The 54,707-nt window shown below is 69.9% G+C and carries 59 protein-coding genes and 2 pseudogenes (1 of these 61 running past the window's edge); 33 read left to right on the top strand and 28 right to left on the bottom strand.

The window, feature by feature from the left end:
• The 3 genes in view from IEY60_RS24485 to IEY60_RS24475 are tightly spaced (each overlapping or abutting the next) and all read right to left on the bottom strand, a layout consistent with a single transcriptional unit that may run on beyond the window.
• On the bottom strand, positions 1-288 hold the 5' end (the start) of the coding sequence (locus IEY60_RS24485; protein ID WP_189032699.1) for an iron-containing redox enzyme family protein. It extends 732 nt beyond the left edge of the window; 288 of the gene's 1,020 nt are visible here — the first part of the coding sequence; the start codon lies at positions 286-288; its stop codon lies off the left edge, out of view.
• Positions 285-506 carry a CDGSH iron-sulfur domain-containing protein gene (locus IEY60_RS24480; protein ID WP_229740088.1) on the bottom strand — a complete coding sequence of 74 codons (222 nt, stop codon included), beginning with the start codon at positions 504-506 and terminating at the stop codon, positions 285-287. Before IEY60_RS24480 ends, IEY60_RS24485 begins: the two co-directional genes overlap by 4 nt.
• Positions 484-1,155: a HemK2/MTQ2 family protein methyltransferase gene (locus IEY60_RS24475; protein ID WP_189032696.1), complete on the bottom strand. Its 672-nt coding sequence runs from the start codon at positions 1,153-1,155 to the stop codon at positions 484-486. The genes IEY60_RS24480 and IEY60_RS24475 overlap by 23 nt, the downstream gene beginning before the upstream one ends.
• A 174-nt stretch (positions 1,156-1,329) precedes the next feature.
• Here IEY60_RS24475 and IEY60_RS24470 point away from each other — a divergent pair, with 174 nt between their 5' ends.
• Positions 1,330-2,316 (top strand): Acg family FMN-binding oxidoreductase, encoded by a 987-nt coding sequence (locus IEY60_RS24470; RefSeq protein ID WP_189032694.1) that lies wholly within the window; start codon positions 1,330-1,332, stop codon positions 2,314-2,316.
• 9 nt (positions 2,317-2,325) lie between these two features.
• Here IEY60_RS24470 and IEY60_RS24465 read toward each other — a convergent pair whose 3' ends face one another.
• On the bottom strand, positions 2,326-4,029 hold the full coding sequence (locus IEY60_RS24465) for a SulP family inorganic anion transporter (RefSeq protein ID WP_189032692.1): 1,704 nt from the start codon (positions 4,027-4,029) through the stop codon (positions 2,326-2,328).
• Positions 4,030-4,227: 198 nt separating this feature from the next.
• Here IEY60_RS24465 and IEY60_RS35935 point away from each other — a divergent pair, with 198 nt between their 5' ends.
• Together IEY60_RS35935 and IEY60_RS35930 are read left to right on the top strand one after the other, a co-directional pair.
• Positions 4,228-4,431 carry a hypothetical protein gene (locus IEY60_RS35935; RefSeq protein ID WP_229740167.1) on the top strand — a complete coding sequence of 68 codons (204 nt, stop codon included), beginning with the start codon at positions 4,228-4,230 and terminating at the stop codon, positions 4,429-4,431.
• The gene (locus tag IEY60_RS35930; protein ID WP_229740145.1) at positions 4,428-4,553 is read left to right on the top strand and encodes a universal stress protein; all 126 of its coding nucleotides are present in this window, start codon (positions 4,428-4,430) and stop codon (positions 4,551-4,553) included. The genes IEY60_RS35935 and IEY60_RS35930 overlap by 4 nt, the downstream gene beginning before the upstream one ends.
• Before the next feature lie 69 nt (positions 4,554-4,622).
• Here the strand turns inward: IEY60_RS35930 and IEY60_RS35925 are convergent.
• Positions 4,623-4,879, bottom strand: a pseudogene (locus tag IEY60_RS35925) (magnesium transporter); the annotation flags it as partial.
• An 87-nt stretch (positions 4,880-4,966) separates the two neighbouring features.
• Between IEY60_RS35925 and IEY60_RS24445 the strand changes: the two are divergent.
• The 3 genes from IEY60_RS24445 to IEY60_RS24435 are packed head-to-tail and all read left to right on the top strand — an operon-like array spanning position 4,967 to position 7,715.
• Positions 4,967-5,548 carry a TerD family protein gene (locus tag IEY60_RS24445; protein ID WP_189032688.1) on the top strand — a complete coding sequence of 194 codons (582 nt, stop codon included), beginning with the start codon at positions 4,967-4,969 and terminating at the stop codon, positions 5,546-5,548.
• 60 nt (positions 5,549-5,608) lie between these two features.
• Positions 5,609-6,316, top strand: a complete 708-nt coding sequence (locus IEY60_RS24440; RefSeq protein ID WP_189032686.1) for a response regulator transcription factor — start codon at positions 5,609-5,611, stop codon at positions 6,314-6,316.
• Entirely contained in the window at positions 6,303-7,715 is a 1,413-nt protein-coding gene (locus IEY60_RS24435) for a sensor histidine kinase (protein ID WP_189032684.1), read from the top strand. The genes IEY60_RS24440 and IEY60_RS24435 overlap by 14 nt, the downstream gene beginning before the upstream one ends.
• Before the next feature lie 218 nt (positions 7,716-7,933).
• Here IEY60_RS24435 and IEY60_RS24430 read toward each other — a convergent pair whose 3' ends face one another.
• The 3 genes from IEY60_RS24430 to IEY60_RS24420 all read right to left on the bottom strand — a co-directional run bounded on the left by IEY60_RS24430 (position 7,934) and on the right by IEY60_RS24420 (position 10,625).
• Positions 7,934-8,602 carry an MspA family porin gene (locus tag IEY60_RS24430; RefSeq protein WP_189032682.1) on the bottom strand — a complete coding sequence of 223 codons (669 nt, stop codon included), beginning with the start codon at positions 8,600-8,602 and terminating at the stop codon, positions 7,934-7,936.
• Between the two features lie 40 nt (positions 8,603-8,642).
• Positions 8,643-9,311 (bottom strand): MspA family porin, encoded by a 669-nt coding sequence (locus IEY60_RS24425; protein WP_189032680.1) that lies wholly within the window; start codon positions 9,309-9,311, stop codon positions 8,643-8,645.
• Positions 9,312-9,527: 216 nt separating this feature from the next.
• On the bottom strand, positions 9,528-10,625 hold the full coding sequence (locus IEY60_RS24420; protein WP_189032679.1) for a winged helix DNA-binding domain-containing protein: 1,098 nt from the start codon (positions 10,623-10,625) through the stop codon (positions 9,528-9,530).
• 108 nt (positions 10,626-10,733) lie between these two features.
• Between IEY60_RS24420 and IEY60_RS24415 the strand changes: the two genes are divergently transcribed.
• The 3 genes from IEY60_RS24415 to IEY60_RS24405 are packed head-to-tail and all read left to right on the top strand — an operon-like array spanning position 10,734 to position 12,125.
• On the top strand, positions 10,734-11,081 hold the full coding sequence (locus IEY60_RS24415; protein ID WP_189032677.1) for a hypothetical protein: 348 nt from the start codon (positions 10,734-10,736) through the stop codon (positions 11,079-11,081).
• Between the two features lie 43 nt (positions 11,082-11,124).
• Positions 11,125-11,589 (top strand): CinA family protein, encoded by a 465-nt coding sequence (locus IEY60_RS24410; RefSeq protein WP_189032675.1) that lies wholly within the window; start codon positions 11,125-11,127, stop codon positions 11,587-11,589.
• A 26-nt stretch (positions 11,590-11,615) separates the two neighbouring features.
• Complete coding sequence (locus tag IEY60_RS24405; protein WP_189032672.1) at positions 11,616-12,125, top strand: DUF1990 domain-containing protein; 510 nt, start codon at positions 11,616-11,618, stop codon at positions 12,123-12,125.
• Between the two features lies 1 nt (position 12,126).
• On the opposite strand, the gene IEY60_RS24400 is transcribed toward IEY60_RS24405, so the two are convergent.
• Positions 12,127-13,164 carry a beta-ketoacyl-ACP synthase 3 gene (locus tag IEY60_RS24400; RefSeq protein WP_189032670.1) on the bottom strand — a complete coding sequence of 346 codons (1,038 nt, stop codon included), beginning with the start codon at positions 13,162-13,164 and terminating at the stop codon, positions 12,127-12,129.
• A gap of 89 nt (positions 13,165-13,253) precedes the next feature.
• On the opposite strand from IEY60_RS24400, the gene IEY60_RS24395 reads away from it, so the two are divergent.
• Positions 13,254-13,835: a TetR/AcrR family transcriptional regulator gene (locus tag IEY60_RS24395; RefSeq protein ID WP_189032668.1), complete on the top strand. Its 582-nt coding sequence runs from the start codon at positions 13,254-13,256 to the stop codon at positions 13,833-13,835.
• Here the strand turns inward: IEY60_RS24395 and IEY60_RS24390 are convergent.
• Entirely contained in the window at positions 13,832-14,743 is a 912-nt protein-coding gene (locus IEY60_RS24390; RefSeq protein ID WP_189032666.1) for an alpha/beta hydrolase fold domain-containing protein, read from the bottom strand. The two genes, IEY60_RS24395 and IEY60_RS24390, sit on opposite strands and share 4 nt — an antisense overlap.
• Positions 14,744-14,813: 70 nt before the next feature.
• A complete protein-coding gene (locus IEY60_RS24385) occupies positions 14,814-15,362 on the bottom strand; it encodes a YaeQ family protein (protein ID WP_189032664.1) in 549 nt (182 codons plus the stop codon).
• Positions 15,363-15,447: 85 nt separating this feature from the next.
• Here IEY60_RS24385 and IEY60_RS24380 point away from each other — a divergent pair, with 85 nt between their 5' ends.
• Complete coding sequence (locus IEY60_RS24380) at positions 15,448-15,879, top strand: DUF8021 domain-containing protein (RefSeq protein ID WP_189032662.1); 432 nt, start codon at positions 15,448-15,450, stop codon at positions 15,877-15,879.
• Between the two features lie 9 nt (positions 15,880-15,888).
• Here IEY60_RS24380 and IEY60_RS24375 read toward each other — a convergent pair whose 3' ends face one another.
• From IEY60_RS24375 to IEY60_RS24350, 6 genes are all read right to left on the bottom strand, one after another.
• A complete protein-coding gene (locus tag IEY60_RS24375) occupies positions 15,889-16,230 on the bottom strand; it encodes an MmcQ/YjbR family DNA-binding protein (protein WP_189032660.1) in 342 nt (113 codons plus the stop codon).
• A gap of 51 nt (positions 16,231-16,281) precedes the next feature.
• On the bottom strand, positions 16,282-16,803 hold the full coding sequence (locus tag IEY60_RS24370; protein WP_189032657.1) for a hypothetical protein: 522 nt from the start codon (positions 16,801-16,803) through the stop codon (positions 16,282-16,284).
• A gap of 89 nt (positions 16,804-16,892) precedes the next feature.
• Positions 16,893-17,774, bottom strand: a complete 882-nt coding sequence (locus IEY60_RS24365; protein WP_189032655.1) for a metal ABC transporter permease — start codon at positions 17,772-17,774, stop codon at positions 16,893-16,895.
• Positions 17,775-17,784: 10 nt separating this feature from the next.
• Positions 17,785-18,516 carry a metal ABC transporter ATP-binding protein gene (locus IEY60_RS24360; RefSeq protein ID WP_189032653.1) on the bottom strand — a complete coding sequence of 244 codons (732 nt, stop codon included), beginning with the start codon at positions 18,514-18,516 and terminating at the stop codon, positions 17,785-17,787.
• Positions 18,513-19,457: a metal ABC transporter substrate-binding protein gene (locus IEY60_RS24355; RefSeq protein WP_189032651.1), complete on the bottom strand. Its 945-nt coding sequence runs from the start codon at positions 19,455-19,457 to the stop codon at positions 18,513-18,515. Before IEY60_RS24355 ends, IEY60_RS24360 begins: the two co-directional genes overlap by 4 nt.
• Before the next feature lie 67 nt (positions 19,458-19,524).
• Positions 19,525-19,914 (bottom strand): cupin domain-containing protein, encoded by a 390-nt coding sequence (locus IEY60_RS24350; RefSeq protein ID WP_229740087.1) that lies wholly within the window; start codon positions 19,912-19,914, stop codon positions 19,525-19,527.
• 58 nt (positions 19,915-19,972) lie between these two features.
• Between IEY60_RS24350 and IEY60_RS24345 the strand changes: the two genes are divergently transcribed.
• Positions 19,973-20,434 (top strand): MarR family winged helix-turn-helix transcriptional regulator, encoded by a 462-nt coding sequence (locus IEY60_RS24345; protein WP_189032649.1) that lies wholly within the window; start codon positions 19,973-19,975, stop codon positions 20,432-20,434.
• Between the two features lie 186 nt (positions 20,435-20,620).
• Positions 20,621-20,854 (top strand): hypothetical protein, encoded by a 234-nt coding sequence (locus IEY60_RS24340; RefSeq protein ID WP_189032647.1) that lies wholly within the window; start codon positions 20,621-20,623, stop codon positions 20,852-20,854.
• Here the strand turns inward: IEY60_RS24340 and IEY60_RS24335 are convergent, their stop codons facing one another.
• On the bottom strand, positions 20,855-22,279 hold the full coding sequence (locus tag IEY60_RS24335; protein WP_189032645.1) for an amidase: 1,425 nt from the start codon (positions 22,277-22,279) through the stop codon (positions 20,855-20,857). It abuts the gene before it with no gap.
• 62 nt (positions 22,280-22,341) lie between these two features.
• Positions 22,342-22,932, bottom strand: a complete 591-nt coding sequence (locus IEY60_RS24330; protein WP_189032643.1) for a helix-turn-helix domain-containing protein — start codon at positions 22,930-22,932, stop codon at positions 22,342-22,344.
• A gap of 78 nt (positions 22,933-23,010) precedes the next feature.
• On the opposite strand from IEY60_RS24330, the gene IEY60_RS24325 reads away from it, so the two are divergent.
• Positions 23,011-24,213 (top strand): MFS transporter, encoded by a 1,203-nt coding sequence (locus IEY60_RS24325; RefSeq protein ID WP_189032640.1) that lies wholly within the window; start codon positions 23,011-23,013, stop codon positions 24,211-24,213.
• Between the two features lie 18 nt (positions 24,214-24,231).
• Here IEY60_RS24325 and IEY60_RS24320 read toward each other — a convergent pair whose 3' ends face one another.
• Positions 24,232-24,927, bottom strand: a complete 696-nt coding sequence (locus IEY60_RS24320; RefSeq protein WP_189032638.1) for a DUF8020 domain-containing protein — start codon at positions 24,925-24,927, stop codon at positions 24,232-24,234.
• Between the two features lie 100 nt (positions 24,928-25,027).
• Here IEY60_RS24320 and IEY60_RS24315 point away from each other — a divergent pair, with 100 nt between their 5' ends.
• The 10 genes from IEY60_RS24315 to IEY60_RS24270 all read left to right on the top strand — a co-directional run bounded on the left by IEY60_RS24315 (position 25,028) and on the right by IEY60_RS24270 (position 35,689).
• Entirely contained in the window at positions 25,028-26,293 is a 1,266-nt protein-coding gene (locus tag IEY60_RS24315) for an ATP-grasp domain-containing protein (protein ID WP_189032636.1), read from the top strand.
• Positions 26,290-27,114, top strand: coding sequence for a hypothetical protein (locus IEY60_RS24310; RefSeq protein WP_189032634.1), 825 nt, complete (start codon positions 26,290-26,292; stop codon positions 27,112-27,114). The genes IEY60_RS24315 and IEY60_RS24310 overlap by 4 nt, the downstream gene beginning before the upstream one ends.
• Entirely contained in the window at positions 27,111-28,151 is a 1,041-nt protein-coding gene (locus IEY60_RS24305) for a PLP-dependent cysteine synthase family protein (protein ID WP_189032631.1), read from the top strand. Before IEY60_RS24310 ends, IEY60_RS24305 begins: the two co-directional genes overlap by 4 nt.
• Before the next feature lie 73 nt (positions 28,152-28,224).
• A complete protein-coding gene (locus tag IEY60_RS24300) occupies positions 28,225-29,610 on the top strand; it encodes an MFS transporter (protein WP_189032629.1) in 1,386 nt (461 codons plus the stop codon).
• Positions 29,600-30,556, top strand: coding sequence for a GHMP family kinase ATP-binding protein (locus tag IEY60_RS24295; RefSeq protein WP_189032627.1), 957 nt, complete (start codon positions 29,600-29,602; stop codon positions 30,554-30,556). The genes IEY60_RS24300 and IEY60_RS24295 overlap by 11 nt, the downstream gene beginning before the upstream one ends.
• On the top strand, positions 30,553-31,410 hold the full coding sequence (locus IEY60_RS24290) for an ABC transporter ATP-binding protein (protein ID WP_229740086.1): 858 nt from the start codon (positions 30,553-30,555) through the stop codon (positions 31,408-31,410). Before IEY60_RS24295 ends, IEY60_RS24290 begins: the two co-directional genes overlap by 4 nt.
• Complete coding sequence (locus IEY60_RS24285) at positions 31,407-32,492, top strand: FecCD family ABC transporter permease (protein ID WP_189032625.1); 1,086 nt, start codon at positions 31,407-31,409, stop codon at positions 32,490-32,492. Before IEY60_RS24290 ends, IEY60_RS24285 begins: the two co-directional genes overlap by 4 nt.
• A 33-nt stretch (positions 32,493-32,525) precedes the next feature.
• The gene (locus tag IEY60_RS24280; RefSeq protein WP_189032623.1) at positions 32,526-33,503 is read left to right on the top strand and encodes an ABC transporter substrate-binding protein; all 978 of its coding nucleotides are present in this window, start codon (positions 32,526-32,528) and stop codon (positions 33,501-33,503) included.
• Positions 33,500-34,042 carry a GNAT family N-acetyltransferase gene (locus IEY60_RS24275; protein WP_189032621.1) on the top strand — a complete coding sequence of 181 codons (543 nt, stop codon included), beginning with the start codon at positions 33,500-33,502 and terminating at the stop codon, positions 34,040-34,042. Before IEY60_RS24280 ends, IEY60_RS24275 begins: the two co-directional genes overlap by 4 nt.
• Before the next feature lie 96 nt (positions 34,043-34,138).
• Positions 34,139-35,689, top strand: coding sequence for an AIM24 family protein (locus tag IEY60_RS24270; protein WP_189032619.1), 1,551 nt, complete (start codon positions 34,139-34,141; stop codon positions 35,687-35,689).
• Between the two features lie 78 nt (positions 35,690-35,767).
• Here the strand turns inward: IEY60_RS24270 and IEY60_RS24265 are convergent, their stop codons facing one another.
• Positions 35,768-37,066 carry a hypothetical protein gene (locus tag IEY60_RS24265; protein ID WP_189032617.1) on the bottom strand — a complete coding sequence of 433 codons (1,299 nt, stop codon included), beginning with the start codon at positions 37,064-37,066 and terminating at the stop codon, positions 35,768-35,770.
• Positions 37,067-37,509: 443 nt separating this feature from the next.
• Between IEY60_RS24265 and IEY60_RS24260 the strand changes: the two genes are divergently transcribed.
• The 3 genes from IEY60_RS24260 (at position 37,510) to IEY60_RS24250 (ending at position 40,952) form a co-directional block, all read left to right on the top strand.
• Complete coding sequence (locus IEY60_RS24260; RefSeq protein ID WP_189032614.1) at positions 37,510-38,655, top strand: acyl-CoA dehydrogenase family protein; 1,146 nt, start codon at positions 37,510-37,512, stop codon at positions 38,653-38,655.
• A 222-nt stretch (positions 38,656-38,877) separates the two neighbouring features.
• Positions 38,878-39,333: a DUF4254 domain-containing protein gene (locus tag IEY60_RS24255; protein WP_189032612.1), complete on the top strand. Its 456-nt coding sequence runs from the start codon at positions 38,878-38,880 to the stop codon at positions 39,331-39,333.
• Positions 39,334-39,572: 239 nt separating this feature from the next.
• Positions 39,573-40,952: a metallophosphoesterase gene (locus tag IEY60_RS24250; RefSeq protein WP_189032610.1), complete on the top strand. Its 1,380-nt coding sequence runs from the start codon at positions 39,573-39,575 to the stop codon at positions 40,950-40,952.
• A 6-nt stretch (positions 40,953-40,958) separates the two neighbouring features.
• On the opposite strand, the gene IEY60_RS24245 is transcribed toward IEY60_RS24250, so the two are convergent.
• Both IEY60_RS24245 and IEY60_RS24240 read right to left on the bottom strand, forming a co-directional pair.
• On the bottom strand, positions 40,959-41,396 hold the full coding sequence (locus tag IEY60_RS24245; protein WP_189032607.1) for an Rv3235 family protein: 438 nt from the start codon (positions 41,394-41,396) through the stop codon (positions 40,959-40,961).
• Between the two features lie 189 nt (positions 41,397-41,585).
• A complete protein-coding gene (locus tag IEY60_RS24240; RefSeq protein ID WP_229740085.1) occupies positions 41,586-42,428 on the bottom strand; it encodes a DUF72 domain-containing protein in 843 nt (280 codons plus the stop codon).
• Positions 42,429-42,532: 104 nt separating this feature from the next.
• Here IEY60_RS24240 and IEY60_RS24235 point away from each other — a divergent pair, with 104 nt between their 5' ends.
• From IEY60_RS24235 to IEY60_RS24215, 5 genes and pseudogenes are all read left to right on the top strand, one after another.
• On the top strand, positions 42,533-43,759 hold the full coding sequence (locus IEY60_RS24235; RefSeq protein ID WP_189032605.1) for an MFS transporter: 1,227 nt from the start codon (positions 42,533-42,535) through the stop codon (positions 43,757-43,759).
• Positions 43,756-43,950: a hypothetical protein gene (locus IEY60_RS24230; protein WP_189032603.1), complete on the top strand. Its 195-nt coding sequence runs from the start codon at positions 43,756-43,758 to the stop codon at positions 43,948-43,950. The genes IEY60_RS24235 and IEY60_RS24230 overlap by 4 nt, the downstream gene beginning before the upstream one ends.
• A 90-nt stretch (positions 43,951-44,040) precedes the next feature.
• Entirely contained in the window at positions 44,041-44,586 is a 546-nt protein-coding gene (locus IEY60_RS24225) for a YceI family protein (protein ID WP_189032601.1), read from the top strand.
• A gap of 24 nt (positions 44,587-44,610) precedes the next feature.
• Complete coding sequence (locus IEY60_RS24220) at positions 44,611-45,816, top strand: L,D-transpeptidase (RefSeq protein ID WP_189032599.1); 1,206 nt, start codon at positions 44,611-44,613, stop codon at positions 45,814-45,816.
• A gap of 155 nt (positions 45,817-45,971) precedes the next feature.
• Positions 45,972-47,018: pseudogene (locus tag IEY60_RS24215) on the top strand (LCP family protein); the annotation flags it as partial.
• Positions 47,019-47,172: 154 nt separating this feature from the next.
• Here IEY60_RS24215 and fadD32 read toward each other — a convergent pair.
• Both fadD32 and IEY60_RS24205 read right to left on the bottom strand, forming a co-directional pair.
• On the bottom strand, positions 47,173-49,050 hold the full coding sequence (gene fadD32 / locus IEY60_RS24210) for a long-chain-fatty-acid--AMP ligase FadD32 (protein ID WP_308426129.1): 1,878 nt from the start codon (positions 49,048-49,050) through the stop codon (positions 47,173-47,175).
• Positions 49,051-49,109: 59 nt separating this feature from the next.
• Entirely contained in the window at positions 49,110-50,330 is a 1,221-nt protein-coding gene (locus IEY60_RS24205) for a KasA/KasB family beta-ketoacyl-ACP synthase (RefSeq protein WP_189032593.1), read from the bottom strand.
• Positions 50,331-50,560: 230 nt separating this feature from the next.
• Here IEY60_RS24205 and IEY60_RS24200 point away from each other — a divergent pair, with 230 nt between their 5' ends.
• Positions 50,561-51,553, top strand: a complete 993-nt coding sequence (locus tag IEY60_RS24200; protein WP_189032591.1) for an acyl-ACP desaturase — start codon at positions 50,561-50,563, stop codon at positions 51,551-51,553.
• A gap of 27 nt (positions 51,554-51,580) precedes the next feature.
• Here the strand turns inward: IEY60_RS24200 and IEY60_RS24195 are convergent, their stop codons facing one another.
• From IEY60_RS24195 to IEY60_RS24185, 3 genes are all read right to left on the bottom strand, one after another.
• On the bottom strand, positions 51,581-52,861 hold the full coding sequence (locus tag IEY60_RS24195; protein ID WP_189032589.1) for a diguanylate cyclase domain-containing protein: 1,281 nt from the start codon (positions 52,859-52,861) through the stop codon (positions 51,581-51,583).
• 44 nt (positions 52,862-52,905) lie between these two features.
• Positions 52,906-53,715 (bottom strand): SAM-dependent methyltransferase, encoded by an 810-nt coding sequence (locus tag IEY60_RS24190; protein ID WP_189032580.1) that lies wholly within the window; start codon positions 53,713-53,715, stop codon positions 52,906-52,908.
• 106 nt (positions 53,716-53,821) lie between these two features.
• Positions 53,822-54,460, bottom strand: a complete 639-nt coding sequence (locus IEY60_RS24185) for a YdcF family protein (protein WP_189032578.1) — start codon at positions 54,458-54,460, stop codon at positions 53,822-53,824.
• Between the last annotated feature and the right edge of the window lie 247 nt (positions 54,461-54,707).

Genomic DNA, 54,707 nt, shown 5'->3' with positions numbered 1-54,707 from the left:
GCCGGGAACGTCGGCCGACAGCGCGGCGAGCAGCTGCCGTTCCAGGTCGCGACGCAGGCGCAGCAGGTCGGGGTCCCATTCCCAGTTCTCGTCGACCTCGGCGAAGCCCTGGTAGTGCAGTTCGTAGCAGGTGTGCAGGGTCAGCAGCAGATCCTCACCGTAGGGATCGGCGCCGGCTACCTTGGGCACCGCGGAACCCGCTGGGCGACTGAGTGATTCGACGACGGCCGCGGACAGCTCGCCGCGCGGGACGGGCAGCGGGCGCCGGGGCGCGACGGTGGAATTCATCGATCGCCTTCCTGTTCGCGGCGTCGCCTGCGCCGGTGGCTGGTGTCGCACAGCGGGTAGCTGCTCGACCGGCGGCACAGGCACAGCGCCACCACGAAACGGTCGCAGTGCAGCACCGTGCCGTCGGCGGTGACGACATCGACGGGGCCGTCGACGAGTGCGGGGCCGTCGTCGGTGAGCACGATCCGCCGTGGCTCAGGCGGGGTCGCCGACGACACGGGACGATGTTCGGTCGACACGGATCACCACCAATTCCTCGTAGCGCTGGCCGGGTGTGATGAAGCCGCGCGCGGCCAGCCACCCGGCGCGGGCCCGCATGACCGGCCCGAACGGCACGATGCCCCCGGCGACCACCCGCGCGTCCGCCCCGCGCTCGCGCAACTGGCGCACACTGCGTTCCGGGTCGCTGAGCGCCGAATGCACGATCAACCCGACGCCGCGCTCGGTGAGCAGGTCCGGCAGCGTGTCGCAGAGCCGGTCGAGCACGCTGCGGCCGTCGGGTCCCGCGTCCCACGCCAGCGCGCCGCCGCGGCCTGTGCCCAGCTCGGCGGGTACGTAGGGCGGGTTGGCCAGCACCACGTCGAAACGCGGGAGCCGCAGCGCCGAGGCGAAGTCACCGTGCAGCAGTTCCACCGCGACACCGCGCAGCCTGCAGTTCAGCCACGTCGAGGCCAGCGCCGACCTGGACACGTCGACCGCGGTGACGCTGCGCGCCCCCGCCTGTGCCGCGGCCAGCGCGAGCACGCCGGTCCCCGCGCACACATCCAGAACCCGGCCGCCATGCAGCACGGGCAGCCCACGCAGGGCACGAGCAAGCAGCCAGGTATCGGCCTGCGGCCGGTAGACACGCGGCGCGCGGATCACCATCACCTCGAGGTACCCCCTTTTCCGCGTCGACAAGGCCCTTGCCCTCGACATGCCCGAAATTCGGCAAACCAATCCGCCCAGTCTGGTCTGGGCGCTTGATCAGGTACTTTGTGCCTTTTCGGAGATGCGGAAAGTCCGTGGCACCGCTCGGGCAACCGGACCAGACTGGTGTGTATGAGCGATCAGCCGGTTCGTGAAGTGCCCGACCATCCCACCGTTCGCGCGGCGATCCGGCTCGGCTGCCGGGCGCCCTCGGTGCACAACACCCAGCCGTGGCGGTGGGTGTTCGACGGCACCGCGCTCGAGCTGTCGCGTGACCCGGATCTGCAGCTGGCGGCCGCGGACCCGACCGGGCGGCAGGCGGTGATCAGCTGTGGCGCGGTACTGCACCATGTGCGGACCGCGTTCGCCGCCGCCCACTGGCGCACCGCGGTCACCCGGCTGCCCGATCCGGACCGCCCGGAGCTGCTGGCGAGGATCGAGTTCGAGCCGTGGCCCGAGCCGCCGATCGGGGAATTGCGCCGCGCCGATGCCATCGATCGCCGCTACACCGATCGGCTGCCGATGGAGGCGCCGATCGGCTTGACCTCGGTGGTGTCCACGTTGGACAAGCTCGTCGCGCCGCACGATCTCTCGCTCGACGTCCTCACCGACGAGGTGCGTCCCCGGCTGGCGCTGGTGTCCGAGCAGTCCGGCGCGCTGCGCCGCTACGACATGGAGTACCAGGCCGAACTCCGCTGGTGGGCCGGACATTCCGAGCGGTCCGAGGGTATACCGCCGTCGGCGCTGATCTCGGAGTCCGAACGCGCCAGGGTCGGCGTCGCCCGGTCCTACCCCCCGGTGGAGCGGTCGGCCCGACGAGGCGATCTCGACGATCACGCTCGCCTCGTGGTGCTGAGCACCGGCGACGAGTCCCCCTTGGCCTGGCTGCGGACCGGTGAGGCGCTCTCGGCGGTCCTGCTCGACTGCACCGCGTCGGGATTGTCGACCTGCGCGCTGACCCACGTCACCGAGCTCACCGCGGGCAGGCGCCTGCTCGCCGGCCTGATCGGCCATCCCGGGGTGCCGCAGGTCGTGGTCAGGATCGGCATCGCCCCTGAGGACGGGCAGCGCCCGCCCACCCCACGTCGACCGCTCACCGACGTGCTGACCGAGCGATGACCCGTGCGGTCACGGGCCCGGGTCGCCCGAATCATCGGCGAACCGGAAAGCCTCGACCGCCGTCGGCAAGGTGGGGAACAGCCGGTCGGCCCCGATCCGCTCGGTGAGACCGGACGCGTCCAGGTCGACGCGCAGATCCTGTTTGACCCGCGCCATCGCGAACACCACCCCGCGCGCGGCCAGCTCGGCTCGCACCTGTTCCACGGCGTCGAGCGCGGTCAGATCGACCTCGACATTGGCTTCGACATTGAGCACGAACCAGCGCACCGGTTCCCCGCTGCGCTCGGCCCACCAGTCGACCGCGGCCAGTGCCCCGGTGCGGAAGTCCTCGGCATTGGCGAAGAACAGCGGCGCGTCGTAGCGGTACACCACCAGTCCCGCAAGGGGTTTCGCCTCCGGATAGTCGTCGACATCGTGCATACCCGCGAGGTCGGGAACGAAACCGAGGACCGCGTCGTGGCCACGGGCGATCCGGCGCAGCAGGTCGAACACCGACAGCGCGATCGCGACGAGCACCCCGTAGAGGACACCGAGGACCAGCACGGCGCCCGCGGTCACCAACGCGAGGAACAGCTCGCTGAGCCGGAACCGGGCGATCCGGCGGAACTCGCGCACATCGATCAGCCGCAGCGCCGCGTACACGACCAGCGCGCCCAGCGCCGCGACGGGGAACTGCGCGAGCACACCGGTGGCGCCGAACAGCACAACGAGAACCGAGGCGAGGGTGACCAGCGCGTAGAGCTGGGTGCGTGCCCCCATCAGGTCGGCGATGGTGGTTCGGCTGCCACTGCAGCTCACCGGGAATCCGTGGGTGAGCGAAGTCGCCACATTCGTCGCGCCCAGTGCGGCGAGTTCGGTGTTGACCTGCACCTGCTCGCCGTGCCGCGCGGCGAAGGCGCGCGCGGTCAGCGCGTTGTCGGAGAAGCCGACCACGGCCAGGCCCGCCGCGGGCAACAGCAACGCCATGACGTCGGCCATCGCGATGGCCGGCAGTTCGGGCGTCGGCAGGCCGGTGGGGACCTCACCGACCACGCCGATCCCGAACCGCTGCAGCGAGAACACCGCGACCGCCATCGTCGCGGCCAGCACCGCGATGAGCGGGCCGGGCGCGCGCGGCATCCAGCGCGCCATGATCAGCAGCGCTGCCAGGACGACGAGCGCCAGGGCCGCGGTCGCCGGATGCCACTGACTGATGTTCGCCACGAACGAGCGCAGCTGCGCCATCGAGGTGACTCCGGTGACCGGCACGCCGGTGACCCGCCCCAGCTGGCCGACGATCATCAGCCCCGCCGTCCCCGCCAGATAGCCGATCAGCACCGGCCGCGACAGCAGATCGGCCAGTACCCCGAGCCGGGCAGCCGAGGCGGCCAGGCACAGCACCCCGACCAGCAGCGCCAGCAGCGCGGCCAGCGCCGCGTAGCGCTCGGGGTCGCCCGCGGCCAGCGGCGCCAGGCTGACCGCGGTCAGCAGCGCGGTGGTCGACTCGGGACCGACCGACATCTGCCGCGAGGTCGCCAGCAGCGCGTACACCGCCAACGGCGCGATCGTGGCCCACAACCCGACCACCGGCGGCAGCCCGGCGACCGTCGCGTAGGCCATCACCTGCGGGACCAGATACGCGGCGACCGTCACACCCGCGACCACGTCCGAACGCAGCCATGCGCGCCGATAGTTCCGGAACTGCCGCAGACCCGGCAGTGCTCGCTCCAACACCGTGCGAACATTGTGCGCCCCGCCGGCGGGGTCACACCGCCGACGTCACCGGATCGGGACGCGAGTCCCCGGTATGCGGGACCTTCGCCCCGAACTGTGGAGCTGATCAATGCTGTGCGCGAGGTCGGCAACGGCAAGTCGCTGCTGGACAACCAGGCCGCCGACCTGGACCGGCCGCCGCGCCGATGACGACTCCCGATGCGGACTTCCCCGGCGTCCCGGTGCAGGTGCGCGGCGAGGTGTTCGGCAACCTCTCTCACCGAGAAGGCGGGCGGGCAGGAGTTCACCGAGGACGACGAGGTGGTCGTGCAGGCACTCGCCGCCGCGGGTCGGGTCGAACGCGTCGTCGTCGAGGACCGGCCCGCGCGGGCCGTGCTCACGCGGCGGCGGGCGCACAGCTGATCGTCGTCGGCAGCCACGACCGCGGCGGATTCGCCGGAGCGGCCCTCGGTTCGGTCACCCAGGCCGTGCTGCACGGCGCGCACTGCACCCTGATCATCGCCCGGCCGGAAGCCAGGAACTGACCGGGCGGGTCACAACCACTTGATCCGGCGGAAGGCGACCACCAGGACCGAGCAGAGGACCGCCATGGTGATGTAGGTGTCGACGATGCGGTCGGTGATCGCGTGCAGCACGGCGCCGGGTCCCAGCGCCATCCGGGCGGGATCCTGCTCGAGCCGGTGCCGCACGTGCACGGCGTCCTCGACCGCGAGCGCGTGCAGGTCGAACGTCTCGGCGACATCTGGCGCGCGTCGGGCTCGAACAGTCCGATCCAGACGAAACCCGTTCCCCTGCTGCGGACTTCGGCCACCGCGGCGGCCGGGGTGAACCGACAGGGCAGTCGTCGCCCGATCCTATGACCTCCGCGCGCGCCGGTATTGTCCCGAGCGAATTCGCTTGCCCTGCAGGCTGCTCCGCGAGTCCGTAGCCTGGGATCGTGATTACGCTGAAGAAGGAAGACGGCGCGGCCGACCTCGCCGGCATCACCAAGATGAGTGTGGGGGTGAGCTGGGACCCGTCGGCCGGTTCCAGCGGGGGCCTGCTCGGGATGGCGCGGCGCAAGCGCGGTGTCGACCTGGACCTGATCGCCGTGCTGATGCAGGGCGGCGAGCCCGTCCGCTTCGCCGGCCTCGATTCCCTGAACCCGCTCGGCAACGGCGCGGTGGTGCACACCGGCGACGAACAGACCGGCGCGGCGGCGGGCGACGACGAGACGGTGCACGTCATCTTCGCCGACGTCCCGCCGAGCATCGACGCCATCGTGTTCGTCGCCGCCGCGTTCAAGAAGGGCAGCTCGTTCGAGAAGGCCAACAACGTCTCGTTCAAGATCTACGACGCGACCGGCGCCGACAGCCAGCCGGTCGCCGACATCTGGCCGTCGCTGCTCGGCCAGGAGAACGCCAACGCGATCGCGCGGGCCTTCCGCAACGGCCCGGTCTGGCAGCTCGAGGTGCTCGACCGCAAGGGCAAGATCAAGCAGGGCGACCGGCAGGCGCTGCTGCGATTCGCCATCCAGTAGCCATCGTCTCCCCGCGCTCACCCGGCCCGCGTACGGTGGTTGCCGGTACGGAGGGCAGTGATGAGCGCACAGTTGATGATCGTCGAGGACGACACCCGGGTTCGGACGTCGCTGCGGCTGGCGATGGAGGACGAGGGCTACGTCGTCGCCGAGGCCGAACGGGCGGAGGCGGCGCTGGACCAGGTCCGCGACTTCGGCGTCCCCGACGTGATGATCGTCGACCTCATGCTCGGCGGGATGGACGGCTACACCTGCATCCGTGAGGTGCGCCGCGACCACGACGTGCCGATCATCGTGGTCAGCGCCCGCGACGACACCCACGACGTGGTCGCCGCGCTCGAGGCGGGCGCCGACGATTTCGTCACCAAGCCGTTCGAGGTCAAGGAGCTCACCGCCCGCATCCGCGCGCTGCGCCGCCGCACCAGGAACAGCGCCGACCGCGATATCACCGAGCTCGTCCTCGACGCCGCACCCGACCGGCGCCTGATCCTGTGCCCGGAGCGTGGTTCGCTGCGCCTGGACGGGCGCGATGTGCACCTGACCCTGACCGAGTTCCGGCTGCTGTGCGAACTGGCGCAGAACGACAGCCTGGTGCTGAGCAGACAGGTGCTGCTCGACAAGATCTGGGACCGTGGGTTCTTCGGCGACGAGCGCATCGTCGACGTGCATGTGCGCCGCCTGCGGACCAAGATCGAACGTGATGCCGCCGACCCGCGCCTGATCGTGACGGTCCGCGGACTCGGCTATCGGCTCGATGTCCAAGCCTGACGGTTCCCCCCGACTATCGCGGTTCCGTGGCCTGCGCGGCCGGGTCATGGCCGCGTTCGTGCTCGGCGCGAGCGTGGTGGCCGTTGTCCTGGCCGGATCGGTCTACGGGATCAGCACCAGCTACATGGAATCGCAGCGGGTGCGCACCGTCGAACGCGCTGTCGGCGTGCACGCCGAACTGCTGCGGCTCCGCCTGGACGACCCGCGGATCTCCGGCGAGCAGGCGCTGGACGCGCTGCATCTGCCCACCGGCTACATCGCCATCCTGCACCGGGACCGACGGTGGTCTGCCGTCGGTGTCGACGACGGCTTCGCCCCGCTGACCCCACCGGTGATCGACACGGCCGACGCCATCCCGAGCACCGCCACCCGCGTGCGGCTCGGCGACCAGCCGTATCTGCGGGTGTGGTCCGAGGTCGAGAACGGTTCTGTCCTCTACGAATTCGCGCCGCTGCGGGAACTCGAAGCCAATCTGCACATGCTGCGCACGATCCTGCTCGCCTGCGCCGTCCTGGCCGTCGCCGTCGCCGCCGCGCTGGGCGCGTGGGCCGCCCAGCGCACGCTCAGCCCGCTGCGGCAGGTGGCCGCGGCTGCCTCGCGGATCGCCTCCGGTGAACACGATCTGCGCCTGCCGCGCGCCGCGGACGAGGATCTGGCGACCACGGTCGAGGCGTTCAACGCCATGGTCGACTCCCTGCAACGCCGCATCGAGCGCGAACGACGCCTGGTCTCCGACCTCAGCCATGAACTGCGCACCCCGCTGACCACCCTCACCACCACCGCGACCGTGCTCGCCGGACACCGTGACGAACTGTCCGAGCGCCCGAAAGCCGCACTGGGACTGCTCGTCGAGGAGACCTCGCACCTGCGCGGCCTGCTCGACGACATGCTCGCCCTTGCCCGCGCCGAAGCGGGCATCCACCGCTCCGATCTGTCGCCGCTGTCGCTGGCCGAACTGCTCACCCATCTGCTCGCGGGCCGCGACACTTCGCCGGAGCTGCTCGACGTGCGCGATCCCGGCATGGTGCGCGGGCGGCGGATGGAACTCGAACGCGCGCTGGTCAATCTGCTCGCCAATGCCGATCGGCACGGCGGCGGCCTGACCGGCGTCACGGTCGACCGCGACGGCGCCGACGTCAAGGTGGTCGTCGACGACGCCGGACCCGGTGTCGCGCCCGAGGACCGCGGACGCATCTTCGACCGGTTCGTCACGGTGTCCCGGGCGACGGCGGGCACCGGCATCGGGCTCGCCCTCGTCGCCGAGACCGTCGCCGGGCACGACGGCACACTGCGCTGCACCGAACGACCCGGTGGCGGCGCAAGGTTCGTGCTGACCATCCCCGCCTGTGACGACGTTCGTCATGAGATCGCAAACAAACGAGCGGAACCGCTGCAATGAAGCGTTGCGATCGTATGTCCGGTCACCGGGATCGAGCCGTCGCGCCGCGCTTCCGGTCTGGAGGAGGACAAGCCGTCGTGCGGGTTCCGCGGGCGGCCGATGTCCGGATGTCGCTACCAGGCAATCGATTCCGGTGACCATCCAGCTCCCCGGGGGAGCACGAAAACAGCGGGGCCCGGCGCGGTGTCGCGCCGGGCCCCGCTGCCGGGTTGCCGAGATCAGCCGATGCTGAAGGGCTGGCCCCACAGGGTGACGACCGAGTTCACGTTCGCGGTCTCCACCTTCACCTTCACGAAGGCGCGCGCCTGGGCGTAGCCCGCGCAGCCGCTGAGGCCGATGGTGGTGTCGGCCCAGGTCACCGAGCCGCTCTTGCCCTTGAACTTGTTGTTGGTGCCGTGGTCCTCGTTGCCGTAGTCGTCGGCCTTCTCGATGTCGAGAACGTAGAACGACTTGGCCTGGCCGGGGCCGAGGCTCAGCTCGGCGCCGCTGCTGGCGCCGACGCTGACATCCTCGCCGTCCCAGCTGCTCTCGCCCTCGACGCCGCCTTCGACGCCGCCGCCGTCGATGTTCACCTGGCAGCCGACGACGTAGCCCGGGTAGATCTTGCCGCCCTTGGCGTTGTCACCGGACACCTCGACCTGCGCGCTGCCGGAGACCCACGCGTTGCGGTGCACCGGCGTCGAACCCATCGACGGGTTGATGTTGGCCGACTCGCCGACCAGGCGCACGGTGACGGTGGTGCCGTCGGACAGGGTCTTGACGATCTCGCCGCCGGGCAGCGGCACGAAGGTGTCGGCGTTGGCCGCACCGGTGGACAGCAGGCCCAGCGTCACGGCGGCGGCACCGGCCAGACCGGCCAGGCGGGCCGAATTCTTACGGTCGATCATGTGTGTCATTCCTCGGATCGAAGTCGGTCTCTGCGGGCGCTCAGCCGATGCTGAACGGGGCACCGTAGAGCGTGGTCTTGGAGTAGTGGTCGCCGATGATCTCCACGACGCTGTAGGAGCGGGCCTGCGCGTAGCCGCCGCAGCCCTGGACCTCGATCTCGACGTCCTGGTACTCGACCGAGTAGGTACCGGCCTTCAGGATGTCCTTCTTCTCGATCTGGACGAACTTCACCTCGCCGGGGCCCAGGTCGAGGCCGACCGAGCCGCCGAGGCTGCCGCCGGACAGGTCGATGCCGCCGGACAGGCCCGCCGAGATGGCGTCGTCGCCGATGGCCACCTGGCAGCCGATGATGTAGCCGGTGTTGAGCTGGGAGGCGCCGTGGGTGGAGGAGTTGTTCGAGCCGGGCTTGTCGGCCGGGCCGTTGTAGGGGCCGACCTCGCCCTCCGGGGTGGCGGTGACATCGGCGGTCACGGTGCCGGAGACCCAGGCCACGCGGCCCGCGCCGTTGGCGGCCAGCGACGGGGAGACCAGGGCACGCTCGCCGGTCCGCTTCACCGTGACACCGGGCCCGGCACGCTCACCGTCTGGCAGCGGGACAAACGCGTCGGCGCCCGCGGTACCGGCCACCAGAGCGCCCAGCGCGAGCACGGCCATACCGGTGCCGGCGGCGCGCAGGCCACGGGTACCGCGAATACGGTTGATTCTCATACTTCCCCTCATCAGGTTCGAGCGGTCACACCTGTCGGCGCGGGCCACCTGTGCGGGGCGCGTCGAAGGCTCAGCCGAGCATTGCGGTTGTCGATGGCGCGATCAGAACCTCGCCACGGCCCGCCGATGAAGGTCCCGAAACGGGAACCTTTCCGGCTCTTTGCAGTGATATGACGACGATCGCAACACGGTCGCAATATTTCGCCGCGGCGCCGCTCACCGAACCTGGACGCGATCAGTGTCGTTGCCGGACAAGAACATCGCCATGCGGTGACCCTCGTCGGTGACCGCGCGGCGTTCGGTGCGGGTGAGCTCGCGCAGCGGGGTGACGGTGACGATGTCGTCCTCGACGGTCCAGCTCGCGGCGACCCTGCCGTCCACCAGGACCACGCGGGCACCCGCGACGGACAGGCCGCGGTCGGCGTCGTCGATGATCCGGCTGCGGTCGTGATAGCCGAGGATCGCGTTGTCGAAGGCGGGCAGGAATCGCGGCGGCGCAGGGGTTTCCGGGTCGGGGCGCGGGGCGTCGGGCAGGTCGAGCAGTTCCCTGCCGCGTTCGTCGCGGAAGGTGATCAGTTCGTCGCGGACCGCGGCCACCGCGGCGGGCAGACCGGTCAGGCCGCACCAGGCGCGCAGATCGGCCGAGGCGGCGGGACCGAACGCGGCCAGATAGCGCCGGACCAGATCCGCGCCGACCGGGTCGGTTCCCGGCGGGGCGGGCGGGTCGACCTCCCGACCGAGCCACTGCTCGACCGGAGCATTGCGCACACCGGCTTTCACCTTCCACAGTCCGCGTGGCGGCAACTGCACCGTCGGGATCAGGGCCGCGATCACCAGCTCCCCCAGCGCCCGGGTGCCCGGCGCGGGCCAGCGGTCGGCGAGTGCCCGCGCGATCTCCCCCATCGAGCGCGGTTCGCCGTCGGCCAGCACGGCATGCGCGGCCGCGGCGAGCTCGTCGAGGTCGACCCCGGCGAGCTCCTGCTTATAGGTGGTGAGCACTCGCTGCCGCAGCATCGCGTCGTGTCTGCCCCGCCAGGCGAGCGCGTCGGCGGCGGTGACCAGGTGCACGGTCCGGCGCATGAGATGGGCGCGGACCACCTGCCGCCCGGTCAGCAGTTCGTCGAGGTCGGCCGGATCGAAACCGGCGACCCGCGACCACAGGCCGAGGAACGGCTCCTGCGGTTCCTGCGCCTGCACCCCGCACAGGTGCGCGACGGCGTCGAGCACCGGGATGTCGGCGCGATCGAGCAGGAATTGCCGGGCAAGGGTGGCGCGATTGAGCGCCCTGGCGCCGAGAACAGTTCGCAGACTCATGATGTCGGGCATTCTTCCGAAAGACCTGTGTCAACGAGGGTTTCCAAGAGTATCGAGTCGGTGCGATTTCCGTGTTCCCTGGATGGTTGCTGCGCTAGCGTTTCCCGCATGGACGACATCGAGTTGGATTTGCCGAGCGTCGCTTCTTCCCACACCGCCGGCCGGATTCTGGAAATCGGCGCGGTCGGTCTGCGCAACCCGCTCCCGGTGAACGGTGAGCGGACGCAGGCCTACGTGTCCTGCGTGGACGGCACCACCCTGCGACTACCGGATTCCCTGCAGGGCTGGGCGATGCAGACCCTCGCGGCGAACTACGATCTGCGAGCGACAGGACTACCCTCGCTGTTTCCCTGCCGGTTCGAATTCGGTATCCGCGACGGAGCCGCATATGCCGTACCGGTCAGCGGCCACCGGTCGCTGCACACCAGGGTGGCAGCCGGGCAACCCGCTGTGTGAATTTCCGGCAGGCGGCACCGCCGGACGACCCGAGGGAGACCGCATGGCCACCGCGTCCGACGTCGCCGAGTTCGCCACCAGGCACGGACTCACCGTCGCCGTCGCCGAGTCACTGACCGGCGGCAATCTCGCCGCGGCCCTGTCCGCCGCCTCTGACTCCGCGCAATGGTTCCGCGGCGGCGTCGTCGCCTACTCCGTCCTGGTCAAACAGACGGTCCTCGGTGTCCCCGACGTCCCCGTGGTGTCGGAAACCGCCGCGATCGCCATGGCGCAAGGGGTGCGAACGCTGACCGATGCCGACGTCGCCGTCGCGACAACCGGCGTCGGCGGCCCCGGCTCCCAAGACGGCGAACCAGCCGGCTCGGTCTGGTGCGCCGCCGCCACCCGCGACACCGCCTGGGCCGTCCACCACCACTTCGACGGCGACCCGGCAGCGGTCCTCGACCAGTCGGTGAACTGCGCGCTGGAACTCCTGCACGCGGGCCAGGCCCACGTCACCGGCGGATAGGACGCCGACGCCCTATCGTCGTCGGCATGCAGGCCTTGACCTATGCGCCCGCGGGCGCGACCAGTCCCGCCGACGAGATCTGGACCGCGCGGCCGTCCGGATTCCGGCGATTCGAGACGTCGGTGGTGATCGGCCACGGCGAGCAGGTCTGGGCGAGTGCCAGGGAGGCGGTGTTGCACTGGGGTGTCAAGCGCCGCAGCGGCTTTCGCGTCGCCCCTGACGCCCGCGTGACGACCGACGCCGACTACCGGGTCACCGCAGGCTGGGGGCCCGTCTCGGTACGCGAGCCCGTGCGGGTGGTTGCGGTGGTCGACACCGCCGACCGGTGCGGCTTCGCCTACGGCACCCTGCCGGGGCACCCCGTGTCCGGCGAGGAGGCGTTCGTCGTGCACCGGCGCGCGGACGGCGCCGTCGAGCTCACCCTGCGGTCACTCACGAAACCCGCGTCGGCCGGTCTCTGGCGTGCGGCCTTCCCGATACTGCTTGTCGCCCAGCGGTTCTACCGCCAGCGGTACCTGCGCGCCCTGCGCAGCTGACTCAGGCGATCGGCGGCAGGTGGACGACCTGGCCCGCGTAGGCAAGGCCGGCGCCGAAGCCGAGGAGCAGGGCGGTGTCGCCCGGGCTCGCCGCGCCGGAGCGCAGCAGTTGTTCCATGGCCATCGGGATGGAGGCGGCGCTGGTGTTGCCGGTTTCGATGATGTCGCGGGCCACGGCGACGGTGTCGGGCAGGCCGAGGGTACGCACCAGGGCGTCGGTAATCCGGATGTTGGCCTGGTGCGGGACGAAGGCGTCGAGATCCTGTGCGGCGATGCCGGCGCGGTCCAGCGCGTTGCGGCAGGCCTTCTCCAGGAAGGTGACGGCCCAGCGGAACACCTCGGTGCCGTTCATCCGGATGTAGGGACGCACCGACGTGCCGCCGCTCGCCTCGGCGGCGGCGACCTCGGCGAAGTATTCGAGGAAGTCCTTGTCCTGTTTGATCGCCGAGGTGCGGCTGCCGTCCGAACCCCAGGCGACCGGGCCGATCCCCTCCTGCTCCGCCGCACCCACGACCACCGCGCCCGCGCCGTCGGCGAAGATGAACGCGCAGCTGCGGTCGGTGGTGTCGAGCAGGTCGGAGAGCCGTTCCACGCCGATCACCAGCACGTTGCGCGCCTGGCCGGAGCGGACCAGGTTCGCCGCGTCGGCCAGCGCGTAGCAGAAGCCCGCGCACCCGGCGGAGATGTCGTAGGCGGCGGTGTCGTCCATGCCGAGTTCGGTGGCGACGACCGCGCCCGCCGACGGGCCGAGGACCATCTGCGACGACGTCGCGAGGACGACCACATCCACCTCCTCGGCCGCCTTCCCGGCCGCGGTCAACGCGTCACGCGCGGCCGCGACGCTCATCCCGACGATGGTCTCGTCGGGCTCCGCCCAGTGCCGGGCGGCGATCCCGGAGCGAGTCTTGATCCACTCGTCGGAGGAGTCGATGGCCTCGACGATCTCGGCATTGGGCACGACCCGGCGCGGGCGATAGACGCCGAGGCCGAGAATTCCCGTATGGGTGACCGGAACTGCGGTGGCGATGGGGGTGGGCATGGCATCCTCTCCATATGAACCGATCGGTTCACGCTGGAATAGGTCTAACATGGACCGATCGGTTCAATCAAGGGTTTGGAGGAGATCGGATGGCAGCCGGACCGCGCACCCGACTGATCGAACACACCATCAGCACCGTCCAGCAGCACGGCGTCCACGCGGCCGCGCTGAGTGAACTGCTCAAGCGCAGCAACACCTCACGCAACTCGCTGTATCAGCACTTCCCTTCGGGCAAGGGCGAATTGGTGCAGACGGCGGCCCGGATCGTGTCCCGCCTGGTGTACTCGCACGTGAGCGCGATGGCCGACGCGCTGCAGACCGCGCCGTCGGTGCAGCAGTGGCTCACCGACCTGCTCGCCTTCTGGCGCACCCCGCTCGAACAGACCGACTACAGCGCCGGCTCGTTCATGATGGCCGCCGCCCTCGACGAGCTCGACCCGGCCCTGCAATCGCTCGCAGGGCAGGCCTTCGCCGAATGGACCGCCCGCCTCGCCGACGGCATCGTCGCCACCGGCATCGAACGCGCCACCGCCGTCTCCCTCGCCGGCTTCCTGCTCACCACCATCGAGGGCACCATCGTCCACAGCCGCGCCCTCAAGTCACCCCACCCGTTCGACCAGGCGGTCACCCAGCTGACCATCCTGCTCAACCACCACCTGTCCCAGCGCTAGCCGCCCGCCCGGCTCAGGTCGGCGCGCAGGGTCTCGACGATGTGGCGCCGGGCCTGCTGGCCTTCGCGGCTCGGGGTGAGCGGGTAGACGTGGACCAGGCCGTGTCCCTCGTGGAAGTCGATGTCGACACCTGCCGCACGCGCCTTGCCGAGCAGGAGGTGGGCGTCGGGGTTGAGGATGTCCTCGGTGCCGGTGAAGACAGTGAGGGGGCCGAGGCCGGTGAAGTCGCCGAACAGCGGGCTCACGATCGGGTCCTTCATCGGCAGGTCGCCGCTCCACATCTCGCCGAAGACGAGTCCGCCCTCGCGGCCCAGCCACGGGTCGCGTGGCAGTACCTCCGCGATCAGCGGATTCTCCAGGGTGAGGTCGAGTGCGGGCGAAATCAGTACTGTCCGTGGCACTGTCGTGCCCGCGGTGTCGCGCAGACGCAGCGCGGTCGACAGGGCGATCTGGCCGCCCGCGGAATCACCGGCGACGAAGGTGGGTCCGTAGCGCGCGTGACTGTCCGTCACGATCTCGGCGAAGCGCGGAATCACCTGTGCGGCAGTGCCGAACGGGATCAGCGGATAGATCGGCACCGTCACGGTGAGCCGCAACTGGGCGGCCAGCCGGGCCGCGAGATGCCAATGCTGCGGGGCGATTTCGCCGACCCAGCCACCGCCGTGCGCGTACACGAGCCCGCCGCGCGACGGCCCCGAGACCGGGGTGAGGGTGTAGACCGGCCAGCCGCGGTCCTCGCTCTTCGACACCACGACGCCGCGCAGCCGCCTCGGCGGCGCGTAGTGAAGAGGCGCCGCACTGAGCCGCCGCACGTGTTCGCGCGCGGCCTCGGCGCTGACATAGTTCCGGTTCGCCCTGGTGATCCGCAGGTAGGCGGGTACGACGACGCGGCTCATCACGCTCGGCACGGCATTCCTCCTGATCGACGACTCGACCCGACGGTACGGCACCCGGCCGACGGCGCGGGCCGGATCGATCTCAGGCCTGCCCGAGCCGATGCTCGGTGATCTCCCCGCGCAGGCTGGTCCCGTTGAGGTCCAGGTAGAGCACACCCTCGGTGACCGAGAGGGTCGCGGTATTGCGGCGGTCGATCAGCGCGACGGCCGCATCGATGAAGGCACGGTCGACGCTGTAGAGCGGGATGTCCTCGGCCCGGTGAATCTTCTTGCCCGCGTATTGCGCCAGCACCTTCGCCGGATCGCGATGGGTGTAGATCGCGGCCCGACCGGCGAGCTTGCTGCCCCGGTGCACCCGGTCGGCATCGGGGGCGCCGACCTCGATCCAGGCGGTGACCCGGCCGGTGAGATCGCGGATCTGGACGGCGGGCTCGTCGGTGGCCGAGATGCCGCCTTCGCTGAAGACGATGCCCTCCTCGTACTGCAGGCAGTACGCGAGGATGCGGGTCAGCATGTACTCGAGTGTTTCGGAGGGGTGGCGGGCGACCCGCAGCTCGAGGTCCTCGTAGACGCCGCGGTCGACGTCGGCGAGTTGGACGGCGAAATGATGCAGAGTTGCGCTGAGTGCCATAAGAGCTCCGAGCCTACTGCCGCGCGCCCAGGCACCCCTGTCCGCACCGGTTGCGCCGACCGGTCGCGACCGCCAGCATCTCTGCATGCGAATCACTCATGTTTCAGCCCTCGCGGCGGCGTTCCTCGCGCTCGGCACGGCAACCGCTGTGGCAGAACCGAATCCGGCCGACACCCCGCGCCAGGCCATCGCCCGCGCCTACATCGACGCCCTGGTCTCCCACGACGCGAGCGCGGTGCCTTTCACCCCCGACGCCACCAGGGTCGAGGTCGGATTCCAGACCGGCTACTCCGGTCCGCAGCTGACCTCGGATCTGGCGAACGGGCTGCAGTATCGGGTGATCCAGGGCGTCCGCGACCTCACCATGTCCGAATCCGGTGACACCGTCACCACCCGCTATCTGCTCGACACCGGCATCGCGGGCGTGCGCCTGACCACCGTCGAGATCGTCGAGACCTTCGTCATCCCCGTCGACGCCATCCAGACCATCGAGGCCACCATCACGCCGGTCGCCTGAACCCGTTCGCTACTGGTCGGCGTCCTCGAGCAGGGCCCGAGGCGCGGCCAGCCGCCACGAGTCGGTGACGATCGCCTCCAGTTCCGCGCGATCGTCGAGGGCGGCGAGCCGGACCCGGACCCATGGGTTGCCCGCCTCGTGCGCGGCGATCCAGAACTTGTCCGGCTCGGCGACCACCAGCTCGTCGCGGTCGACGATCGGGCAGCGCACCGCCATCGAGGTCTCCTCCTCGGGCAGGGTCAAGAACAGCTTGCCCGCGACCTTGAAAATCGGCATGCCCCAGGCGAATTGCTCCACCGTCTCCGGTAGCGACAGGACAAACGCACGCACGTCCTCCCCAGTGACCTTCATGGCGCACATCCTGCCAGCCCGCCCCGACACGAATCCGGGTCAGGCCGTCGCCTACCGCTCGGCCAGCAGGGACTTCCAGCCGGTGCCGACCGGCCCTGCGAGAGGACGGACCACTGCCGGGATCCGCGTGACGTGGCCGCGGAAGGCGAGGGGTTCGGGAGTCTCCTCGACCTCGAACCAGGCCTTGGACGCCGGGCGGTCGAGCAGCACGATCACCGCCACCGACACCACGACCGCGGGGAGGGTGAGAACGCCGAACGCCCCGACCAGAACCACCAGCGCGGCCGCGTACCAGCCGAGGGCGTGCGCGTAGCGGGAGCGCACGGTGAACGCGAGGGTGGCCAGCGCGAGCAGCAGCGCCGCGGCCGCGGTGAGGTAGGCCGACCCCACGTACCGCAGCAGCACCGAGTCCGACGGCAGCAGCGCCGCCGCCGGAATCACCGCGACCGCGACACCGGTGCAGTAGATGGCCTGCCACACCGCCAGCTGCTGTGCCCGCCGCACTTCCCGCGGCCGCCCGTCGGGCGAATCCGAAGACAGTGCGGCAGTATCGAGTACCCCGAGACCGAACATCGAGCGACGACCTTTCCCGCGCGAGGTGAAACACGTTCTAGATAGCATCGTGCGTCGCGCATCGCCGTCCCGCGGCGGATTCGCCGAATTCAGCTCGAGACGGCCACCTTCGAGCTCGCCCTCGCACGCGCGGCGGTCACCCGGCGGCCGATGATGCCGTGCCGGGGCGCGAACAGGTAGACCAGCGTGAACGCGATGCCCTGGGTCACCACGACCATGCCGCCCGCGGCGGTGTCGAGGTGGTAGCTGATGTAGAGACCGGTCACCGCGCACACCACCGACACCGTCGGGGCGATGAGCAGCATTCGGCTGAAGCGATCGGTGAGCAGATAGGCCGTCGCACCCGGGATGATCAGCATGGCGACGACCAGCACCACGCCGACCGCCTGCAACGCCACCACCGACGTGAGCGCGAGCAGACCGAGCAACGCCGTCCCGAGGATTCGCGGACTCAGGCCGATGGCGTGGGCGTGGGTGGCGTCGAAGGCGTAGAGCGTGAAATCGCGGCGCTCGAGCACCAGGGCCGTCAGCACGATCGCGGCCAGGATCATGATCTGGACCATCTCGCCCTGGCTCACGCCGAGCAGATTGCCGAACACGATGTGGTTCAGATCGGTTTGACTCGGCGTCACCGACACCAGGACCAGGCCGAACGCGAACAGGGTCGTGAAGACGATGCCGATGGCGGCGTCCTCTTTGACCCGGCTGGTGTCGCGGACGACGCCGATCAGCGCGACCGCGAGGAATCCGAAGATCACCGCGCCGACCGCGAACGGCCAGCCGACGATGTAGGCCAGCACCACACCGGGCAGCACCGCGTGCGAGACCGCGTCGCCCATCAGCGACCAGCCGATCAGCACCAGCCAGCACGACAGCACCGCGCACACCACCGCCGCGGTGACGGTCGTCGCGAGCGCGCGCACCATGAACTCGTAGCGCAGCGGGTCGAGGAAGAATTCTTCGAGACTCATCGGTGTTTCCTCACTCGTCCAGCTCGAGCCCGAAGGCCTTGGCCAGGTTTTCCGGCCGCAACACCACATCCGGGTCGCCGTGTTCGAGCACCCGGCGGTTCAGCAGCACCGCTTCGTCGGCCAGCTGCGGGAGCGCGTGCAGATCGTGGGTGGAGACCAGGATGGTCGCGCCGTCGGCGGCGAGTTCGCGCAGCAGCGCGGTGATGGTCGCCTCCGACCGCTTGTCGACGCCGGCGAACGGCTCGTCGAGCAGCAGGATCGTTGCCTCCTGCGCGATGCCGCGCGCCACGAAGGTCCGCTTCTTCTGGCCACCGGAGAGCTGGCCGATCTGGCGATCGGCGAGTTCGGTGAGATCGACGCGGGCCAGCGCGTCGGCGACGGCGGCGCGATCGACCTTGCTCGCCCGCCGGGTGAAACCCATCTTCCCGTAACGGCCGGTCATCACGACATCGCGCACCGACAGCGGGAAGCTCCAGTCCACGTCTTCCGATTGCGGCACGTAACCGAGGCTGCCCGCCTTGCGCGCGGCGGCGGGCGGGTTGCCGTTGATGAGCACCCGGCCACGGTCGGGGGTGACCAGGCCCATGACGGTCTTGAACAGCGTCGACTTGCCCGAGCCGTTCATCCCGATCAGGCCGCAGACCCGGCCGGACTTCAGGGTCAGTTCGACATTGTCGAGCGCGAGCACGTCACCGTAGTGGACGGTGACGTCCTGGATCTCGACGACGGGCGCGGTGGTCATCTCGGGGCTCCGGCGAGGGCGGTGGCGATGATGTTCGCATCATGGCGGATCAGCTGCAGATAGGTCGGCACCGGGCCGTCCGCCTCCGAGAGCGAGTCGACGTAGAGGGTGCCGCCGTAGCGTGAGCCGGTGGCCTCGACCACGCGCTGCATCGGCGCGTCGGAGACGGTCGACTCGCAGAACACCGCGGGCACTCCGCGCTGGCGCACGAAGTCGATCGCCGAGCCGATCTGCTGCGGCGTGGCCTGCTGCTCGGCGTTGACCGGCCAGATGTACTTCTCGGTGAGACCCGTGTCGCGGGCGAGGTAGGAGAACGCGCCCTCGCAGGTCACCAGGGCCCGCTGATCGGTGGGCAGGGTGTTCACCGCGGCGACCAGGTCGTTGTGGACGGCGCCGAGCTGGGCCTTGTAGGCGGTGCCGTTGGCGCGGTAGGCCTCGGCGTGCTCGGGATCGAGGCCGGTGAACGCGCGGACCATGTTGTCGACATAGATCTGCGCGTTCACCGGCGACATCCAGGCATGCGGATTCGGCTTGCCCCGGTAGGCGTCCTCACCGATGTCCATCGGGGTGACACCCTCGCTGACCACGGCGTGCGGCACGTCGAGATCGGCGACGAACTGGGCGAACCAGGCTTCCAGGTTGAGCCCGTTGTCCAGGATCAGATCGGCCTTGGCCGCCTTCTTGATGTCGCCGGGCGTCGGCTCGTACCCATGGATCTCGGCGCCGACCTTGGTGATCGACTCGACCCGCAGATGCTCCCCCGCCACATTGCGCGCCATATCGGCGAGCACGGTGAAGGTGGTGAGCACGACCTTCTTGCCGTCGTCCTCGGCCGCGACACCACCGCACGCGGTGAGCGCGAACGCCATGACACTCAGCACACACGCCGCGACAACTCGCCGCCGCGACGATCCGGGCGACCGGTGAAACCCAACCTTCATTCCAGAATTATATTGTTAGGGCGACCAAACTTTCAAGTTCACCGACAGGAACAGACGCGGTGACGGTTCAGGATGCCCACGGCGGAACGAAAGTGGAGCCATCGGGCAGCTCGGCGGAGAAGCCGACACGGACCGTGACGAGCAGCACCGCGGGCGCCGCCGTCGCATTGGCGAGCGCGATCGTCGAACCAGCGGGCGCGACGGCCGCGTCACCCGGTGTCATCGGCGCCGACTCACCGTCGATCGTCATCGTCACCTCGCCCGAGAGCAGGACGAAGGCCTCCTCCCCCAGGATTCGGTGCGGCACGCCCACCGAATCGGGCGCGACCTCGGTCTGCCAGACGCAGAGTTCGGCACTGCCGGTGCCGGGGCGGATGAGCGAGGTGAACCTGGCGTTGTGGATCTCGTGCACCTGGGCGTTTTCGGAGTGGATGACCGGCATGTGCGCCTCCTGCATAAAGTCAATTTACTTGTCCATATAGTCAAGTAGATTGACCAATGTGTCAAGTGCCAGAATGACTGCCGTGCCCCAGAACCCCCCACCCGCAGGCGATCTACCCCTGCTGCTGCTGGCAGCGGCCGCCGAGGTGAGCCAGGCGATCAACGACGGGGTCACCGCGGCGGGCTTCACCGATATCCGCCCCGCCCACGGCTTCGCCTTCGTCCGGATGGCGCCCCACGGCGCGACCGTCGGCGAGATCGCCGAGCATCTGGGCGTCACCAAGCAGGCGGCCAGCCAGCTGGTCGACGAGCTGGTCACCAAGGGTTACGCCGACCGCAACCCCCATCCGCGCGATGCGCGGGCCCGGCTGATCACCCTCACCGAACGCGGCTGGGCCTGCACCAGGGCCGCCGATGCCGCGGCCGCCGAATTCGCCGCACGCTGGACCGACGCCCTCGGCGCGACGACGTTCAACCAGGTCAGAAATGCCATCGCCCGGGTCGTCACGCCGGGCCGGGTGCGCCCATCATGGTGATCTTTACTCTCCGATGACGGGTAACCGTTAATTCGAAGAACAGGATTTTCAAAAGAGTGCGCGTAGTGTCGCTGCGCGCGGCATACTCGGCTTCGAGCGGTGACGCGCCACCGCGGCATCCGGGCCACCGGTCCGGGAGCGCCTCGTCACGTCAGCCACCGTTTTTCTCGATCCCGGAGGATCGCCATGTCTCCCCTCGCCACGCTCGCCACGCCGGTCGACACCGTCACCCGGCACAAGTACGAGCGCCTGCAGTACACCGGCTCGGCCGGCGTCATCGCCTCGCTGGAAGACCCGCGCCTGGTCGGTCGCTGGCACACCGACTTCCCCGACTGGCACGGCGAGCACTGGGCATTCGAGGCAGGCACCGCCAGTCCCGGCAGGCTGCGCCCGATCAATGTCGCGGTGCGCCAGAGCTGATCAGGCCGCGCCCTCGGCGGCCGTGCGGTCGACGATGCGCGGGAACGGGCTCGACGCTTCCAGCTGGTAGGCCAGGTCGAGCAGGGTCCGTTCGTCGCCGCGGCGCCCGGCGAGCTGGATCGAGCCGGGCAGGCCGTGCGGCAGCAGGCCGTGCGGCAGCGACACCGCCGGTCCGCCGCCCACATTGTTGAGCGGCGTGAAACCCACGTAGTCGACCAGTTTCGTGAACAACGCGTCGAACGGCTGGCCCGGCGCCAGCTCGCCGATCCGCGGCGCCGGATGCGAGAGCACCGGGGTGAGCAGCACGTCGACCTCGGCGAAATGCTTGTCGTAGGTGGCGGTTCCCGACCGCAAGCGCCACGCGGCCGCTGCCGCACCGAGCGGATTGCGCGCGGCCAGCCCGATCAGGCCCTTGGTGAACGGGTCGAGCTTGCTCGGGTCGAAATGGTCGCGGTGGCCCAGCCGGAACGACAGCGTCATCGCCGCGGCCATCACCGCCCAGTACCGCTTGAAGTCCTCGATGAACCGCGGTTCCACGTCGAGGCGCATCGCGACGACCTCATGCCCGAGACCGGCGAGAATGGTTGCGGCCGAGGACAGCACGGCGGCATTGTCGGGGTGCACCGGACGGCCGAGCACATCCTCGGTGATCAGCCCGATCCGTAACCGCCGCGCGCTGGGTCCCTCGACCAGGCCGATCGGCGCCAGCTTCGGGTTCGCACCGAACTGCTCGACGGCGGCCAGATAGTGCGCGGTGTCGCGCACCGACCGGGTCAGCACGCCCTCGGTGACCAGGTGCACCGGCAGCTGGCGGGCCCCCGGCTGGTCGAGCAGCCGGTTGCGGGTCGGCTTGAGCCCGACCAGGCCGTTGGCCGCGGCCGGAATCCGGATCGAGCCGCCGCCGTCGTTGGCGTGCGCGATCGGCACCACGCCGGCCGCGACCAGCGCCGCCGAGCCACCCGAGGAAGCACCCGCCGAATATTCCGGATTCCACGGATTGCGGGTCGGCGCGCGATCGGTGAACTCGGTGCTGGCGGTGAGCCCGAACTCCGGCAGCGTCGACTTGCCGATCACGACCACGCCCGAATGCAGGAACTGCGCGCCCGGACCGCCGGTCGCGGTGGCGGGCCGCGGCGTGAACGCCGCCGAACCGTGGCAGCTGGGCAGCCCGGCGATATCGGTGTTGTCCTTGACGAACGCGGGCACACCGGCGAACACGCCCGCGGTCTCCGGCATGGTCGAGGCCCGGTCGAAGCAGCTCAGCTGCACCGCGTCCAGGCTCGGGTCGACCCGGCGGGTCCGCGCGACAGCGGCCGCGAGCACCTCGGCCCTGCTCACCTCCCCCGCACGCAGCGCCGCAGCGACGCCGACGGCGTCCAGCGTGCCGAGTGCGTCGTCGGTGAATCCATGGACCGGAGAGCTCATATCCGCAGCGTAATGCGATCGGACGGCTCTGTGCGGGGCTGCGCGGTTTCCTCGAGAAACCCTTAGAGTCCGGGCGGAGCGGACCTGGCCTTGATGTGGATTCGCTCGCCCTGCCCACCGAAGAGACTGAGCACTTCGACACTGCCGCGACCGGTGGACCCGAACCAGTGCGGGTGCAAGGTGTCGAACTCGGCGACCTCACCCGGTCCGAGGACGACGTCGTAGTCGCCCAGGACGAGACGCAATCGCCCACTGAGCACGTAGAGCCATTCGTAGCCTGCGTGCGTGCGCGGGAACGGCTCGGACTCGGTCTCGGGGATGATCAGCTTGTAGGCCTTCGGCTCGCCTTGCGTCTTCGACAGCGGCACGATGACGCGACCGCCTGCGTGCCGCGGTTTCTGCGGCAGCCGCGGGTCGAGGATGCGGGGCGCGGCCACGATCTCGTCGATCGGCACCGCCAGAGCCGCCGCGATCGGCAGCAGCAACTCCAAACTCGGCTTGCGCTGGCCGGATTCGAGCCGGGACAGGGTGCTCTTGGAGATGTCGGTGAGCCGGCTCAGGTCCGCGAGCGAGAGGTCTTTGCTCTCCCGGAGTCGCCGGACGCGGACACCGACCTGGCCGAGGGTCGCGTCGATGGCGGGATGGTTAGGCACCGGTCCAGTCAACGTGATCGTTCCAGTTTCGGCAACGATTCGTTGCCGTTCCGGGAGACGAAAAGCACGCTGCGAGTTATGAGTTCAACGTCGACATTGCCGCCGCGCAGCCGGGAACGCTTCCTCCCTGCCGGGGTATATCTGCTGGCTTTCAGCCTGTTCGCCATGGGGAGCGCGGAGTTCCTCCTCGCCGGGGTACTGCCCGCGGTGGCCGCCGATATCGAGGTCAGCCTGGCTGCCGTCGGCGGGCTGATCACCGCGTTCGCGATCGGTGTCGTCCTCGGCGGGCCGCCGTTCGCGGTGGTCAGCCTGCATTGGCCGCGGCGGACCGCACTGGTGGTGACCCAGTTGGTCTTCGCCGCGTCGATCGCGGTCGGGCTGCTGATCGGCAGTTACGGCGCGCTGCTGATCACCCGCTTCGTGGCGGGCCTGGCCTACGCGGGGTTCTTCGCGGTCGCGGCGGTGACGGCCGTCGGCCTGGTGCCCGGCGATCGCGCGGCCCGCGCGTCGGGCGTGGTGATCAGCGGACTCGGTCTGGCGATGATTCTCGGCGGGCCCGCCGGGACATTCATCGGTTACCGCACCGGGTGGCAGGGCGGCTTCTGGCTGGTGGTCGTTCTCACCGTCCTGGCCGCGGCCGCCGTCGCCGTGCTGATGCCCGCGACCTCGGCGGGCGAGGAACCCCGTCTCGACCGCGAGTTCGCCGCGCTGCGGCAGCCGCGGCTGTGGCTCGTCCTCGCCGCCACGCTGCTGAGCACGGCGGCCTACATGATCACGTTCAACTACCTCGCCGAACTGCTGACCACCGTCACCGGGATTCCCGATGCCTGGCTCGCGCCGATCCTGGTGCTGTTCGGTGTCGGCGCGTACATCGGCTTGGCGGTCGGTGGCCGGATCTCCGACCAGCGGCCGTACCTGGCGCTGGTCGCGGGGTCGGCCGGGATCGCACTGTGTTCGATGCTGATCGCGGTGTTCGCCGGACACGCGGTGGCCGTCGTCGCGCTGGTCCTGCTGCTCGGCATCGCCGGGTTCGTGCTCAACCCCGCGATCTACGGGCGCGTGTTCACCATCGCCGCGGGCGCACCCACCCTGGCAGGCGCGACCACGGTGTCGGCGTTCCAGCTGGGCATCGGTCTCGTTCCCGTCGTCGCCGGCGTCGCACTGAACGCCGGTGCGCCGATCACCGCGGTGCCGTGGATCGGCGCGGGCCTGGCGCTGGTGACCATCCCGGTCGTGCTGATCGAGCGCGCGTCCGCCGACAGCCCGACCGTCCCCGGGTAGGGACGGCCGGGCGAGGCGTCACTTCCCCTGGAACGGGGCGTTGATCGTGGTGAAGTACTGGATGGCCGCGCCGATCGCGACCGGCGCGGTCACCAGGATTTGACCCGCCACCGTCCCGAGCGCGCCGACGGCCAGGATGCCGCCGATGCACCCGACCGCGGCGGCGGGCAGGAACGGCCCGAACAACCCGACGATCGTGGCCGCGGCCACCGTGGCGCCCACGATGCCGCCGAGCACGCAGCCGACCGCCGCGCCGCCGAGGCCACCGACCAGGGTGCCGACCGCGGCACCGAGGGAGATGGTGCTGGTCATCCGCGACCATGCCGCCTGCTCACGGTCGTACTCCGACTTCCACGGCGCCTTGTCCTCGAACGGCAGCGCGACCGGCTTGTACACCGCCTTGTCCATCGACAGCTGTGGCGTGAGAGTGGCGGTGCGGCCGGTGATCTCGGCGGCGATGGGGAACTGGAAGTCGTCGACGGTGAAGGTGAGCGGGGTACCCGCCACCACGGTGCCGTCGCCGTCACGCACCTGCAGTGCCCCGTTCTCGACCACCAGCGAGCCCGCCTCGATCTCGATGATCGACGCGGTCTCGGTGGCGTGCGCGGTGAAGCCGATGGCCTGCTCCGCGGACTCCGCGTGCACCGTCCCCGCGGTCACCGTCATCGCCGCCAGCGAAACCATCGCGGGCACAACAATTTTCCTCATCAACATGCGGTTTTCCTCAATTGTCTCCAGTCGGGCGAGCGCTCGACTATCGGAATGGTAACGATAATGGTTATCATTAGCACCTTGCTCGAGGCTGGGAGGCTACGTGGGACATCTGCTGATGGTGGAGAGTTGGGTCGGCTCGATGAGCACCCTGCTCCCCGCGGGAATCAAGGACACCGGACACAGATTCAGCTTTCTGACCAGGGATCTCGGGCACTACCTCCGGGCCGGAACGCCCTCGCCACACCCACTGCTCGGCGCCGACAACGTGTTCACCGCGGAGACCAACGACGAGGCCGCGCTGCTGCCGTACGTGCGCGGACTGCACGAGGTCTTCGGCTTCGACGGCGTGCTCACCTCGTGCGACTACTACCTGCCGACGGTCGCCGCGATCGCCGCCGACCTCGGGCTGCCCGGCCCGGGCCGCGCCGCGGTGGCCGACGCCTGCGACAAGCACCGGACCAGGCAGATCTGCCAGGCCGCCGGTGTCGCGGGCCCCGACTTCACCGTCGCCGAGGACTGGGCCGAGATCGCCTGCACCGCAGCCGAACTCGGCTATCCACTGGTGGTGAAGCCGGTCGATCTGTGCGGCGGGATGTTCGTCCGCCGGGTCGAGAACGAGGCCGAACTGCGCACCGCGGTGGACCGGATCGCCGGATTCCCGGTGAACGCGCGCGGACAGCGCCGCTCCCCCAGGGTCCTGCTCGAAGAGTGCGTGGACGGACCGGAATTCAGCGTGGAGACGGTGACCGTGGGCGGACACACGACGGTGATCGGCGTGACCGACAAGCAACTCACCGGCACGCCCTCGTTCATCGAGTCCGGCCACATGTTCCCCGCCGCGCTGTCGGGCGCCGACACCGACGCCGTAGTCGAACTCGCTTTGGCGGCCGTCGCCGCCCTGCGCCTGGACGCGACCGTCGCGCACACCGAGATCAAACTGGGCCCGCGTGGCCCGCGGCTGATCGAGGTGAATCCCCGGCCCGCCGGGAACCGGATCACCGAACTCGTCCGGCGTGTCACCGGAATCGATTTGGCCGCGACGTATGCCGAGGTCGCCGCGGGCGGCACACCGGATCTGACGCCACGCCCAACCGGCATCGAGAGCGCGGCCGTCGCCTTCGCGGTGCCCGCCGTGACCGGTGTGCTCACCGCCGTCGACGGCGCCACGCACTGGCCCGACGACGCCCGGATCGTGGAGTACACCCTGCCGGCCCCGGGCACGCAGGTCCGTCCGGCGACCGACAACAACAGCTATCTCGGCCATGTCATGGTCGCCGACGAGACACCCGGCGCCGCGGGCGATCTGGCACAGAAGCTGATCGCCGACCTGCGCTTCGAACTCGCCGCGCCCGGCGGTGTGGCATGACCGTCTCCGCCTGTCCCACCTCGGTCGCCGAGCTCACCGAGTGGGCGCGATCGGGTCGGCTCGGACCGGACGCGGCGTCCCTGCGCGCCTCGACCGCCTTCCGCACCACCTACGGCACCCGGCACGCGGGCCGGAACCGGAACTACCGCAACGAGATACTCAGCATTCGGCTCGGCGCGGCCGTCGGTTCGTGTGGACTCGAACCGGGAACGGCCACCGGCGATCTCGTCGACGACTGCGTCGCCGCCTCGATCGCCGACCTGCTCGACCATCCGCGTTCCGAGGTCAGGATCGCCGCGCTGGACGCCTACCTGATGCACGTCCGGCCGCATCCGTACGCGGGCGGGGCGACGGGTGAGCCGGTGGTGATCGAGGGGACGACCTCGTTGGCGAAATCGCGCCGCCGAGCCACCACTGTGGTCGACCTGCTGCCCGCGAGGGTCGGCACCGTGCTGGTCGTCGGGGTGGTCGGCTCGCTGCTCGCCGAACTGCGCGCACGCGAGATCGATTACCTGCCGTGTGACCTCGCCGGTGGCGTCACCGAGTGGGGCGAGCACGTGTACGAGTCCGTCGCGGCGGCACCCGGCGGCTACGACGCGCTGCTGGTCACCGGGATGACCTTGGGCAACGGCAGTTTCGACGAACTGCGTGCCGTCGCCACCGAGCGCGATGCCCCCTTGGTCCTGTTCGCCCAGACCGGCAGCGCGATCCTGCCGTGGTTCCTCGGCGCGGGCGTGCACGCGGTCTCGGCCGAGCCCTACCCGTTCTTCTCCCTCGACGGTGGTCCCAGCACCATCGTCGCCTACCGAGAGCTGTCATGACCACACCGCAACCCGCCCTTCTGCAGTTGATCGGCGGGACCCCTTCGGTACCGATTCACACCGGAAAAGGCTGGTACACAGCCAAACTCGAAGCAGCGAGCATCGCGGGAATGAAATCGCGCGCCGCCGTGTCGATGCTGCGCGCGGCGGCGGACCGAGGCGAGCTCGCACCGGGCGCGACGATCATCGAATCCACCAGCGGCACCCTCGGATTGGGGTTGGCGCTGGCAGGCAAGGCACTCGGACATCCCGTGCAGCTCGTGGTCGACGACGAGCTGGAACCCGACCTGCGCTCGTTGTTCTCGGCGTTCGGGGTCGCGCTGGACGTGGTCACCGCACCGCATCCCACCGGCGGCTGGCAGCGGGCAAGACTGGATCGGCTCGCCGAACTGCTCGCCGCGACACCGGGCGCGTACTGGCCCGACCAGTACGACAACCCCGACAACGCGAGCGGCTATCGCGCGATGGGCGAGGAGATCCTCGACCAGGTCGACGCCGTCGACGTGCTGGTCGCCTCGATCGGATCCGGCGGGCACTGCGCCGGACTGACCCGGGTGCTGCGCACTCGCTGGCCCCGGCTGCGGGTGATCGGCGTCGACGCGGTCGGTTCGCGCATCTTCGGCCAGCCCGATCGGCGCAGGCTCATGCGTGGTCTCGGCAGCAGCATCCTGCCCCGCAATGTGGCCTACGCCGATTTCGACGAGGTGCACTGGGTCGGGGCTACCGAGGCGGTCGCGTCGTGCAGGCGGCTCGCGGCCTCGACCGGGATCGCGGGCGGCTGGAGCACGGGCGCCGCCGCGCTGGTCGCGGCGTGGGTCGCCGACCGTGAACCCGAAGCGCGGGTACTCACCGTGTTCCCCGACGGACCGCACCGCTACCTGCGCACCATCTACGACGACGAGTGGTGCCGTGCCAACGGCCTGTTCGGCGCGCAGACCACCGAACCGACCGAACTCGACGCCCCTGCGGTGGCCGAGGTGACCGGCTGGGGCCGATGTTCGGTCGTGCGCGACCCGGCCGCGGAGGTGACGGCGTGACCCGAATCGCCCGGCCGACCCACCGTGGCACCGGACCGGGGGCACCGCGCGCAGACGTCGCCGGGGCCGTCGGATGAACGGCATCGCCACCTTCCGCACCATGCCGGGCGCGGTGCGGCTGCTGCTGGTGAATCACCTTGTCGGCCATGTCGGTTTCTACCTGCTGGTGCCGTTCCTGGCCGAATATCTGCTCGACGACCTCGCGCTGTCGGCGGCTGTCGTCGGTGTGGTGCTCGGGGTGCGCAATCTCAGCCAGCAGGGTCTGTTCCTGGTCGGCGGCTCGGCGGCGGACCGGCTCGGCGCCCGTGGCGTGATCATGACCGGGCTGGCCGTCAGAGCGCTCGGCTTCGCGCTGTTCGCCGTCGGCGGGTCGCTGCCGGTCGTGCTGGCGGCGTCGGTGCTCACGGGCTTCGCCGGGGCACTGTTCAATCCGGCGGTCCGCGCGCTCATCGCCCGCGACAGCGGTGCCCGGTCGGCGCAAGCGTTCGCGCTGTTCAACGTGTTCGGCAATGCGGGCTCCGCGATCGGGCCGGTGGTCGGCACGGTGTTGATCGCGGCCGGTTTCCGGATCTCCGCGCTGGTCGCGGCGGCGATCTTCGCGGTGCTCGCGGTGGTGCAGTGGCTGCTGCTGCCCGCCCGTCCGGTGCCTCGGCACGACGGTGGCGTCGGCGCCGACTTCGCGACGGTGTTCACGGATCGACGGTTCTGGGCGTTCACCCTCGCCCTGATGCCGATGTTCGCGCTGATGAGCCAGATCTATTTCCTGTTCACGCTGCAGGCGCAGGACAGTGCGGGGCCGGGGCACGGTCCCGCCGCGGTGGCCGCGCTGTTCGTGGTGGAGACGATCGCGGTGGTGGCGCTGCAGGTACGGGTCACCTCGGTGCTGGCTCGCAGGCCGCAGCGCGGGCCCGCGATGGCGCTCGGGATGGCGATCATGGGCGTCTCGTTCCTGCTGCCACCCGCCGCGGCGGGTCTCGTCGCGAAGTCGGGAGACGGCCTGGCGGGCACCGCGTTCCGGGTCGCGCCCGTAGTCGCGGCGGCGGTGCTGCTCGCCATCGGGGTCACCGCGGTACAGCCGTTCGTCAACGAGGCGATCGGCCGCTTCGCCGGGCGTCGACTGACCGGGACCTACTTCGGCGCGTTCTATCTGGCGTCGGGGGTGTTCACGGTCGCCGCCACATCGGTCACGGGCGCGGTGCTCGACCGGTCCGGCGGGCCGCTGACCTGGCCTCCCGCTCTGCTCTGCGCCGCCGCGGGACTGCTGTCGGCGGTCGCACTCCTGGAACTGCACCGGCGGCATCTGCTACCCGGACCCGACACGGTCACCGCTGACCTCGTGCCCGGCGGCACCGGCACAGATGATCATTCCCCGACTCCCGCGGCGACAACGCACGGCACCCTCGGCGCAGCGGCGATTCGGCGCACTGTGGCGAAAAGCGGTGAGACCGATGGCAACTGACTTCACCGCGTCCGGAATCGGTGTCGGCCGCGCCTACGGCAGCTGTGGGGAGCTGCTCCAGGGCGTGACCGCGCGCGATCGGCACTTCCTGGTCACTCTGCCCATCCGGCGTGGCTCCGTTGCCGTCTTCGAACCCGGTGGCGACGGCGTCACCGTTGTCCCACGACAGAAGTCGAAGGCGCGCCGACTGGCGAGCGCGATGGTCGCTCGCTCCCGCGTGCTGCGCGGTGGACGGCTGACGCTGCACAGTGAACTGCCCGAAGGCAAGGGACTGGCCAGTTCCACCGCCGATCTCGTCGCCACCGCCCGCGCGGTCGCCGATGCCGAGGGACGCACCGTACCGGTCGGCGAACTCGAGGACGACCTGCGCGCCATCGAACCGTCCGACGGTGTCATGTATCCGGGCACTGTCGCCTACTTCCACCGTGAGGTCCGGTTGTTCGCCCGGCTCGGCACCCTGCCCGCGCTGACGATCGTCGCCGGCGACGAGGGCGGCACGGTCGACACCGTCGAATTCAACCGCGCAGGCAGGAGTTTCAGCCCGGCGGACAAGCGCGAATACGACCGGCTGCTGGGCGAGCTCGGTGTCGCGGTCGCGCGCGGTGACGTCGCCGGGATCGGGGCGGTCGCCACCCGCAGCGCGGTCCTGAGCGCCGCGCTGCGTGACCGCCCGCATCTGGACGCGACGATCCGCGCGGCGCGGGCGATCGGGGCGGTCGGAGTCGTCGTCGCACACAGCGGCACGACCACCGGCGTCCTGCTGGCCGACGGCAATCCGCGAATTCGCGAACAAGTCGTTGCCGCGCAACAGATCTGCGACACCTTCGCCTGCTCGGTCACGGTGCACCACTCCTGGCGGCCCGGTGTCGACGCCGAGCAGCTCGTCCACACCGGCGACCGAACCCACCTGTCGCCCAGCCCCCGAGCGGAGAGCACTCCACGATGATCACCGTCGACCAGATCGGCTTCGCTTACGACGGCCGAATCACCCTCGACAACATCACCTTTCGAGCCGAGCCCGGCAGCACGGTCGGACTGATCGGCCCCAACGGCTCGGGCAAGTCCACGCTGCTGCGGCTGATGTATCGCGCCCTGCGTCCGGCGGGCGGGTCCGTCGTCATCGATCAGACCCCGGTGGACCAGTTGCGCGGGCGAGAGCTCGCGGGCAGGCTCGCCGTCGTCGCCCAGGAAGCCTCACCGGATACGCCGGTCACCGTGGCCGAGACGGTGCTGCTCGGCAGGTCACCGTGGGTCGGTGCGTTCCAGGGATATTCGCGGGCCGACCGGATCGCCGCCGCGGCCGCGCTCGAACACGTCGGGGCGCGAGCACTGGCCGAGCGCCGTTTCGCGACCCTCTCCGGCGGCGAACGCCAGCGCGTCCTCATCGCCAGAGCACTGGCCCAGCAGGCCGACCATCTTCTCCTCGACGAACCGACCAATCATCTCGACATCCGCTACCAGCACGAACTGCTCAGCCTCGTCCAGGGCCTCACCGCGACCACCACCATCGTGGTCCTGCACGAGCTGAACCTGGCCGCCCGCTACTGCGACCGGCTCGTCCTGCTGGACGGTGGCCGGGTCGCCGCCGCTGGCACGGTCGCCGAGGTACTGACACCGGAAATCCTCGAACCCGTCTACGGCATACCCGTCCGGCGGACAACAGCTTTCGGCGCGGTCCAGCTCCTCTTCGGCCCGGCAGCCGAGCATTCAGCGGATGCGCAGCTACCCGAAGCCGCCGACCACGACGTCCCGAGGGCCGGCTCGCCGTCGCCCGACACGCGAGAGGCGGCCGCGCGATGACCGCGACCCTGACGACAGAACCGACCGTCGACGATCTCGACCATGCCCGGCACCGGGGCCGAGCGCTGCTGCTTGCCGGTGGACTCGGTGTCGCGCTCGTTGTCACGCTGCTGGTGGCCGCCGGGCTCGGGCCGGTCGCCGTGCCGCCGGGCACCGTCGCGCGGATCATCGGGCATCACACGATCGGGCACCCGGTGACCGCCGACTGGACCGCCGCGCAGGATTCCATCGTCTGGCTGGTGCGGGTGCCACGGGTGCTGCTCGGGGCGCTCGTCGGTGCGGCGCTGGCGATCACCGGCGCGGTGCTGCAAACCGTGGTGCGCAATGTGCTCGCCGACCCGCACATCCTCGGCGTCACCTCCGGCGCCTCGACCGGCGCCGCGGTGTACCTGCTGTTCGGCATCACCGCGGCGACCACCGCGACAGCCCTGGCCGCGAGCGCCTTCGCCGGCGCACTGGCCGCCACCGCGCTGCTGTTCGTCATCGCGCGGATCAACGGGCAGCTCACCTCACTGCGGCTGCTGCTCGGCGGGGTCACCATCGGCTACATCTTCTCCGCGGCCACCAGTTTCCTGATCTTCGCCTCCGATCGGCCCGAAGGTGCGCGGACCGTGCTGTTCTGGCTGCTCGGTTCGCTCGCGCCCGCGGCCTGGTCGTCGGTCGCGACGACGGTGGCGGTCGTCGCGACGTCGACCGTCGCGGTCCTGCTGATGGCTCCGCGACTGGACGCGCTCGCCGCCGGCGACGACACCGCGCGCACGCTCGGCGTCGCCCCGAACCGGATTCGATTGTGGGCCTTGCTGATCGTGGCCCTGGCCGTCGGCGCGGTGGTGGCCGTGGCCGGAGCGATCGGCTTCGTCGGGCTGATCGTGCCGCACGTCGCCCGGCTCTGCGGGGGCGGCACGCACCGGCAGCTGGTGGTGGTCAGCGGACTGCTCGGTGCGCTGTTCCTCGTCGTCGCCGATGTGGCGGCGCGCACCGTGTTCGCGCCGCGCGAACTGCCCATCGGCATCGTCACCGCGGCCGTCGGCGCGCCACTGCTGCTCGTGCTGATCCGCCGCTTCCACACCGCCGCCTCCTGAGTTCCTCGCTCCACGAAAGGAATACCGATCACCGTGTTCACAGGTGTCATCCCGTCGCGCCGCGCGACACTGCCCGTTCTCGCACTGTTCACCAGCGCCGTCGTCGCCGGATGCGGCACATCCGCACCGGCCACCGGGCCCGCCGCCGAAGGCTTCCCGATGTCGATTTCCAGCTGCGGCCGCGAGGTCACGTTCGACGCTCCGCCGCAGCGCGTCGTCACGGTCGGCTCCATCGCCGCACCGCTGATCGCCGCCGCGGGCGCGGGCGATCGCATCGTCACCCGCACGTTCGAAGCCGCGTCGTTCCCCGGCGAATACGGCGAGGAACTACAGAACATCGAAATCACCGCGCCCACGGCGGAACTCGCGCGCGAGGAGATCATCAACCGGTCCCCCGACCTGGTGGTGAGCGTCGAAGGCCTCTCGGTGACACCCGACGACCTCGCCCAGGTGAACATTCCGCTGATCGTCACCCGCGGCTACTGCCGGGACGCGGCGGGCACCTTCGAGGACGTCTTCGCCGACATCGCGCTCTACGGCAAACTGTTCGGCACCGCGAGCGCCGCCGACGCCGAGGTCGCCGCGCTGCAGCGACGCGTCGACGCCGTCACCTCGCGGCATCCCGTCGGCGCGACCCGCACCCCGGCCGCGGCGCTGATCCTGTCCCGCGACGGCGCCCAGCTCAAGGCCTACGGTGCGAAGAGCACCGTCGATTCACAGATGAAGATCCTGGGCTTGGACAACATCTACGGCGGGATCGACAAGCGCAACTTCGAGGCCAATACCGAGACCCTCATCGCCCGCGATCCCGAGGTGATCATCCTGCTCACCCAGGGCGACCAGACGCCCGATTCGGTCCGCACCGCGCTGCGCCAGCGACCCGAACTGGCCGGGCTACGCGCGATCCGCGACAACCGGATGATCGTGGCGCCCTTCGGTTACACCGGTCCCGGACCGGTCGCCGTCGAGGGACTGGAAGTGCTCGACCGCGAACTGGCGAGCCTGCGATGACCACCGCGACCACCACCGGCTACCTCGTCCGGCCCGCCGAACCCGCCGACCTGCCGGGCGCTCGCAGCGTCATGCTCGACACCTTCTACCAGGTGTTCGGCATCGGGTACCTGCCCGAATACCACCAGGACGTGATCGACCCCGCCACCATGTACCTGGCGCATCCGCGCAACCGGCTCTGGGTCGCAGAGCACGACGGCGTCATCGTCGGGACAGCGGCGATCCGGGCGCAGGGACCAGCGCACCCACCGCACCCTGCCGAACTCGCGCGCCGGTATCCCGACGCCACCACCGCGCAGCTGTTCCGGGTGTACGTGCGGCCCGAACACCACCGGCGCGGCCTGGCCACCCGGCTGGTCGAGGCCGCCGTCGCCCATGTGCGCGCCACGCCGACGTTCGAGCGGCTGTACCTGCACACCGACGCCCGGACACCCGGCGCGCTGGAATTCTGGCTCACCTTCGGCCGGGTCGTGCACGACGCGCGCGGCCCGCACGACGGATTCCAGACGGTGCATCTGGAGATTCCCCTGGACCGCTGACAGGGGCCGCTGGCGCGGCGGCGGGACACACGGCACTATCGAGGCCGTGGAACGATTGCGAATCGGACAAACCACCCAGACTTCGGAGGTGGTGGCGTGACCGCGCTGGCCCCCGGCGAGAACCGGCCCGCGCCCGGTGACGAACTGACCGTCACCGTGGCGAGCTCGGCCTCGGTCGACGTCTCGGCGCTGTTGCTGAACAGCGCCGGCGTCGTGCGTTCCGACGACGACTTCGTGTTCTTCAACCAGCCGACCGGTCCGGGCGTGGTGTACCGCCACGGCAACGGCGGGCCGGACGTGGTGCAGGTGCGGACCTCCGCGCTGCCCGCCGATGTGGACAAGGTGGTCGTCACCGCCAGCCTCGACGGCCGCGGGCCCGCCACCTTCGCCGCCGTCGGCCAGCTCACCGCCACCATCGGATCCGGTTCCACCGCACTGACTTTCCCGATCCAGGGGCTCACCACCGAGAGCGGTGTGGTGTGTGTGGAGATCTACCGCCGCAACGGCGCGTGGAAGGTGCGGGCGATCGGTCAGGGTTACGACGACGGGCTGGCGGGCATCGCGTCGGCCTACGGCGTGAACCTCGACGACGAACCCGAAACTCCTGCCGCACAGAGCGGCGCCGCGCCGACGACCGCGTACCCGCCGGTCGCCGCTCCCGCAGCCGGATATCCATCGCAAGGCGCAGCGGCCGCCGTGCCGCCCGGCCAGCCGACGATGCCCGCCGGTCAGCCCGGCCGATTCGCCCCGTCGCCAGGCCAGTTCGCTCCGCCACCGGGGCAGCCGGCGGCGCCCCCCTACCCGCCCGCAGGCGCCCCCGCCTTCCCGCCGCAGACGGGTCAGCCCGGCTACGGACAGCAGCCCGGCGGACCCGCTCAGCAGCCCTACCCTTCGTTCGCATCCCAGCAAGGAGCCCAGCCCGTGCACAGCGACCTGTTCGATCCCTCGCACGCCGAGGTCAACGGCCTCGGTATCCAGAAACAGGGCGGCAAGATGGTCAAGGTGGGCCTCAACGGTGAGGTGATGGCCCGCGCCGGTTCGATGGTGGCCTACCAGGGTGACCTGCAGTTCCAGGCCCTCGGCTCCGGCGGTATCGGCCGGGCGATCCGCCAGCACCTCACCGGCGAGGGCGTGCCGCTGATGAAGGTGACCGGCCGCGGCGACCTGTTCCTGGCCAACAGCGCCGCCGACGTGCACATCATCGATCTCGACGGCACCGACGGCCTCACCATCAACGGCGCCAACGTCCTCGCGTTCGACCCCACCCTGCACTACGACATCGGCCGCGTGCAGGGCGCCGCCGGCTACGCCTCCAACGCCGGCCTGTTCAACTGCGTGTTCACCGGTCGCGGCCGCATCGCCATCACCACCCACGGCACCCCGGTGGTGCTCACCGTCGACCAGGCCACCTTCGCCGACCCGAACGCCGCCGTCGCCTGGTCGTCGAGCCTGCAGACCGGCATCAAGCGCAACGACTCCTTCGGCCTCGGCAGGCTGATGGGCCGCAGCACCGGCGAGGCGAGCACGCTGTCGTTCGCCGGCCGCGGCTTCGTCATCGTGCAGCCCTCCGAGCTGCCCCCTGGCGGCCTCATCGGCGGCACCGGCGGCGGCCAGCAGGCAGGCCACGGCGGCGGCCTGTTCGGCTGACCCACCCGGGCCGGGACATCCTCCCGGCCCGCCGACTCATGCTCCAAGAGCATGAATCAGCGGCACGGTTTGCCGAGGTCAGGACCCCGCGCGCTCCTTGCGGGCCTGACGGCGGGCCTCCCGCATGGCGTTGAGCTCCTGCTCCAGGCTCTCGGCGATACGGAACTGCCCGGTGTCGTACACATTGACCGGCTCGATCGCCTCGTAGCCGAAGTTGGCCTCGGCGAAGGCCTTCTCGACGCGCGCCTCGATATCGGAGATCGTGCTCTTGCGCGCCGCGGGAACCGAGTCGGTGGACTTCGTCGTCGGCTCGGGCTTGGCGGCCTCGGCGGCGGGCTCGGGCGCGGCGGGCGGCTGCGGCGCGGCCTTCTTGGCCGAGGCCTTCTCCGCCGACGACGGCTTGCCGATGCCGAAGCGCTTGCGCTTCTCGGTCGGCTTGCCGTTGCCGATCGGCTCGGTGGGGGTCCACGCGGGCTCCCGGCTGACCGGTGCGGTGACGGCGGCCTGGTCGGCGGCGAACGCCTCGGCGCGAGCCTGACCCGTCATCGGCGGCTGGTAGGTCAGGCGGACGCCCTCGCCCGCCCCGCGGCCGAGCAGGTTCTCGGCCGGGTCGGGCAAGTCCCTGACCTGGCTGGTCGCCCGGGTGATGGCGAGACCGTAGCGGGCGCTGGCGGCGTCGTGGATGAGCAGCGCGACACCGATCATCACGGGCGCGACCGCGTGCACCGCGGCGTCATACCAGCGGCCGTCACGCACGTAGGGATAGGTGTTGAGGGTGACGGTGAGCCCGAGCAGGGCCATCTCGGCCAGCGCGACCTGGCGCCGGTTGTCGATGACGCCCCACTCGGCGACCTTGTTCGTGCCGACCATGATGATGATCAGACAGACACTGATCATCGCCTCGAGCAGATAACTGAACCAGAACAGCGGGTCACTCGGACCGCCGGGCGCGATGTTCTGCTGCACGTTCACCGCCGACCACAGCATGCCGGCGCCGACGACACCCGCCAGCGCCTTGAGTGACCACGACCGGTGCCGATACAGCGAAGCCAGCTTCGCGTGCGGACTCGATTCGCGGCGCTGGGCGGCCATCGCCTTTCTGGCGAGCAGCAGATCTCGCATGTCGGCCTTCTCGATTGCTTCGGTGGTCTGCCTGGCCCGGTCGGAGGCCTGCGCCATCGCCTGGGTGTGCTTCCAGCGCTGTTCGCGGTCCTGTTCACGGATGCGTTCGGCGAGCTCCCGCTCCGCGCGCAGCTCGTCTTCCGACAGCGCGTCGGTCAGGGCGGGGTCGAATTGGTAGGCGAGGCGCCCACGCGCGCGTTCGACTCGCTGGGCGAGCTGGCTGACGTCGTCTTCGATGGGAGACTCGACGGTCATGCTCGACCACCGCCCCGGCATCGCGAAGGCAGACGGGTGACCACACGTGTGAACGGCACACGCCATTAATAGTCCATACACCCGCCGGTGCGAAACCGATGCTCCGACACGGCTCCCCATTCCCGGCGCGCCGCGGGCGACACGCGCAGGCGATACCGGCCGGTAGTCCAACTTCGAAAGATAATCCCCGACCGCCTTCCGAGCCAAGGTTTTCGCACCATCGGTGCCCAAGAGTTGTCGAACAACGTTCGCGGACAACACGAATCGGACACCAACTTCGCGCCCCCGTCAAGACCCATGGCCTCGACCGCCGGAAGCCGGGTTCGCGGCCCGCCTGGCGCTCCGAAACCCACTATTGCCACCCCGCCAATAGTGGTCCACACTGTATCTGTAACCACTGGTCACCTCTGGACCAGTGCTGTGCCGAGCCGTAAGGAGACTCGATGGCCGCCAACCGGTCCAGCTGGATGAACGAGGACCTGGACGCCCTGCGCGACCTCGCCCGCGCCTTCATGGCCAAGGAACTCGCGCCGAACATCGACAAGTACCGCGAGCAGCACCACGTGGACCGCGACCTGTGGAACAAGGCCGGCGAAGTCGGCCTGCTGTGTCTGTCGATCCCGGAGGAGTACGGCGGCGGTGGCGGCACCTTCGCCCACGAGGCCGTGCTCATGGAGGAGCAGGCCCGCGTCGTGGACACCTCGTGGGGCGTGAGCCTGCACAACGGCATCGTGGCCCACTACCTGCTCGCCTACGGCACCGAGGAGCAGAAGCAGCAGTGGCTGCCCAAGATGGCCAGCGGTGAGGTCGTCGGCGCCATCGCGATGACCGAGCCCGGCACCGGCTCCGACCTGCAGGCCGTCAAGGCCAAGGCGATCCGCGACGGTGACGAGTACGTCATCAACGGCTCCAAGACCTTCATCACCAACGGCGCCCAGGCCGACCTGATCATCCTGGTCGCCAAGACCGATCCCACCCAGGGCGCCGCCGGTGTCTCGCTGGTGCTGGTCGAGGCCGACCGCGAGGGTTTCCGTCGCGGCCGCGTGCTCGACAAGATCGGCCAGAAGGGCCAGGACACCTCCGAGCTGTTCTTCGAGGACGTGCGCGTCCCGGTGACCAACCTGCTCGGCACCCAGGAGGGTCAGGGCTTCGTCCAGCTGATGCAGCAGCTGCCGCAGGAGCGCCTGATCGTCTCGCTCGGCGCGGTCGCGGGCATGGAGGTCGCCCTCGATCACACCCTGCGCTACACCAAGGAGCGCGAGGCGTTCGGGCGCCCGGTGTTCGGTTTCCAGAACACCAAGTTCAAGCTGGCCGAGGTCGCCACCGAGTCGCGCATCGCGCGCGTGTTCATCGACGACTGCATCGAGAAGCACATCCGCGGCGAGCTCGACATCCCCACCGTCGCCATGGCGAAGTGGTGGACCACCGACAAGGCGATGCAGATCGCCGACACCTGTCTGCAGCTGTTCGGCGGCTACGGCTACATGAACGAGTACCCGATCGCCCGCATGTGGGTCGACAACCGCGTCCAGCTGATCTACGCGGGCACCAACGAGATCATGAAGGAGATCATCGCCCGCAGCCTGTAATACTTCTGCGCACAGGTGATCTCGACCGGCCGCGAACAGCTGTTCGCGGCCGGTTTTCGCTGTTGAGGTGCTATTTCGTGACCTATCCGGAACTCCGGCCGAGACGAATGTCCTTCGGAAGCGGTACATACGGGACGACAAGGACGGTGCGGCACAGTGGACGCGGACGGCGGTTCATCGGGTGAACCCGGACAGGAACCGGTACTGCCGGACCGTGCACAGATGATGCAGGCGGTCTGCGGTTTCGCCGGCGACGGCGATCCTGTCCTGCGGGCCGCGCACGAACTGGCCGCCCTGCACGAACGCCGTGAACAGCTCGTTCCCGGCGACACGAGCGAGATCGATTGGGAGCGGGCGCGTCTGGTCTGCGAGATCGACCGCTGGGTGGTCATCCGCTCCCCCCGGCCCGCGACGACGGCGCCGATGCATACCGAGAGCATCGGCGCCGTCGTCGATCGCATGGCCCATTTCGCCGCGCTCACCTACCGGGCGCTGGCCTGCGGCGCCGAGCCCGAACTCCGCGCCGCGCAACTGCGCCTGCACGAACTGGGTTGCGGCTACGACGATCTCGTCGTCGAGGTGGCCAGCGGCGCGCGCCGACTACCCGACGGCCCCGACGGCGACGCGCCGGAAAGCGGTGGCGCACAACCAAGCCGGAACCGCCCACGCACCGAATAGCAGGTGGTGCGCTGCCCGAAAAACCGGCCACGGAACCGGCGCGCCACAGCACCACAGCCGCGCCAGGGTTCAACCCACCCTCCCCCAGGTCGGCGCGGCACACGGACCCCGCTCCTCGGGCGGCGGGGCCCGTTCCACCGCCTTCGCCACGACGGCGGCAGCTGACGGCCACATCGCCGTCCACACACGTTCAACCGGCACCCGTACCGTCCCCGGTAGACGGCGAACGGAGCCCGGCCATGCTCGATCCTCGACTGCACACCGCATGGCTGGTCAACGCGGCCTCCGGCGCCGCGGCGGCCACCGTCCGCGCACCCATGGCGCGGCCGCGCGGCTCCGCGAGCGCGCGCGGTCAGCTGATCGTCACCGATCTCGAGGTCGTGACGGTCACCCACGACACCGCGATCCTCACCTGGACCACCCGGCGCCGCGACCGGTCCGGCACCCTGCGCCCCGCCGCCTCCGACACCGAGGTCCGGCTCACGCCCGCCGACAGCCCGGCGGCGCCGGTGACCCGGTTCTACGATCCGCGCCGCACCGCCCATCACTACGCCGAGATCCGTGGTCTCGAACCCGGCCGCCGCTACCGGTTCACCGCCTGCTCCGACGGTGTCCGCGCGGTCGCGGGCCGCACCTGGGTGACGCGCCGCCCCGGCACACCGGAGGTGACCGGCGTCGTTCGCACCGCGCCGCCGCCACCGGGCCGCCTGCTGCGGACCATCGCCCTCACCAACGACCTGCACTGGGGTGAGGACCGCAGCGGCCTGATCGTGGCCGGGTTGCCGCCCGGCCTGCGCCACGACGACGGCCACTACCCACAGGTGATGACCGACGCACTGCTGCACGACCTCCGGCGGCCCGAACGCGCGGTCGACCATCTCGTCGTCGCCGGCGATCTCACCGACAGCGGCACCGCCGACCAGGTCGCCGGAATCCGCGCGCGCCTCGACGACTGGGGCATCCACGGTCGCGACTATCTCGCCTGCCGCGGCAACCACGACGTCGCGCGCGGGCGGGAAGACCACTGGGGCTGGGCCTTCCATGCCCGCCGGCGGCTCACCTGCCACGAGTTCGGCGGCCTGCGGCTGATCGGCCTCGACACCACCCGCCATCGGGGCGCGGGCGGCACGATCTCGGCCACCCAGCTCGCCCACCTGCGCGAGGTACTTGCCGCCGCGCCCGACCGGCCGACGCTGATCTTCGGCCACCATCCGGTGACCCGCTATGCGGCACTGAGCAATCCGGGCGGACCCGGATTCGTCCTCGACCGGGCGAGCGGGCACGCGCTGCATGCGTGCTACCGGACCAGCCCCGGCGTGTTCCTGCATCACAGCGGGCACACCCATCGAAACCGGATGAGCCGCCCCGATTCCGGGCGCGTCGAATTCCTCGAGGTCGCCGCGGTCAAGGAGTATCCGGGCGGCTACGCGCTGCTGCGGATCTACGAGCGCGGGTACACCGTGCACTTCCACCGCATCGCCGCCGCGGCGGCACTGGCCTGGACCGACCGGACCCGCAGGCAGTACTTCGGCCTGCAGCCCGACCACGCGCTCGGCTCCCTCGTCGATCGCAATCACCAGGTCTCGCACGACTTCTCCGGGGTCATCGCCCGCCGCTGACGCGCGTCAGAACAGTCGTAGCGCTACCAAACGCCACCGGTCCTTGGTCACTTCGATGCGGCCCGCGATCGCGAGTGTGCGCGGACCCCGCTGATAGGAGGCGAAGATCTCGGCGCCGCCCGGCTCGGTCGAGGTAACCCGCACGTGTTTGACCGTGGCAGCGCCGAGGCTACGGCCGGGAACGAGGTCCTGGGTGAGCATGGTCCGCACCGACGCCAGCACCCGCGGGTCGGTGACCGGGCGCAGCTGGTCGGGCTGTCTGCGCCGGTCGACGACCTCGAGTACCAACCGCACCGACTGCTCGGCGAATCGCTGTGCCTCGGCCACGGATTCGGCCTCGCCGCGCCTGCTCTGTGTGCACGCCGCGCTGACCGCCCGGCGCACGCCGAACGGCGCGCCGCGGGTGACTCGACGACGCACCGATCCCGGATATCGCTGTGGCACAGCGTTATCCACCGCGGCGCGCTGAGATCGCGACGACATTCCTGGTGTTTCGAGGCCGGGCTCGCAATGCGGCGCACGCGGCAACGACATTCGCTCCGTAGACATCACTCGTCCCCTTCGAGTCCGCCCACCCACTCCCCAGTGCTGGCGCACAGCATGCCACGGGGGTCCGACAAGTGTCCGGGGAATTCAGAACAGGGTCATCGGTCCGTCCGGTTCGGGGGTGGGCTGCGGCGGGAGCTCCGGGACGACGGCGCCGACCGCGTCGTGGAAACGGCGGGCCAGCCCGCGGGCTGCGGCGTTGTCGGGGGTGTGCACGAACACCGTCGGTGAGCGGCCCTCGCGCAGCCACTGCGCGACCGTGTCCACCCATGGCTGCCAGCCCGCGACCGTGCGGTCCTCGTCGGCGCGACCGTGGTAGCGCACGATCGGGTATTCGGTCAGCGCCCGCATCCGCCGCGGCACCCGCGGCTTCTTCGCGCGCGCCTCGTACTCCGACGGGTCGCCGGGCGGTCCGTCGAACAGGACGGTCGTGTCGAAGGGCACCCACTCGGCGCCGATCCGGCCCAGCACCCGTTCCAGCTGCACCGCGGCGCGCTCATCGGTGAAGAAGGCCGGATGACGCACCTCGACCGCGCACCGCAACCCGGCGGGCAGGTCACGCTGGAACCGCGCCAGCGCGCCCAGATCCGTGGGCCCGAAGGAGGCGGGCAACTGGATCCACAGCGCGTGCACCCGCGACCCGAGCGGCGCCATCACATCGAGAAAGGCCGACAGCTCGCCCTGCGCGTCGACGAGCCTGCGCTCGTGGGTGACGGCACGCGGCGGCTTCAGCACGAACCGGAAATCCGGCACCGTCTGCCGGGCCCACGACTCGACGGTCGAGGCCGACGGCGTCGCGTAGAAGGTGGTGTTGCCCTCGACAGCGCCACAGTGCCCGGCGTAGGCGCGCAGCCGCTCCCCCGGCGCGGGCAGCCGCTGCTGCCACTGCGGGTGTGTCCACATCGCACACCCGACCCGCAGCTCACGCACAGGCCGACGGTAGTACAGCGATCGGCCGCGCCTAAAATGAGACCGGTTGCCACCACTCGCCCCGTGAGCGTGCCCCGGTGCGCGCACGACGGAAAGGGCCTGTGATGGCGATTCTCACCAGTGAACGGCCCCGTGCTGTCTCCGGCACGCGGACCCGCGCCTGGCTCGGCGTTTCCGCGGCGATGGTCGCGATCGCGTGGGGCGGCAACGAGTTCACCCCCCTGCTGGTGATGTACAAGAGCCACGGCCTGCCGCTGACGGCGGTCGACCTGCTGCTGTTCTACTACGTCCTCGGTATCGTGCCCGCGCTGCTCATCGGCGGCCCGCTCTCGGACCGGTTCGGCCGCCGCCCGCTGATGCTGCCAGCCCCGCTGATCGCGGCCGCCGGTTCGCTGCTGCTGGCGGCGGGCGCGGCCTCGGTCCCGATGCTCGCGGCCGGGCGGATGCTGTGCGGCGTCGCGCTCGGACTGGCGATGGCGGTCGGCGGCAGCTGGCTCAAGGAGCTGTCCCAGCCGCCCTATGCCGCGGCCGCAGCCGGAGTCGGTGCCCGCCGGTCGGCCATGAGCCTGACCGCCGGGTTCGCGCTCGGCGCGGGCGTGGCCGGTGTGCTGGCGCAGTGGGGGCCGCTGCCCGATTCCACCGCCTATCTCGTCAACGCGGCGCTGTGCGTCGCGACCTCGGTGTGGCTGGCCAGGTCGCCGGAAACGGTGACGCGGCAGCCGGATCCGGGCAGGCTGCGCGATGACCTGAAGATCCCCGCCGCCGGGCATCGCCGCTTCCTGCGCGTCGCGGTGCCGATCGCGCTGTGGCTGTTCACCGCCAACGCGACCGCCTACGCGGTGCTGCCGACACTCATGCTGCCCCGCGTGCAGGGCGCCCCGATCGCCTTCTCCGCCCTGGTCACCATGGTGACGCTCGGCTGCGGCTTCACCATCCAATCGGTGGCCCGCCGGATCGACCGGCCCGGCACCGCCCGCGCCGCCGTCGTCGCCCTGGTGCTGCTCACCGCGGGCATGGTGCTGGCGGCCTGGACCGCGGCCACCCTGAGCATCTGGGTGACGCTGCTGACCGCCGTCGTGCTCGGCAGCGGGTACGGCATCGGCCTGGTCGCGGGACTGCAGCAGATCGAGCGGATCGCGGGCCCCGGTGATCTGGCCGGGCTCAACGCCGTCTTCTATTCGGTGAGCTACCTCGGTTTCGGGGTGCCCGCCGTCCTGTCCGCCCTGCACGGCGGCTTCGGTTTCGGTTATCCGGCCATGTATCTGGTCGTCGCGCTGATCGCCGCGGCCTGCCTCGCGCTGGTCGCCGCGAACTACCGTGAGCGGGCATGAGCACCGACCCGGTCGAGACCCTGCGCCGCTGGCAGGATTCCGGCGCGATCTGGCGGGTGCTCGCCCGCCGCGCCGACTCGGTGACCATCGGCCTGTTCGAATGCACCGGCGGCCAGGAGGTCGACCGGTTCACCTCCGCCGATCCGGCGCTGCTGCGATTCCTCGAAGAACGCACCAGCAGCGAGGACTGACCGCCGGGCGGGTGCCGGGCTAGGCTGGTTGCCGTCATCGCTTCACGTCACGTCGGCCGTCGCGGCCGGTTCGCTCAGTGAGGAGAGATCATGTCGGCACCTACCCAGGGCCTGACCGCGGGAACGTGGGTCATCGACCGCAGCCATTCGACTCTGCAGTTCTCCGTGCGCCATCTGATGGTGAGCAAGGTGCGCGGACGCTTCACGAATTTCACCGGCGCGCTGGTCGTCCATCCCGACGGCACGGCCGACGCCGTGGTCGAGATGCAGGTCGATTCGGTCACCACCGACAATCCGCAGCGCGACGAGCACCTGGCCACCGCCGACTTCTTCGATGTCACCCACTATCCCGTCGCCACTTTCACGGCCACCGACTTCCGCCCCCTCGGCGACGAGTTCGAGGTCACCGGTGACTTCACCATCCGCGGCACCACCCACCCGGTCACCCTGCACGTGGAATTCCTCGGTGCCGGACCGGGTATGGGCGACGCGCCGGTCGCGGGCTTCACCGCCACCGCGACGATCAACCGCCGTGATTTCGGGATCACCACCGAGATGCCGATGGCCAACGGCGGCGTCGTGATCGGCGACAAGATCGCCCTCTCGCTCGACGTCGAGGTCGGCCTACAGAGCTGAGCGGCACCGAGGACAGGAGGGCGTATGGCAGGACGTCGTTTCCTGGCCGGGTTCGCAGCCGGCCTCGCGCTGTTCGTCGCGGCCTGTAGCGGTTCGAGCGAGCCGGGATCCGACTCCACCGACCCGCCCGCCGCCACCATCTCGGTCGAGCCCGCGGCGGGCGCCACCGAGATCGACCCGCTCAGCCCGGTCCGGGTCACCACCAGCGACGGCAAGCTCACCTCGGTCACCATGACCAACGAGCAGGGCCGCGCGGTGGAGGGCGTCTTCACTCCCGACCAGACGGCGTGGAAACCCTCCGAGCCGCTCGGTTACGGCCGCACCTACACCGTCGTCGCCGAAGCGCTCACCGTCACCGGCCCGATCGGACCGATCACCTCGTCGTTCTCCACACTCGCACCGAACAATCAGACGAAGGTGTACTTCCGCACCACCGGTGGCGAGGCGCTGTCCTCCTCGGGCAGCTTCGGCGTCGGCACTGTCGTCGTCGCGCATTTCGACGAGGACGTGCCCGACCGTGCCACGGCCGAACGCCATCTCAGCGTCACCACCGACCCGCCGGTGACCGGCTCCTGGTACTGGCTCGACAACCGCAATGCCCACTGGCGACCGCAGAACTACTACACGCCGGGCACCACAGTCACCCTCGCCGCCGACATCTACGGCAAGGACCTCGGCGGCGGGCTCTACGGCCAGGAGGACACCAGGACCAGCTTCACGATCGGCCCCGCACACGTCTCGATCGTCGACGACAACGACAAGCAGGTGCAGGTATTCGAGAACGGCACCTTGATCCGCACCATGCCCACCTCGATGGGGCGGGGTGGCAGCGAGGTCGTGGCGGGCAAGACGATCACCTTCTGGACCCAGCCTGGCGTCTACACCGTCATGGACAAGGCCAATCCGGTGATCATGGACTCCTCCACCTACGGCCTGCCGGTGAACTCCCGGCTCGGCTACAAGGAGACCATCGGCTGGGCGACCAGGATCAGCACCGACGGCATCTATCTGCATCAACTCGACGACACCATCTGGGCGCAGGGCAACACCAACGTCTCGCACGGCTGCCTCAACCTCAGCGGCGAGAACGCCCGATGGTTCTACAACTTCTCCCAGCCCGGCGATGTGGTGGAGATCCGCAATACCGGCGGCGCACCACTCGAGGTGTGGCAGAACGGCGATTGGAGTGTGCCGTGGGAGCAATGGCAGACAGGTAGCGCCCTACGGTGAACCGAGACGACGACACGGCGCCCATACCCCGCCTGGAAAAGCCGAGGCCCGGACCGCAGCGCGTCGGCAACCAGGTCCCGCACACCGTCCCCCACACCATCCGGAGCGGACGCGTTGGCCGCGCGGCCCTGATCCTGGCCAGGTTGATCGGCGCGATGACCGCACTGGCCGTCTTCACCGGCACCGGTCTGTCCTGGTCGGCGAAGAACGACTTCGATTCCGGTTTCACCCATTCCACCGCGCTCGGCACCGACACGCCTCGCTCGCGCGGTGGCGCCGTCAACATCCTGCTGATCGGCCTGGACACCCGCAAGGACCTCAACGGCAACGACCTGCCGAAACAGATCCTGGACCAGCTGCACGCGGGCGACGGCACCGAGGGCGGCTACAACGCGAATTCGCTCATCCTGCTGCACATCCCGGCCGACCTGAGCAAGATCGTCGCGTTCTCCATCCCGCGCGACAACTACGTGCCGGTGACCGGCATCCCCGGCTATCGGCAGATCAAGATCAAGGAGGCGTACGGCCTGAAGAAGGCCGCGGTGCAGGCGAAGCTGATCGAGCAGGGCGAGAAGGACCCGGTGGAGTTGGAGCGTCGCGGTCGCGAGGCCGGTCGCGCGTCGATCGTGTCCACCGTGCGCAATCTGGTCGGGGTGCCCATCGACCGGTTCGCCGAGATCTCCCTGGCCGGGTTCTACGACCTGGCGACCGCGATCGGCGGCGTCGATGTCTGCCTGAACAACGCGGTCGACGACAGCGAGTTCTCCGGTGCGGTGTTCCCGGCGGGCCGCCAGCACCTCGACGGTTCCGCGGCGCTGGCCTTCGTGCGGCAACGCCACGGCCTGCACAACGGCGACCTCGATCGCACGCACCGCCAGCAGGCGTTCCTCACCTCGGTGGCCAAGTCGCTCAGGGATTCCGGCACGCTCACCAATCTGAGCAGGCTCTCGGCGCTGATGGACGTGGCGCACAAGGACATCGTGCTCTCCGACGGCTGGAATCTGTTCGACTTCGCCCGCGAGCTCGGCGCGGCGGGCACGGTGCCGGTGGAGTTCCGCACGCTGCCGGTGGTGCGCTACGACGTGATCGACGGCCAGGACGTCAATATCGTCGACCCGGCCGCGATCAAACGGGAGGTGCGGGTGGCGTTCGGGCTGGAAGCGCCGACCACCACCACGGCGCCGACCGGTGTCGTCGATGTACCCGCCGAGTTCGGCCCGACGACAACCTCGGCCCTGCCGCTGCCCGACACCGGAAAACCGGTGACCGCCACGATCGGCGGCACCATTCCTTGCGTCAACTGACCACGGCCACAACGCAGTTCGGCCACCGGAAGCCCGGTGGCCGAACTGTTTCTCACTCCTCGGGTGCGTCCGGATAGGCATCCTGCCGATGCCCGCCGCGCAGCGTGCCGTCCAGATACGCCGCCTTGCAGGCCCGCCGGGCGATCTTGCCGCTCGACGTGCGCGGGATCGACCCCGCAGGCACCAGCAGCAGGTCACGCACGGTGACACCGTGCCTGCGCGCGATCGCCGCGCGCACCGTGTCCACGATCGGCCCCGGGTCGAGTTTCGCCGCGCCCGTGCCGCGTTCGGCGACGATCACCAGCTGCTCGGCCGCCTCGTCGGTCGGACCGCCCGCCTCGAGCACCGGCGCCGGCAGCTGCCCGGCCTGCACCGAGAAGGCCGCGACGAACCCGGGCCGCAGCGCCGTGCTCGCCTCCTGGGCGGAGTACTCGAGGTCCTGCGGGTAGTGGTTGCGGCCGTCGACGATCACCAGGTCCTTCACCCGGCCGGTGATGAACAGCTCGCCGTCGTGGTAGGCGCCGAAGTCGCCGGTGCGCATCCACCGCGCGTCGGCCGGTGCGCCCTCGGCCCTGCTGCCTGCGGGATTGCGGGTCACCCGGTTGTGGAAGGTCTCCGCGGTCTCCCCCTGCCTGCCCCAGTACCCGATGCCCATATTGTCGCCGTGCAGCCAGATCTCGCCGACCTCGCCGTCCCTGCGCTCGATCCCGGTCGCCGGGTCGACGATCACCGCCCACTGCGACCGCGCGACGTACCCGCACGACACCTGCGCGACCGCGCCGGCGGAATGCTCGTCGACCGCCACCATCCGGCCCTCGTTCAGCTGCCCGCGATCGACGTAGACCACCCTGGCCTCGTCGTCGCGCCTGGTCGCCGAGACGAACAGCGTCGCCTCGGCCATCCCGTAGCAGGGCTTGATCGCGTTCTTGGACAACCCGTACGGCGCGAAGGCCTCGTTGAACTTGCGCATGGAGGCCACCGACACCGGCTCGCTGCCGTTGATCAGGCCGATCACGTTCGACAGGTCCAGCGATTCGTCACCCTTGGGCAGCCCGCGCATCGCCGCGTGCTCGAAGGCGAAGTTCGGTGCCGCCGAATAGATCTCGGCGCCGTCGGCCTGGGCCGCCAGTTCCTTGATCCAGCGCGACGGCCTGCGCACGAACGCGCTCGGCGACATGATGGTGATGAACTTGCCGCCGATCGTCGGCAGGATCACCGTCAGCAGCCCCATGTCGTGGAACAGCGGCAACCAGGTGACCCCGCGCGCGTTCTCGGTGATGCCGATGGCGTCGATCATCTGCAGCAGATTGGTGCCGACCGCGCGATGGGTGATCTCGACGCCGGCGGGCACCCGGGTGGACCCCGAGGTGTACTGCAGGTACGCGACGCTGTCGATATCGATGTCGGGCCTGCGCCAGGTCGCGCCGACGGTGTCCGGGATCGCCTCGACCGCGATGATCCTCGGCCGTTGCGCGGCGGGCTGTTCCCGGAAGAACTTGCGCACCCCCGCCGCGGCGGTGCCGACGGTGAGCACCGCGACCGGCTCGCAGTCGCCGAGCACGGCGTGCAGCCGGTCGCTGTGGCCCTGCTCCTCCGGATCGAACAGCGGCACGGCCACATTCCCCGCGTACACCGCCGCGAACAGCGCGACGACATAGTCCAGGCCCTGTGGCGCGAGCACCGCGACCCGGTCACCGGGCGAGGTCACCTGTTGCAGCCGCGCGGCCACCGCACGCAGCCTGACCCCGAATTCCCGCCAGGTCAGCTCCAGGTATTCCCCCTCACGTTCCCGCGAATAGTCGATGAAGCGATAGGCCAGATCGTCCCCGTTGGCCTCGCTGTGTTTGTCGACGAAGTCGATCAAGGTCTGGTTACCCGGAATCCGGATATTGCCCAGCTCGTCCACATAGTCGTCGAAAGTCTCGCCGATCATTCCCTATCCTTTTCAACGCACAATGCATCTGTAGGAGGCGCCGCCGTGGCGAAGAGTCAATACCGCCCGAAGGCGACGGCGACGTTGTGCCCGCCGAATCCGAAGGAGTTGTTCACCGCGTAATCGATCCGCCCGCGCCGCGCCTCACCGGAGACCACGTCCAGATCGATCTCGGGGTCCTGGTTGTCCAGGTTGAGGGTGGGCGGAATGATGCTGTCGCGCACGCTCAGCACGGTCAGCACCGCCTCGAGCGCGCCGACCGCGCCGATCGAATGCCCGAGCGCCGATTTGGGCGCGTACACCGACGCGTGCGAGCCGATCGCCTTGGCGATCGCATTGGCCTCGGCGCTGTCGCCGATGGGCGTCGCGGTCGCGTGGGCGTTGATGTGGGTGACATCGGTGCGGCTGATCCCGCCGGTCTGCATCGCCCGCGTCATCGCCCGCGCCGCGCCGGTGCCCTCGGGATCCGGTGCGACGAGGTGGAATCCGTCGGAGGTGACGCCCGCCCCGAGCAGGCGCGCGTGGATCGTGGCGCCGCGGGCCTTGGCGTGCTCCTCGGTCTCGATCACCATCATCGCGCCCGCCTCGCCGAAGACGAAGCCGTCGCGATCCTTGTCGAACGGACGCGAGGCCGCCTTGGGGTCACCGTTGCGGGTGCTCATGGCGCGCATCTGCGTGAACGCCGCGATCGGCACCGCCTGGATAGACCCCTCGACACCGCCGGTGACCACCATGTCGGCATCGCCCATCACGATCATCCGCCAGGCGTTGGCGATCGCCTCCGACCCCGACGAGCAGGCCGAGACCGGCGTGGAAACACCGGCGCGCGCGCCCAATTCGAGGCCGACACAGGCGGCGGGACCGTTGGGCATGATCGCCCCCACGGTCAGCGGCGACACCTTGCGGTACCCGCCGTTGCCGAGCTTGTCGCGCGCGTAGATCAGGGATTCCGCGCCGCCGAGTCCGGTGCCGATCGAGACACCGAGCCGGTCGCGATCGACCTCGGGATTGCCCGCGTTGCGCCATACCTCGCGGCCGAGCGCCACGGCCATCTGCTCGACATAGGACAGCCTTCGCGCCTCCTCGCGGGTGAGCGAGGCGGCCGGGGAGATCTTGAGGTGACCGCCGATCCGCACCGGCAGGTCGAAGTCGTCGATGAAGGAGTCCTCCAGGACGTCGATGCCGCTTTCGCCGTTGAGCAGACCCTTCCAGGTCGAGTCGACGTCGCCCGCGATCGACGTGGTCGCCGCCAGGCTCGTGACCACGATGTCCGTCATATTTCCGCTCACTCTCTCTAGCTATTGCCACGACTGGATCGGGAACCGCTGATGGAGCTGAACTGGTGGAGCGTATATGCAGTCGGCGCGACGCGCCCAAATTCAGAAACAGTGCCCTCCGCACCGTGTCGTTCGGAGGCGCGTTGCGCCGGGTCTATCCTCGGCGACGACGGGCAACAATACCGGACCAGCGCAACTCTTGCTTTTCACTGCACGGAAAGGGCACGAGCTTGGCCAGGAACCTCACGCAATTGGAACTGCTCATCGAACTCGAACCGGTCGCCGCGAGCAATGTCGACCGCCATCTGTCGATCGCCAAGGATTGGCACCCGCACGACTACGTACCGTGGGACAAGGGCCGCAACTTCGCCGCGATGGGCGGAATCGATTGGGACCCAGCGCAGTCCGAGCTCAGCGAGCTCGCCAAGGCGGCGATGATCACCAACCTGCTCACCGAGGACAACCTGCCCTCCTACCACCGCGAGATCGCCGAGAACTTCTCCAAGGACGGCGCCTGGGGTACCTGGGTGGGCCGCTGGACCGCCGAGGAGAACCGACACGGCATCGCCATTCGCGACTACCTCGTCGTCACCCGCGGCGTCGACCCGGTGGCACTCGAGCAGGCGCGGATGATCCACATGACCAACGGCTATTCAGCGATGGCCGTCGTCGACGCCAAGGCGGGCGACACCGACATCAGGGCCCATTCCGTGGCAGGCCTGCTGTACTCCGTCGCCTACGTGACCTTCCAGGAACTGGCCACCCGGGTCAGCCACCGCAACACCGGCCGCGTCTGCGACGACCCGATCGCCGACCGCATGCTCGCCCGCATCGCCACGGACGAGAACCTGCACATGATCTTCTACCGCAACCTGTGCGCGGCCGCGCTCGACCTGGCGCCCGATCAGACCATCGAGGCGATCAGCACCATCGTGCAGGGCTTCCAGATGCCCGGTGCGGGCATGCCGGGCTGGCGGCGCAACGGCGTGCTGATGGCCAAGCACGGCATCTACGACCTGCGCCAGCATCTCGACGAGGTCCTGCTGCCGGTGCTGCGCAAGTGGAACATCTTCGAGCGCACCGACTTCGGCGCACGGGGCGAGCAGGCACGCGAGAGCCTCGCGGCCTTCCTCGACCGGCTCCGCGACGATGTCGTGCGTTTCGAGGAGCAGCGCGACCGCTCGCTCGCGCGGGCGGCGAACCGCGGCCGCCAGCTCGTCTAGCGCGGCGGCACCGATCCGGCCCGGCCGCTACCGGGCCGGATAGCGGCGCGTGTCGTGCTTGTGGCGGTACATCGCCGAATCGGCCGCGTGCACCAATTCGTCGACCGTGTCGGGTAGTTCGTCGAAGTAGGCGGCGCCGATGCTCACGCCCACCGCGAGCATGTGCCCGTCCACCTCGAGCGGTGCCGTCAGCGCCGACATCAGATCATCGGCCAGGGCCACCAATTGCGCCTCGCCCGAACAGTCCTCCACCAGCACCAGGAACTCGTCACCGCCGATCCGGGCGGCCATCGCGTCCAGCGGGCGGACACCGTCGCGCATGCGATCGGCGACGACCCGCAGCACCCGGTCACCGACCGTGTGCCCCCACAGGTCGTTGATCTCCTTGAAGCCGTCCAGGTCCAGGTAGCAGACCCCGATCGGTGGTTCGGCATCGGCAAGGCGGCTGAACAGGTGCGGGCGGTTGGGCAGCCCGGTGAGCGCGTCGTGGTTCGCGTCGTGCCAGAGCCGGTCGGCGAGCTGTTTGCGCTCGGTGACGTCGACCGCGACGCCGATCAGGAACTGGATATTGCCGTCGGGGTCGCGCACCGCCGACATCGACAGGTCGATGACGGTGACCTCGCCGTCGTCGTGCAGATGCTCGGTCTCGGTGCGAAAGCTCTCGGATTCGCCGGTGACCATGCGCTGCAGTTCGACGAACGCGTGGTTGAGATTGTGTGGGCCGAGGATGTCGGCGACGGTCCGGCCCGGCATGGTCTCCGGGGTCTGGCCGAGCATCTCGGCCATGGTGGCATTGCAGTTCACCACCCGGCCGGACATGTCGACGGTGCCGATGCCGACCAGGGCACCGTCGAACACCGCCTCGAAGCGGGCTTCCGACAGCGCCCGCCTGCTCTCGGCTTGCTGTGCGGACGCGAGCACCGCGGCCAGGGTCGCCTCCTGCTCGGCCAGCGCCGCCGCCCGCAGTGCCCCGGTGAAACCGGCGGCGAAGTCGGCGGCCAGGCCGATCACGCGGTCTCGAACCTCGGGCAGCGTCGGATCGTCGGGCCCGTCGGCGGCGATGGTGACCAGGTCCTCGCAGATCACCCGCACCGATCGACTCACCGCCGCCGGGTCACGATAGTTGGCCGCGACCAGCATCCTCGCGGCACGACGGGCGACATCGGGATCCTCGCCACCGCGCGCCGCGTCGATCAGCCCGGTACACAGGGCGGCGAGCATCTCCTCGATCTGGGAGCGGTTGAGCGTGGGAGCGACGACGCCGTCGAGGGCATCGGCCCACCGCTGCGCCAGCTCCCACGACCCCACTACTCGTCCACCCTGTCATCTCATAGCACCACCGAATCGGCGGCTCAATCCTTGCGCGCAACCCCGGCCAGGCCGAGCGATCGGCCCGGCTTCTCGTGCTGGTCCCGCTCCGACTCCGGCCGCCACGCCGGCAGTTCGACGACTCCGGGCGCCACCATGCCCCAACCCCGAAACATCGCCACGATCGCGTCTTCGGACCGGAATCGGATACCGACCTTGGTCTCGTTGACGGAATGCTCTCCCAGCTTACCGGCATCCTCCGGCCGCATCGCGGAGGTGAGATGTGAAATGGCTATGAGACTGCCCGGTGCGACCACCTCGCGCAGCGCGGCGACCTTGCCCGCCGGATCGTCCTCGTCCTGCACCAGATGCAGCACCGCGATCAGCAGCAGCCCGACCGGCTCGTCGAAGTCGATCAGTCCGGTCTCGCGCACCGCGGCGATCAGCTCGTCGGACTTGCGCAGATCGGCCTCGATCGCGCCCGCCCGCTCCCGGCCCTGCAGGATGGTCCGGGAGTGGACGACCGCGACCGGGTCGATGTCGACATAGAGCACCCGCGCCTGGGGGTCGATCTCGTGCACGATCTCGTGCACATTGCCCGCGGTGGGGATGCCGGAGCCGATGTCGAGGAACTGCCGGATTCCGGCGTCGAGCATGAAACGCACTGCCCGGCGCAAAAAGGCGCGGTTGCTCAGCGCCAGGCGCGGCAGATCGGGGACGAGCTTGGTCCCCATCTCCGCCGCCATCCGGTCGACGGCGAAATTGTGCGAACCGCCGAGCAAGGCGTCATACATCCGAGCCGGGCTCGGATGCTGCATATCGACGCCCTCTGGTGCCCACGCAGGCCTGTCCATCGCATACCCCTGTCCAGTCGCGGCATCACCGCACCCCGCGACAACGCCAGACGCATCGTAGTGCGCGACACCGACTTCGGCGCGCCCGAACGCCGACTTCCCGACGCTAACTTCCCGCGCCGAACGGCTGTGCCCACAGCGGAGCCACATCCGGCGTCATCGTCGCGACCACCGGAATGCCCGCGGCCAGGAAGTTGTCCAGTGCCCGGCGCATGTGATCGGCGGAGGTGATCAGCACGGCCTTGTGTACGCCGAGCGCCTCCATCAACTTCGCGGAGAACTCCGCGTTCTGCACGGTCGACCCGGCCTGGGTCTCGGTGTAGATCCGCTGCCTGGCCACCCCGCGGATATTGAGCCAGTCCGCCATCACCTGCGCCTCGGTGACACCGTTGCGCGGATTCCCGCCGGTGACGATCACCGGGGAGGCGGGTGACATGAATGCCTGGACCAACGCGGCGTGTAGCCGGTTGCTCAGTTCGGTGCGCATGGTGCCGTCCGGCAGCAGCCCGTAGCCGAGCACTACGATCGCGGTCTCGGGGCCATAGGTGTCGGGCAGCTCGATACCGGCAACGCCCGCAACGGAACTCGCCGCACCCGCCATGCCCTCGGCGATGCCGGCGAGCGGGTCGGGGGACGGTGTGGCGAGCGCGGGCGCCGCGGTGGCTATCGCGCCGATCAGGGCGGCGGGCAGCACGAGGGCGGCCGCGCCGCGCCGCAGAGACTTGTGAGTGAACAACCAATCCATGGTGACCTCCCGAAGCAACGTCGCACCATGGTCGCTGACCATGCCGAGCCGTACGGAGGTTTTCTGAAATATTGATGGTTCGGACTGCAATCCCCCGATTCTGGGGGCAGGCCCATGGCCGGTCTGCTACGCGAGATGCCTTGTCCGGGAACGCAAAAAGGCCCCCAGCATGATGCTGGGGGCCTTTCGCAATGATGTTCCGGCGGTGTCCTACTCTCCCACACCCTGTCGAGTGCAGTACCATCGG

Origin of the sequence: Nocardia rhizosphaerihabitans, from assembly GCF_014646295.1 — a bacterium.
In the GTDB taxonomy this organism is placed as follows: Bacteria; Actinomycetota; Actinomycetes; order Mycobacteriales; family Mycobacteriaceae; genus Nocardia; species Nocardia rhizosphaerihabitans.
This window is presented reverse-complemented; position numbering and strand designations above follow the sequence as displayed.

What these genes read in the sequence shown, in the direction of transcription:
- IEY60_RS24475 (WP_189032696.1), bottom strand. Translation starts at nt 1,155, where the DNA reads ATGGTGATCCGCGCGCCGCGTGTCTACCGGCCGCAGGCCGATACCTGG.
- IEY60_RS24470 (WP_189032694.1), top strand. Translation starts at nt 1,330, where the DNA reads ATGAGCGATCAGCCGGTTCGTGAAGTGCCCGACCATCCCACCGTTCGC.
- IEY60_RS35935 (WP_229740167.1), top strand. Translation starts at nt 4,228, where the DNA reads ATGCGGACTTCCCCGGCGTCCCGGTGCAGGTGCGCGGCGAGGTGTTCG.
- IEY60_RS24440 (WP_189032686.1), top strand. Translation starts at nt 5,609, where the DNA reads ATGAGCGCACAGTTGATGATCGTCGAGGACGACACCCGGGTTCGGACG.
- IEY60_RS24435 (WP_189032684.1), top strand. Translation starts at nt 6,303, where the DNA reads ATGTCCAAGCCTGACGGTTCCCCCCGACTATCGCGGTTCCGTGGCCTG.
- IEY60_RS24430 (WP_189032682.1), bottom strand. Translation starts at nt 8,602, where the DNA reads ATGATCGACCGTAAGAATTCGGCCCGCCTGGCCGGTCTGGCCGGTGCC.
- IEY60_RS24425 (WP_189032680.1), bottom strand. Translation starts at nt 9,311, where the DNA reads ATGAGAATCAACCGTATTCGCGGTACCCGTGGCCTGCGCGCCGCCGGC.
- IEY60_RS24420 (WP_189032679.1), bottom strand. Translation starts at nt 10,625, where the DNA reads ATGAGTCTGCGAACTGTTCTCGGCGCCAGGGCGCTCAATCGCGCCACC.
- IEY60_RS24415 (WP_189032677.1), top strand. Translation starts at nt 10,734, where the DNA reads ATGGACGACATCGAGTTGGATTTGCCGAGCGTCGCTTCTTCCCACACC.
- IEY60_RS24410 (WP_189032675.1), top strand. Translation starts at nt 11,125, where the DNA reads ATGGCCACCGCGTCCGACGTCGCCGAGTTCGCCACCAGGCACGGACTC.
- IEY60_RS24405 (WP_189032672.1), top strand. Translation starts at nt 11,616, where the DNA reads ATGCAGGCCTTGACCTATGCGCCCGCGGGCGCGACCAGTCCCGCCGAC.
- IEY60_RS24400 (WP_189032670.1), bottom strand. Translation starts at nt 13,164, where the DNA reads ATGCCCACCCCCATCGCCACCGCAGTTCCGGTCACCCATACGGGAATT.
- IEY60_RS24395 (WP_189032668.1), top strand. Translation starts at nt 13,254, where the DNA reads ATGGCAGCCGGACCGCGCACCCGACTGATCGAACACACCATCAGCACC.
- IEY60_RS24385 (WP_189032664.1), bottom strand. Translation starts at nt 15,362, where the DNA reads ATGGCACTCAGCGCAACTCTGCATCATTTCGCCGTCCAACTCGCCGAC.
- IEY60_RS24380 (WP_189032662.1), top strand. Translation starts at nt 15,448, where the DNA reads ATGCGAATCACTCATGTTTCAGCCCTCGCGGCGGCGTTCCTCGCGCTC.
- IEY60_RS24375 (WP_189032660.1), bottom strand. Translation starts at nt 16,230, where the DNA reads ATGAAGGTCACTGGGGAGGACGTGCGTGCGTTTGTCCTGTCGCTACCG.
- IEY60_RS24370 (WP_189032657.1), bottom strand. Translation starts at nt 16,803, where the DNA reads ATGTTCGGTCTCGGGGTACTCGATACTGCCGCACTGTCTTCGGATTCG.
- IEY60_RS24365 (WP_189032655.1), bottom strand. Translation starts at nt 17,774, where the DNA reads ATGAGTCTCGAAGAATTCTTCCTCGACCCGCTGCGCTACGAGTTCATG.
- IEY60_RS24360 (WP_189032653.1), bottom strand. Translation starts at nt 18,516, where the DNA reads ATGACCACCGCGCCCGTCGTCGAGATCCAGGACGTCACCGTCCACTAC.
- IEY60_RS24355 (WP_189032651.1), bottom strand. Translation starts at nt 19,457, where the DNA reads ATGAAGGTTGGGTTTCACCGGTCGCCCGGATCGTCGCGGCGGCGAGTT.
- IEY60_RS24350 (WP_229740087.1), bottom strand. Translation starts at nt 19,914, where the DNA reads ATGCAGGAGGCGCACATGCCGGTCATCCACTCCGAAAACGCCCAGGTG.
- IEY60_RS24345 (WP_189032649.1), top strand. Translation starts at nt 19,973, where the DNA reads ATGACTGCCGTGCCCCAGAACCCCCCACCCGCAGGCGATCTACCCCTG.
- IEY60_RS24340 (WP_189032647.1), top strand. Translation starts at nt 20,621, where the DNA reads ATGTCTCCCCTCGCCACGCTCGCCACGCCGGTCGACACCGTCACCCGG.
- IEY60_RS24335 (WP_189032645.1), bottom strand. Translation starts at nt 22,279, where the DNA reads ATGAGCTCTCCGGTCCATGGATTCACCGACGACGCACTCGGCACGCTG.
- IEY60_RS24325 (WP_189032640.1), top strand. Translation starts at nt 23,011, where the DNA reads ATGAGTTCAACGTCGACATTGCCGCCGCGCAGCCGGGAACGCTTCCTC.
- IEY60_RS24320 (WP_189032638.1), bottom strand. Translation starts at nt 24,927, where the DNA reads ATGTTGATGAGGAAAATTGTTGTGCCCGCGATGGTTTCGCTGGCGGCG.
- IEY60_RS24310 (WP_189032634.1), top strand. Translation starts at nt 26,290, where the DNA reads ATGACCGTCTCCGCCTGTCCCACCTCGGTCGCCGAGCTCACCGAGTGG.
- IEY60_RS24305 (WP_189032631.1), top strand. Translation starts at nt 27,111, where the DNA reads ATGACCACACCGCAACCCGCCCTTCTGCAGTTGATCGGCGGGACCCCT.
- IEY60_RS24300 (WP_189032629.1), top strand. Translation starts at nt 28,225, where the DNA reads ATGAACGGCATCGCCACCTTCCGCACCATGCCGGGCGCGGTGCGGCTG.
- IEY60_RS24295 (WP_189032627.1), top strand. Translation starts at nt 29,600, where the DNA reads ATGGCAACTGACTTCACCGCGTCCGGAATCGGTGTCGGCCGCGCCTAC.
- IEY60_RS24290 (WP_229740086.1), top strand. Translation starts at nt 30,553, where the DNA reads ATGATCACCGTCGACCAGATCGGCTTCGCTTACGACGGCCGAATCACC.
- IEY60_RS24285 (WP_189032625.1), top strand. Translation starts at nt 31,407, where the DNA reads ATGACCGCGACCCTGACGACAGAACCGACCGTCGACGATCTCGACCAT.
- IEY60_RS24275 (WP_189032621.1), top strand. Translation starts at nt 33,500, where the DNA reads ATGACCACCGCGACCACCACCGGCTACCTCGTCCGGCCCGCCGAACCC.
- IEY60_RS24265 (WP_189032617.1), bottom strand. Translation starts at nt 37,066, where the DNA reads ATGACCGTCGAGTCTCCCATCGAAGACGACGTCAGCCAGCTCGCCCAG.
- IEY60_RS24260 (WP_189032614.1), top strand. Translation starts at nt 37,510, where the DNA reads ATGGCCGCCAACCGGTCCAGCTGGATGAACGAGGACCTGGACGCCCTG.
- IEY60_RS24255 (WP_189032612.1), top strand. Translation starts at nt 38,878, where the DNA reads ATGATGCAGGCGGTCTGCGGTTTCGCCGGCGACGGCGATCCTGTCCTG.
- IEY60_RS24250 (WP_189032610.1), top strand. Translation starts at nt 39,573, where the DNA reads ATGCTCGATCCTCGACTGCACACCGCATGGCTGGTCAACGCGGCCTCC.
- IEY60_RS24235 (WP_189032605.1), top strand. Translation starts at nt 42,533, where the DNA reads ATGGCGATTCTCACCAGTGAACGGCCCCGTGCTGTCTCCGGCACGCGG.
- IEY60_RS24230 (WP_189032603.1), top strand. Translation starts at nt 43,756, where the DNA reads ATGAGCACCGACCCGGTCGAGACCCTGCGCCGCTGGCAGGATTCCGGC.
- IEY60_RS24225 (WP_189032601.1), top strand. Translation starts at nt 44,041, where the DNA reads ATGTCGGCACCTACCCAGGGCCTGACCGCGGGAACGTGGGTCATCGAC.
- IEY60_RS24220 (WP_189032599.1), top strand. Translation starts at nt 44,611, where the DNA reads ATGGCAGGACGTCGTTTCCTGGCCGGGTTCGCAGCCGGCCTCGCGCTG.
- IEY60_RS24205 (WP_189032593.1), bottom strand. Translation starts at nt 50,330, where the DNA reads ATGACGGACATCGTGGTCACGAGCCTGGCGGCGACCACGTCGATCGCG.
- IEY60_RS24190 (WP_189032580.1), bottom strand. Translation starts at nt 53,715, where the DNA reads ATGGACAGGCCTGCGTGGGCACCAGAGGGCGTCGATATGCAGCATCCG.
- IEY60_RS24185 (WP_189032578.1), bottom strand. Translation starts at nt 54,460, where the DNA reads ATGGATTGGTTGTTCACTCACAAGTCTCTGCGGCGCGGCGCGGCCGCC.